This window comes from Simiduia sp. 21SJ11W-1, from assembly GCF_024138675.1.
GTDB lineage: Bacteria > Pseudomonadota > Gammaproteobacteria > Pseudomonadales > Cellvibrionaceae > Simiduia.
The window spans coordinates 2379561-2437231 of sequence record NZ_CP090959.1; the positions used below are offsets into that span (position 1 = coordinate 2379561).

General features: G+C 53.1%; 37 protein-coding genes (2 of these 37 cut by a window edge). 19 read left to right on the forward strand and 18 right to left on the reverse strand.

Annotated elements, in window-relative coordinates; all coding sequences use genetic code 11:
* The 3 genes in view from L1F30_RS10590 to L1F30_RS10600 are tightly spaced (at most 37 nt apart) and all read right to left on the reverse strand, a layout consistent with a single transcriptional unit that may run on beyond the window.
* A protein-coding gene (locus L1F30_RS10590; protein ID WP_253356052.1) for a filamentous hemagglutinin N-terminal domain-containing protein crosses the window boundary here: on the reverse strand, nt 1–11245 show its 5' portion. The gene continues 1454 nt to the left of window position 1, outside the view; only the first 11245 of its 12699 coding nucleotides appear in the window; its start codon is at nt 11243–11245; its stop codon lies beyond the left edge, outside the window.
* A 23-nt stretch (nt 11246–11268) separates the two neighbouring features.
* On the reverse strand, nt 11269–13227 hold the full coding sequence (locus L1F30_RS10595; protein ID WP_253356053.1) for a ShlB/FhaC/HecB family hemolysin secretion/activation protein: 1959 nt from the start codon (nt 13225–13227) through the stop codon (nt 11269–11271).
* A 37-nt stretch (nt 13228–13264) separates the two neighbouring features.
* Nucleotides 13265–15601: a bifunctional serine/threonine-protein kinase/formylglycine-generating enzyme family protein gene (locus tag L1F30_RS10600; RefSeq protein ID WP_253356054.1), complete on the reverse strand. Its 2337-nt coding sequence runs from the start codon at nt 15599–15601 to the stop codon at nt 13265–13267.
* Nucleotides 15602–16180: 579 nt separating this feature from the next.
* Between L1F30_RS10600 and tagH the strand changes: the two genes are divergently transcribed.
* The 14 genes from tagH (at nt 16181) to tssH (ending at nt 36122) form a co-directional block, all read left to right on the forward strand.
* A complete protein-coding gene (gene tagH, locus L1F30_RS10605) occupies nt 16181–17989 on the forward strand; it encodes a type VI secretion system-associated FHA domain protein TagH (protein WP_253356055.1) in 1809 nt (602 codons plus the stop codon).
* A gap of 19 nt (nt 17990–18008) precedes the next feature.
* Nucleotides 18009–18503, forward strand: a complete 495-nt coding sequence (gene tssJ, locus L1F30_RS10610; RefSeq protein ID WP_253356056.1) for a type VI secretion system lipoprotein TssJ — start codon at nt 18009–18011, stop codon at nt 18501–18503.
* Nucleotides 18504–18550: 47 nt separating this feature from the next.
* Complete coding sequence (tssK, locus tag L1F30_RS10615; RefSeq protein WP_253356057.1) at nt 18551–19879, forward strand: type VI secretion system baseplate subunit TssK; 1329 nt, start codon at nt 18551–18553, stop codon at nt 19877–19879.
* A gap of 16 nt (nt 19880–19895) precedes the next feature.
* Entirely contained in the window at nt 19896–20693 is a 798-nt protein-coding gene (gene icmH, locus L1F30_RS10620) for a type IVB secretion system protein IcmH/DotU (RefSeq protein ID WP_253356058.1), read from the forward strand.
* 49 nt (nt 20694–20742) lie between these two features.
* Nucleotides 20743–24285: a type VI secretion system membrane subunit TssM gene (gene tssM / locus L1F30_RS10625; RefSeq protein WP_253356059.1), complete on the forward strand. Its 3543-nt coding sequence runs from the start codon at nt 20743–20745 to the stop codon at nt 24283–24285.
* Nucleotides 24286–24295: 10 nt separating this feature from the next.
* Complete coding sequence (gene tagF, locus L1F30_RS10630) at nt 24296–24970, forward strand: type VI secretion system-associated protein TagF (protein ID WP_253356060.1); 675 nt, start codon at nt 24296–24298, stop codon at nt 24968–24970.
* A 219-nt stretch (nt 24971–25189) separates the two neighbouring features.
* On the forward strand, nt 25190–26425 hold the full coding sequence (gene tssA / locus L1F30_RS10635) for a type VI secretion system protein TssA (RefSeq protein WP_253356061.1): 1236 nt from the start codon (nt 25190–25192) through the stop codon (nt 26423–26425).
* 43 nt (nt 26426–26468) lie between these two features.
* The gene (tssB, locus tag L1F30_RS10640) at nt 26469–26984 is read left to right on the forward strand and encodes a type VI secretion system contractile sheath small subunit (RefSeq protein WP_253356062.1); all 516 of its coding nucleotides are present in this window, start codon (nt 26469–26471) and stop codon (nt 26982–26984) included.
* 3 nt (nt 26985–26987) lie between these two features.
* Nucleotides 26988–28478, forward strand: a complete 1491-nt coding sequence (gene tssC, locus L1F30_RS10645) for a type VI secretion system contractile sheath large subunit (protein WP_253356063.1) — start codon at nt 26988–26990, stop codon at nt 28476–28478.
* Between the two features lie 58 nt (nt 28479–28536).
* Nucleotides 28537–30045 carry a type VI secretion system contractile sheath large subunit gene (gene tssC, locus L1F30_RS10650; protein ID WP_253356064.1) on the forward strand — a complete coding sequence of 503 codons (1509 nt, stop codon included), beginning with the start codon at nt 28537–28539 and terminating at the stop codon, nt 30043–30045.
* A 3-nt stretch (nt 30046–30048) separates the two neighbouring features.
* Entirely contained in the window at nt 30049–30525 is a 477-nt protein-coding gene (gene tssE, locus L1F30_RS10655) for a type VI secretion system baseplate subunit TssE (RefSeq protein ID WP_253356065.1), read from the forward strand.
* A complete protein-coding gene (tssF, locus tag L1F30_RS10660; protein WP_253356066.1) occupies nt 30525–32354 on the forward strand; it encodes a type VI secretion system baseplate subunit TssF in 1830 nt (609 codons plus the stop codon). Before tssE ends, tssF begins: the two co-directional genes overlap by 1 nt.
* On the forward strand, nt 32318–33457 hold the full coding sequence (gene tssG / locus L1F30_RS10665; protein ID WP_253356067.1) for a type VI secretion system baseplate subunit TssG: 1140 nt from the start codon (nt 32318–32320) through the stop codon (nt 33455–33457). The genes tssF and tssG overlap by 37 nt, the downstream gene beginning before the upstream one ends.
* A gap of 13 nt (nt 33458–33470) precedes the next feature.
* Complete coding sequence (gene tssH / locus L1F30_RS10670; RefSeq protein ID WP_253356068.1) at nt 33471–36122, forward strand: type VI secretion system ATPase TssH; 2652 nt, start codon at nt 33471–33473, stop codon at nt 36120–36122.
* A gap of 78 nt (nt 36123–36200) precedes the next feature.
* On the opposite strand, the gene L1F30_RS10675 is transcribed toward tssH, so the two are convergent.
* From L1F30_RS10675 to L1F30_RS10720, 10 genes are all read right to left on the reverse strand, one after another.
* On the reverse strand, nt 36201–36629 hold the full coding sequence (locus L1F30_RS10675; protein WP_253356069.1) for a hypothetical protein: 429 nt from the start codon (nt 36627–36629) through the stop codon (nt 36201–36203).
* Between the two features lie 658 nt (nt 36630–37287).
* A complete protein-coding gene (locus L1F30_RS10680) occupies nt 37288–37581 on the reverse strand; it encodes a PAAR domain-containing protein (RefSeq protein ID WP_253356070.1) in 294 nt (97 codons plus the stop codon).
* Nucleotides 37582–37583: 2 nt separating this feature from the next.
* A complete protein-coding gene (locus L1F30_RS10685) occupies nt 37584–38171 on the reverse strand; it encodes a hypothetical protein (protein WP_253356071.1) in 588 nt (195 codons plus the stop codon).
* A 7-nt stretch (nt 38172–38178) separates the two neighbouring features.
* The gene (locus L1F30_RS10690; protein WP_253356072.1) at nt 38179–40068 is read right to left on the reverse strand and encodes a type VI secretion system Vgr family protein; all 1890 of its coding nucleotides are present in this window, start codon (nt 40066–40068) and stop codon (nt 38179–38181) included.
* 151 nt (nt 40069–40219) lie between these two features.
* Nucleotides 40220–40708 carry a type VI secretion system tube protein Hcp gene (locus L1F30_RS10695; RefSeq protein ID WP_253356073.1) on the reverse strand — a complete coding sequence of 163 codons (489 nt, stop codon included), beginning with the start codon at nt 40706–40708 and terminating at the stop codon, nt 40220–40222.
* Between the two features lie 399 nt (nt 40709–41107).
* A complete protein-coding gene (locus tag L1F30_RS10700) occupies nt 41108–43792 on the reverse strand; it encodes a DUF2339 domain-containing protein (RefSeq protein ID WP_253356074.1) in 2685 nt (894 codons plus the stop codon).
* Between the two features lie 57 nt (nt 43793–43849).
* Entirely contained in the window at nt 43850–44395 is a 546-nt protein-coding gene (gene tadA, locus L1F30_RS10705) for a tRNA adenosine(34) deaminase TadA (RefSeq protein WP_305879904.1), read from the reverse strand.
* The gene (locus L1F30_RS10710; RefSeq protein WP_253356075.1) at nt 44382–45218 is read right to left on the reverse strand and encodes a putative RNA methyltransferase; all 837 of its coding nucleotides are present in this window, start codon (nt 45216–45218) and stop codon (nt 44382–44384) included. The genes tadA and L1F30_RS10710 overlap by 14 nt, the downstream gene beginning before the upstream one ends.
* Nucleotides 45215–45463 carry a DUF1653 domain-containing protein gene (locus L1F30_RS10715; RefSeq protein ID WP_253356076.1) on the reverse strand — a complete coding sequence of 83 codons (249 nt, stop codon included), beginning with the start codon at nt 45461–45463 and terminating at the stop codon, nt 45215–45217. The genes L1F30_RS10710 and L1F30_RS10715 overlap by 4 nt, the downstream gene beginning before the upstream one ends.
* Nucleotides 45464–45536: 73 nt before the next feature.
* The gene (locus L1F30_RS10720; protein ID WP_253356077.1) at nt 45537–46313 is read right to left on the reverse strand and encodes a ferredoxin--NADP reductase; all 777 of its coding nucleotides are present in this window, start codon (nt 46311–46313) and stop codon (nt 45537–45539) included.
* 141 nt (nt 46314–46454) lie between these two features.
* Between L1F30_RS10720 and L1F30_RS10725 the strand changes: the two genes are divergently transcribed.
* Nucleotides 46455–47351 (forward strand): LysR family transcriptional regulator, encoded by an 897-nt coding sequence (locus L1F30_RS10725; RefSeq protein WP_253361817.1) that lies wholly within the window; start codon nt 46455–46457, stop codon nt 47349–47351.
* On the opposite strand, the gene L1F30_RS10730 is transcribed toward L1F30_RS10725, so the two are convergent.
* The 4 genes from L1F30_RS10730 to purU all read right to left on the reverse strand — a co-directional run bounded on the left by L1F30_RS10730 (nt 47348) and on the right by purU (nt 51758).
* Nucleotides 47348–47830, reverse strand: coding sequence for an Lrp/AsnC family transcriptional regulator (locus L1F30_RS10730; RefSeq protein ID WP_253356078.1), 483 nt, complete (start codon nt 47828–47830; stop codon nt 47348–47350). The genes L1F30_RS10725 and L1F30_RS10730 overlap by 4 nt on opposite strands.
* Before the next feature lie 24 nt (nt 47831–47854).
* Nucleotides 47855–49354 carry a Na+/H+ antiporter NhaC gene (gene nhaC, locus L1F30_RS10735; RefSeq protein WP_253356079.1) on the reverse strand — a complete coding sequence of 500 codons (1500 nt, stop codon included), beginning with the start codon at nt 49352–49354 and terminating at the stop codon, nt 47855–47857.
* Nucleotides 49355–49521: 167 nt separating this feature from the next.
* Nucleotides 49522–50727: a pyridoxal phosphate-dependent aminotransferase gene (locus L1F30_RS10740; RefSeq protein WP_253356080.1), complete on the reverse strand. Its 1206-nt coding sequence runs from the start codon at nt 50725–50727 to the stop codon at nt 49522–49524.
* A gap of 140 nt (nt 50728–50867) precedes the next feature.
* The gene (gene purU / locus L1F30_RS10745) at nt 50868–51758 is read right to left on the reverse strand and encodes a formyltetrahydrofolate deformylase (RefSeq protein WP_253356081.1); all 891 of its coding nucleotides are present in this window, start codon (nt 51756–51758) and stop codon (nt 50868–50870) included.
* Nucleotides 51759–52043: 285 nt separating this feature from the next.
* On the opposite strand from purU, the gene L1F30_RS10750 reads away from it, so the two are divergent.
* On the forward strand, nt 52044–52817 hold the full coding sequence (locus L1F30_RS10750) for a gamma-glutamyl-gamma-aminobutyrate hydrolase family protein (protein WP_253356082.1): 774 nt from the start codon (nt 52044–52046) through the stop codon (nt 52815–52817).
* On the opposite strand, the gene L1F30_RS10755 is transcribed toward L1F30_RS10750, so the two are convergent.
* A complete protein-coding gene (locus tag L1F30_RS10755; protein WP_253356083.1) occupies nt 52814–53401 on the reverse strand; it encodes a DUF924 family protein in 588 nt (195 codons plus the stop codon). The genes L1F30_RS10750 and L1F30_RS10755 overlap by 4 nt on opposite strands.
* 116 nt (nt 53402–53517) lie before the next feature.
* Here L1F30_RS10755 and L1F30_RS10760 point away from each other — a divergent pair, with 116 nt between their 5' ends.
* From L1F30_RS10760 to L1F30_RS10770, 3 genes are all read left to right on the forward strand, one after another.
* Entirely contained in the window at nt 53518–54789 is a 1272-nt protein-coding gene (locus L1F30_RS10760; RefSeq protein WP_253356084.1) for an MFS transporter, read from the forward strand.
* 452 nt (nt 54790–55241) lie between these two features.
* Nucleotides 55242–56531 carry a tetratricopeptide repeat protein gene (locus tag L1F30_RS10765; RefSeq protein ID WP_253356085.1) on the forward strand — a complete coding sequence of 430 codons (1290 nt, stop codon included), beginning with the start codon at nt 55242–55244 and terminating at the stop codon, nt 56529–56531.
* Nucleotides 56528–57671: the 5' portion of a hypothetical protein gene (locus L1F30_RS10770; RefSeq protein WP_253356086.1), read on the forward strand. It continues 92 nt past the right edge of the window; 1144 of the gene's 1236 nt are visible here — the first part of the coding sequence; it begins with the start codon at nt 56528–56530; its stop codon lies off the right edge, out of view. Before L1F30_RS10765 ends, L1F30_RS10770 begins: the two co-directional genes overlap by 4 nt.

A 57671-nucleotide genomic window follows, 5' to 3' on the forward strand; every position in this document is an offset into this window, starting at 1 on the left:
AGCTACTGTCGCCACTGGTTGCGGTACTGGCCCCTTCCTGTAATTGCCATTGGGTGGCTAAATCACTGGCAGTCAATGAATGGTTACCCGCGCCGGCCTCCAACCGAGTAACATCGCCGTAGTTGATATCGCCGTATACCAGTGTACTGAGATCAGTCATTTGAAAGTGGGAATCAACGTCGGCACCGTACAATGAACCTGTGCCGGCTACAGATTCAACGCCGTTAAACAGTACTGAAATTGTATCCAGCACTGCAAGGCTAGACTGGCTGGCGAGCACGCCATTTTGGGTTTGCGCATACCAGCTTGCGTCACTGGCCGTCACCGAATCAGTACTCCCCAGGGCATTAACCTGGGTAATGGAATCGAACATGATGCCAGCAACACTAAGGTCGCCTTCTGCACCCAGCACAAATGCCCGGCTTTCATTGCCGGAAGTCAACTGGTCGCTGCCACCGCCGCCGTCAACCCGCGCAACGCCCATAAGCTCTAATCCATTAACCGCTACGCGCTCTTCTCCATCCAGCAGAGTAAACATTTCATCGTCAGTACTTCCAAGCAGGGCCAGGCCATTACCGAAGATGCTGTTAATGCCTGAAATATTAAGGCCCGCTACGCTGTAACCCCCAGCGGCCAATTGAACCTGTGCGCCATCTACCAAAGTTACTGTATCGCTGGCACTACCCTGTAGGCGCGCTACGCCATCAAAGCTTAAATTACCAGCACTCACCTGCTGGCCGCTTTCAGAAACCTGATAGTTATGGGTTCCAGTAGCGGTTGATACAACAGCTTGCTCTGCATTAAAGGCACTAAAGCCTAAAAAGTTTATGGCACCAGCGCCTACCGAGTCATTATTAAGCGCCCACAATTCACCTGTGCGGCCGCTCACACGCCCACCCGCACCCATAGTCGCTACGTCTGTCAAGCCACTGAAAACCATGCCGGCAGTACTAACCGACTGATCACCTTCTATCGTTACTTGCGTATTATCACTGTGCAGTGATAGTGCAGAACTGCCAGAAAGGCTTTCAGCATTTAAGATGGTCAGTTGATCCAGCTGAACGGTTTGGGTGTCGTCAAAAATCTGCCAAGGGTGCGTTGAGGTTGCCTGAACACTGTCTATGCCACCTGCTGTATCCAGCAGGGTTAGGCCTGTAAAGCTCACGCCGCCGGTTGATACGGCACCGTTACTGCCAATAGTTACACTGTTATCCAAATCACTTAGCTGCAAGCCATTAGCGTCAACATTGGCCAGGCCTCTGAACACTATGTCGCCAATGGTCAGCGAATTGTCTGCTGCCTGCAACACTTGATCTGCGCCGGTAAGTGTTGCAACTGCATTGCTGACGGTTACCAACTCGACACCATCAAACGCTATGCTATTGGCGCTCACACTTTGTGCACCGGTTTGTAAGAAATCCACAGCCGTGTTGCTTGCAATATTGGCAGCCTGAACACTGTCAACGCCTTGCACCAAGGCGCCATCCACCATAAATGCATTATTCACGCCTGTAAGTTCAGCCGTTCGCACGCCTAGATTGACGGTATCTGTGCCTGCACCCAGGTCAAGCAGCGTGAAACCGCCCGCAGCACTCACGTTAATACCGTTTACCGCCAAAGAAGCCGCCGAAGTAAAGTCAACCGCCTCGCCCTCAGCAGAGCCGAACAACTGGCCATCTGTGAGGTTCAGTAACTCAACGGCAGTAAGATCAATCCCGGCAATATTCAGGCCTGCTTGGCCCGCAAGCAACCTAGCCTCTGCGCCCGAAATGGTATCGGTACTGGCCGCGCCGTCGTAGCTGACGAGCCCGGTTATAGCTATGCCAGACACATCCACACTGGCATCAGCATTTACAGCTAGTGCAATCGCGCCTTCACCCTTCAGGTAATTGATTGCCGCTTGACCTACGCCCGTTACGTTGAGCGTATCGGTACTCAGCTGCCGGGAAGCCTCGCCCACTGTGACAAGCGAAGACTGGAAATCCACCAAGGTGTTGGTGTTGCTCACATTTAACGCAACAGAATTTGTATGGCTGGAAGTAAGGGCAATACCCGCAGCAGTTACATTAGATGCTGCACCTATTGTTGCCTGGCTTACATCGCTTGCCAGTGTAACCGAGCTGATATCACCGGTTATTTGCCCGATGCGATTGAGCAGAAGCCCATTAACATCGCCCAATACAACAGCGCCTGCCCCGTTAAGGGTTACATTATCAGACGCCGCTATTTGCGCTGTGTTACTGCCGCCATTGCCGTCAATACCGGCAAGCGCGCTAAACGTAAAGCCTGACACATTCACATCACCATCGGCGTTAATTGCAAACGCATCGGCCTGCGCGCGCCCGGTGAGGCTGCCTTGGGAAAAGCTTGCAATGTTATGAAGCGCAATGCTGCCGGCTGTGACATAGCCGTAACTTTCCTCAAGCTGGTATTGCGTAGTGGCAAGGCCTAAAACACTATCAGCGCCGCCATTGCCGTCGATCAATGTAAGGCCATTGGTAAATTCGATTGCCATGCCGCTGGCATTCAGCAAATTATCCGAAACCAGCGCGAATTGGTCTGCGCCTGTTGAGCCAAAAATCTCTGAGGAAGAGCTGAATAGTTTCTCGACATTGGCAAAGGTGATACCGAAATTTTCAGCGGCACCGGTTGCTAATAATGTCCAGGCCTCACCATCAAGCCCTGTAACAACATCATAGCCTCCTGCGGCATCAAAATAACTCACACCACTGACGCTGATACCATTGGAAGAAATTTGATTAACGCCGAGCACTTTATACTCACCGTCATCCTGCCCACCGGTTATACCGCCGGCCTCGCCCAATTCAACATTTAGGAAATCCATGCCGTCGGAATGCAAACTATTGGCGCCAGATAAAATGGTAAAGCTTTGATCAGCGCGCGCCACTACGGTGTCTGTACCTGCGGCCATATCTACGGTGGTTAATCCACCTGTGGCGGTAATATCCATTCCCGCTACCGATACTGCACCAACACCTGTAATTTGCAGGTAATCATCGTTCGCGGTAACCGTAAGCGTTTGCGCATCACCGGTGAGCGAGTTGATATTGGTAAAGGTGACGCCGTTATTTATTGCACTGTTAGTGGCGAGCACCTCCCACGCCTGGCCTGCCGCACCTGTCGCCTGGTCGGTGCCGGCACCGGCAGCAACTTGGGTAATGCCCGTAAAAGAGATGCCGTTGCCAATAACCGCTGCACCACTTAACTCAAATTGGTCTGCAGCCACCGAGCCCGTGAGCAGGTTGCTGCTACCGGTGGCAGACTCCAAACCGGTAAACGCGATCGACTGGGTTGTGGCAGCCTTGGTTGCGCCGAGCAATGTCCAGCCAGTGGTGGTGTTTGCACTGTCGCTGCTGCCATTGGCCGCAACGGCAGTGACGCCTGTGAAAGTAACGCCCTCGGCTGCCAAGGTGTTGGCAGCGCTCACACTGAAACTGGTATTAGCCTGGCTTTCAATATTGGCGCCGGCAACATTAGCCAGGCCTTTGAAGGTAACGCCACCCAAGCTGACATCACCGCCATTAAGCGATACCGTGCTGCCCGATGCAGACAGGGTATCGTCGCCATCTTGGGCGTTCACTTCGGTGAGGCCTGTAAAAGCAATACCATTGGCAGTAACACTGCCGGCACTCACCGCACTGTAGGTATCTGCACCGGTTGAGCCCGTTAAGCTGCCTGAGCCGCCACTGGCCTGTGCAATGTTGGTAAAGGCAATACCACCGAAAGTTGCACCAAGCGCACTGTTGCTTGCGGTGCCTAGCGTCCAGCTGCCAGACTCCGCCGTAGTGGCATGATCACCCGCGCCACCCTGGCCGTCTACTGCGGTAATGTTTTGGTAGGTAATATTGCCAACCGCCACATTTGAACCACTGATAGTAAATGTGTCGCTGTTATCGCTGCCGTACAAATTGCCGGTGCCCTGCACGCTTTCAATGGCACTAAACACCAGCCCGTTGGTGCTGGCAGAATTATTATCAACCACTCGCCAATCGGCATCGCTTGTTACGGTATCGGTACTGCTGTTGCCTGCAACAGATTGCAAACCGCTAAAGGTAAAGCCCACATGGGCCACATCAACATCACCTGTGGCTGCGGTGTAGGTGTAATCATTGCCACCCGAGCTTCGGCCGGTTAGGTGGCCATTGGTAAAGGCGTTAAACCCGGTAATGGTGAGCGCGCCGTCTGCCACAACACTGCTATCGGTTAATTGCCACTGGGTTGTACTGGTGCCGGTTAATGCATTGGCGCCGGTGCCACTTAGGCTGCTAAAGTCGGCCGTGGTACTGAACGCCAAAGCTCCCGCTGCAATTAATTGGCTATCTGTGTAGATAAGATTGGCTGCGCTATCGGCTAGGTTTATTGCCGTGGCCAAACCTTCGGCCAGCTCCACGCCAGTGAATTGTATACCGTCGGTAGTCACCTGCTGGCTGGCCTGGCTATCCAGTATCCAGGTTTGACCGCTGCGCGAAATTACCCGATCCTGCTCGCCGTTATCTGTCACGCCATCGGCATTTACGTTGCTAATGCCACTGAAGGCAATGCTATTGGCCAGCAGTGTATTCGCGCCCGTCAGTTGAAAGGTATCGGCGTTGTCACTGCCCTGTAGCGAGCCGCCAGTCACTTCATTAAGGCTTGTGAGAATCAGGCCACGGGTAACGGCTTCATTATTGGCGCCCGTTAAGGCTACCGCATTTGTATCGGCACCGGCATCGAGCGTGTCGTTACCTTCACCTAAGTCAACAGCGCCAAAACCGCTCACGTTTGTGGTCGTGAAATCAATATTGTTTATAGTGACATTCTGGCTGTCGGTTACGCTGATGTTATCGGCAAGGTTAGAGCCACTGAGGCTTGCAGCACTGGTGGTCACGCTGTCGAAACCTTCAAACGCCATACCGCCCAAGGTTTGAATGCGGGTGCTATTGTTATCCACAAAAGACCAACCATCACCACCGGTGATGCTCGAACCAGCAGCCGTTGCCGTGACGCTACGGCTATTGCTGAACGCGATATCGGCAAGTTCAAAACCGCCAAGGCCATCGAGCGTAATATTGGCAGCAACACTGTTTTGCGTGGTGATCTCACCGCCACTTACGGCATCTACGCCGCTGATATCAAACGCAAGATTATTAAGATTAACGGTACCGCTGCCTATGATCTGTGCTTGATCATTATTGGCAAGGGCCAAACTGTCACCGCCTTGCAAATTCAGGCCGCCGAAAGTGCCCGCGCTGTTGAATTGCACACCGTTTAGGGTAATGGCGCTGTCGGACAAATTCGATAGGCTATCTACCGCGCCACTCACGCCGGTGATGCTTGCACCATCATCGATGTTGGTAACTTGTTCGATTTGCGTAAAGTTTATGGGGCCTGCTGATACCGACTCATTACCCAGAGAGGACCAAACCACCCCGCTTGCGCTTTGAACACTGTCGATCACATTGGCATCACCAGTGGCAGCCTCTCCGGCAGCAACTTGCGTAATGCCCGTAAAAGAGATACCGTTGCCAATTACCGCTGCACCACTCAACTCAAATTGGTCTGCAGCCGCCGAGCCCGTGAGCAGGTTGCTGCTACCGGTGGCAGACTCCAAACCGGTAAACGCGATCGACTGGGTTGTGGCAGCCTTGGTTGCGCCGAGCAATGTCCAGCCAGTGGTGGTGTTTGCACTGTCGCTGCTGCCATTGGCCGCAACGGCAGTGACGCCTGTGAAAGTAACGCCCTCGGCTGCCAAGGTGTTGGCAGCGCTCACACTGAAACTGGTATTAGCCTGGCTTTCAATATTGGCGCCGGCAACATTAGCCAGGCCTTTGAAGGTAACGCCACCCAAGCTGACATCACCGCCATTAAGCGATACCGTGCTGCCCGATGCAGACAGGGTATCGTCGCCATCTTGGGCGTTCACTTCGGTGAGGCCTGTAAAAGCAATACCATTGGCAGTAACACTGCCGGCACTCACCGCACTGTAGGTATCTGCACCGGTTGAGCCCGTTAAGCTGCCTGAGCCGCCACTGGCCTGTGCAATGTTGGTAAAGGTAATACCACCGAAAGTTGCACCAAGCGCACTGTTGCTTGCGGTGCCTAGCGTCCAGCTGCCAGACTCCGCCGTAGTGGCATGATCACCCGCGCCACCCTGGCCGTCTACTGCGGTAATGTTTTGGTAGGTAATATTGCCAACCGCCACATTTGAACCACTGATAGTAAATGTGTCGCTGTTATCGCTGCCGTACAAATTGCCGGTGCCCTGCACGCTTTCAATGGCACTAAACACCAGCCCGTTGGTGCTGGCAGAATTATTATCAACCACTCGCCAATCGGCATCGCTTGTTACGGTATCGGTACTGCTGTTGCCTGCAACAGATTGCAAACCGCTAAAGGTAAAGCCCACATGGGCCACATCAACATCACCTGTGGCTGCGGTGTAGGTGTAATCATTGCCACCCGAGCTTCGGCCGGTTAGGTGGCCATTGGTAAAGGCGTTAAACCCGGTAATGGTGAGCGCGCCGTCTGCCACAACACTGCTATCGGTTAATTGCCACTGGGTTGTACTGGTGCCGGTTAATGCATTGGCGCCGGTGCCACTTAGACTGCTAAAGTCGGCCGTGGTACTGAACGCCAAAGCTCCCGCTGCAATTAATTGGCTATCTGTGTAGATAAGATTGGCTGCGCTATCGGCTAGGTTTATTGCCGTGGCCAAACCTTCGGCCAGCTCCACGCCAGTGAATTGTATACCGTCGGTAGTCACCTGCTGGCTGGCCTGGCTATCCAGTGTCCAGGTTTGACCGCTGCGCGAAATTACCCGATCCTGCTCGCCGTTATCTGTCACGCCATCGGCATTTACGTTGCTAATGCCACTGAAGGCAATGCTATTGGCCAGCAGTGTATTCGCGCCCGTCAGTTGAAAGGTATCGGCGTTGTCACTGCCTTGTAACGAGCCGCCAGTCACTTCATTAAGGCTTGTGAGAATCAGGCCACGGGTAACGGCTTCATTATTGGCGCCCGTTAAGGCTACCGCATTTGTATCGGCACCGGCATCGAGCGTGTCGTTACCTTCACCTAAGTCAACAGCGCCAAAACCGCTCACGTTTGTGGTCGTGAAATCAATATTGTTTATAGCGACATTCTGGCTGTCGGTTACGCTGATGTTATCGGCAAGGTTAGAGCCACTGAGGCTTGCAGCACTGGTGGTCACGCTGTCGAAACCTTCAAACGCCATACCGCCCAAGGTTTGAATGCGGGCGCTATTGTTATCCACAAAAGACCAACCATCACCACCGGTGACGCTCGAACCAGCAGCCGTTGCCGTGACGCTACGGCTATTGCTGAACGCGATATCGGCAAGTTCAAAACCGCCCAGGCCATCGAGCGTAATATTGGCAGCAACACTGTTTTGCGTGGTGATCTCACCGCCACTTACGGCATCTACGCCGCTGATATCAAACGCAAGATTATTAAGATTAACGGTACCGCTGCCTATGATCTGTGCTTGATCATTATTGGCAAGGGCCAAACTGTCACCGCCTTGCAAATTCAGGCCGCCGAAAGTGCCCGCGCTGTTGAATTGCACACCATTTAGGGTAATGGCGCTGTCGGACAAATTCGATAGGCTATCTACCGCGCCACTCACGCCGGTGATGCTTGCACCATCATCGATGTTGGTAACTTGTTCGATTTGCGTAAAGTTTATGGAGCCTGCTGATACCGACTCACTACCCAGAGAGGACCAAACCACCCCGCTTGCGCTTTGAACACTGTCGATCACATTGGCATCGTCAGTGGCAGCTTCTCCGGCGGCAACGTCAGTAACACCGCTAAAAACAATGCTGTTCGCTGTGAGCTCACCACCACTGCTTAGCACAAACGTATCTGCCTGGGCGCGGCCGGCAAGTGTGGTAGTAATATTGTCTACCCTAAAACCATTGCCATAAAACACCAAATCGGTTGAGGCAATGCCATTATCTACACCGTTGTCGGTTAGCGACCAACCAAGATCATCTGCAAACCCAGCAGCCAGCTGAACTGTATCGGATGCACCTAAGCCGGTTACCTGGCCAATAGCTGAAAAGCCAATACCCGCAGCCTCGAAACCATTGGCGGCATTAATAGCTAAACCCGTTGAGTCAGTGCGGCTCAGCAAGCTGAGATCACCGCCATTGACTGCACCAACTCCGCTTAGTTCTGTGCCTGCGGCCTGAACCTTGCCACTACCATTGCGCAATGCAAGTGCGCCGGAAAAGCTCGAGCCATCCACCACAAAATTGGAGCCACTACCCGCTGATACGCTGCTGAAATAGGTTACTGAACCGCCGTCAGTTCTTTGAAAACCAATCCCATTTAGCACCAGCGACTGCCCACCAGCGAAATCTCCTGAACTCACTGAGATATCGCCTAGGCCATCAGCAATTGAAAGGTCTCCTCCGGTTATAACCTGCTCAAGGCCAAGGAACTCAATATTTCTGGATTCAGCACCGCTTGCGCTTAGCATCCAGTCTCTAGTCCCGTCGCCGTAAACAACATCCTGCCCTGAGGCGTTGCCCTTTAAATCAATACTTGAAAAATTAGACTGGCTAACCACGCTGATGTTATTGGCATCAAAGGTTTTTCTGCTAGTCATACTAACAACATCAGCTTGGTCGCTGCCGCTGAAGGCTGTAACAGTAGTTGAAACCGCATCAACCTGTGTAAAAGCCAGGCCGCCCACTGCGATATTGTTATTGCCGCCTGTGAGCACCAGCGCATGTGCACCACCTGCGATTGTGTCTGCAGCGCCACCAGAGGCGGTGCCACCCATATCAATTTCGGTAAATGAGGCACCCGCTACAGAAATACCGTTATCAGTATCAAAAGACTTTTGTGCGTCAAGGGTAATGGTTTCGGCTACTGCCGTTAGGGTAAATCTGCGGCCGGCTGCAACCGAGGTTACACCCTCTAGCATTAGCTCAAATGGTGTGCTGCCGTTGCCGCGGTAAACCAATTGGTTACCCAGCAACGCAATACCCGAGCTGTCTGCAATCGATAGTTCCGCATCAATGGAGGCATCACTAACGTCTTGCACACCCAAACCAGAACCAGATAGGTGGGTTAAGCCCACCAACTCTACAATCTGGCTGGCATTGCTTGAAATTTGTGCAACCGGGGCCTGATTGTCTAGCCCATTAACCGTAGACTCTAACACTGAAAGAGAAATTTCAGGGCTTGCCAGCGCTGCATCAATGGCTAACTCACTACCGGGCGCTACCCATCGCTCTATTCCATCAACAGCTACAACATTTGCGCCCTGCATAAGGCCAAGCACGCCTGAGTCTGAAATGCTAAAGACAAGATTGTCTAAACTTGATAGATCAAAACTGTCTAACCCTGCCCCACCACTTAAGCTGAGGGATTGATAGGTTAAATCTCCCAATTGATTAACCGTATCTGCACCTGAGGCGCCCACAGTAATCGCTACTGCATTTGCATCAACCAATCCGCTATTCAGAAAACTTCCCTGTGCAACTGCGGTAAAGTTACCGTCGTTTAGTTCAATCGCACTGCCGGCAGCAATTGTGATGTCTTTATTGGAGTTCAGCGCCAGATTCAAGTTGTGATTTGTGGCCGAAATGTCAGCTTCAATAACAATGCCTTCGGCATCAGCATCACCGCCTGCAGCGGTGAGCGTTAAGGTGGTCGGGGTGCCGCTACCGTCACCATCTACGCTGATATCTTCAGACACCTTAACTCCATAGGCATCAAAGGTACCTACTGGCTCATTACTGATAATGGTTACATTCTGCGTAGCCAGGCTTGTGGCCAATTCACTGGCACTGAGTTTATTGATGCCATTTTCAGCACCAATTTCCAGAAAGCCCGGGTCGATCAGCCAGGTGCCCGCGTCACCACCCGATGCCGCTGCACTGATACTTCCGGTTAGATGGACACTTTCTTTGCCTGAGGTTTCAATGAAACCACCATTACCCGTAGCCCCGGCGGCATCGGCGGCCAATGAACCGGCAACCGTTGTGGACTGCTCTGCCCAAACCACAAGGGTGCCGCCATCACCAGATTCCGTTGCAGACGCACTGACTTTGGCACCGGCTTGTACGGCAGTATTTTCCGCAAGGCGCAGGCTACCCTGCCCGCGTAAATCACCCCCCAATTGAATGGTGCCACCGCCCGCGCTGCCATCGGCAGTTACCTCAGCGGAACTTGCAAGATTTACCTGGGTGCCAAGCACAGAAATATTACCGCCGGCGCCGGACGCGTTGTTTGCAGAAACAACACCTGTAATGCTCGCGGAATCGCCTTCAATATGTACCTGGCCACCAGTACCATCGGCGTCCAGCCGACCACCTACGGCCACATTGCCACCGCTGCCTGTTAGGCGAATAACACCGCCTGAGGTATCAATACCCCGCGCGGTAACTGTGCCGGTATTATTAACCGCTGAATCAAATAGCCCTTTGGCTACAGATGCATCAAGAAGTACCTGCTGGCCCTCTATGTCTCCGGCGTTAAGAATGGCTTGTTCAATACCCGTTTCTTTTTCCAGCAGTGCTTTAGAAACCTGTACACCTAACAGCGAGTCGCTACCAAAACTTAAAATGGCCTCACCGGCAACGGCAAGTGATACCAGATCAGCCTTGATTAAACCGTGATTGGCCACATGCTTACCTACCAATGCGGCACTTGAGGCATTAATCACACCGTAGTTAATTACACTGCCCGCGGTACCGCTGGTAGCGTTCAACTTGTAATCACCGTTTAGGAAGTCAGAAGGATTGATATCCAAACCCGATACGGCAATGCCTTGCACATTTACTGTAGCTGTATCGGTAAACAGTACCCCTTGCGGGTTAACCAACAGCACATGGCCGTTGGCTTCAATGCTGCCGCGCACCACCGAGGCGTTATCATCCAAAATCCTGTTAAGCACCAGCGACGATGCAGAGGGCTGTACGTACAGCACTTTCTCATCGGCCGCTATATTGAAGCTATCCCAATTAACGGCCATGAGGTCAGTAAATTGATCGACACGGGTTGTTTTATCATCAGTGGTGATATCACCCTGACCACCTACTACGGTGCCACCAGTAGGCCCTGCCAACACAGAGGGCGAAAGGCTGCCGATCATGGTGGTTAGCATGCCACCCATTACCAGTGTTTGCAGGCCAACGGCGCGTGCCAAAATCTTCCGTGGTGTCATCTTTTTACTAGCCTCGTTATCAATCACATGGGTTGGCTGTTGCATGATAATTTCTGTTTATTCCTGCGCTATTTGAAGAAAAAGGTAAAATCCATAAATACCTGTGTTTTCTTGTATTCGCCCAATGAGTCATTGGATGATTCAACTTCTATAGGCTCTGCAATTGAAATCTGTGCTGAAAAGAACTCATCCCAACTTAGCTTCATCACAAGGCCAGCACCTGCAAGCCTGGCCCAGGAATCCGATCCATCTTCTTCAAAGTTAACGGAGCTGCCATAGCCTGCATCAGCCAATAATCCCCACTGGAACACATCGTTCAAGCGCATTCCGCCTGGCAAAGACGGGTTTAAGGAATCTGGCATATCAAAGTACCATTCAGCGCTGACCATTCCTGCAGCATCTGCCGAATAATCACGTACGCTAAAAGCTCGCACACCGGCCGCTCCACCAAGGGATAACTGTTCAAACGAGGGCAGCAGCCTATCTGCGTACTGCCAGCGGGATTTCAGCACCAGGCGCGATTGCGCATTGCCAAATGGCAAAGGTACGAAGAACAAGCTATTGGTATCTAATGCCACTTTGTAAAAGTCATCACCACGCCCTTCAGCCACCTCGTTTAAATGCTGGCCATATTGAAACTTCACATTGGCAATGTTGAGCATCTGCACGCTGCTACCAAGCCCATCCACATAAAACCCAAGCTCCGCGCCACGAACATGGTCACCACCACGGTAGGTTTCCACAAGGGAGTCCATGTTGGTTTCTTTGTCGGTAACACTAAAACCTGTAGAAAAATTGAAATCGCGCGACCGGTGCCACTTATGATCAATACTTGCAGCGTATGTGTTGTTAACACCCTCCAATTCCAAAGCGTTAATAACGTCGCCTTTGTCGCCTGTAAGTTTGAACTGGTTATAATCTGCTGAAATTTCAAACCGTGTGCGTGGACCAAACAAAGGGAAGCTATAGCGAAGTTGGCCCAGGCTAGAATTACCAGGGTTATGAGACTGAAGTGCACCGAGGGTTAATGCATCGCCGAATCCAAGTGGGTTCAATACATCAAATAACGCGTAGGCTCGCTGATCCCCTGTGAAGGTTGAACCATGATTATCAGCGCGCATAGAAAACTTCCATCGCTGCTCATTGCGCACCTTAAGATTCAACGCCGTCTCGCCGGGGTTATCACCGGGCGTAAAATAGCCTGTTACATTCAGCCCGGGCAGGTCGTTAAGCAGATACATTCCCTCTTCAACATCGGCGTGATTTACCAGCTCACCAATATGCGCATCAAAGGGTTGCTGTAGCTGCGATTGCTGGTAGCCGCTGTTGTCGTGCGCAATGACTTTCCCTAAACGACCTTCTTGAACCGAGAGGCTCACTACACCATCCACCACGTCTTGCGCCGGAATTTGAACCTGTGCCAAAAACAGGCCCTGCTGGCGATAAAAGCCCGTAAGCTCAGCGGCAATTTCCTCTAAGTCCCCATAGCTCATGCCGCGCTCGGCGTTTTGTTGTTTAACAATATTAATCAAGCGTTGTAGATTCTTGGGCGTAACGCGATCAGGCATATCTCGCGCGCCAATTTCTGCCAGATAGCCGGCAATTTCCGCCAGGTTGTCGCGGGTGAAGCCGTGCGCCATTACCTGATCTTCCTTCATGTACTGAACCCGCAACTGCTCGGCCATGGTTTCAATTTTTTCGCGCGTAATGCCTGAATCCGGGAACTCTTCAAGGCGCACAAAATCGAACTTTTTCACGGCGATACGAGGCCCTTCATCACGCAGGCGCTGCACGGGAATTTCAGTATCGAGCTTCGGCGTGGCAGTATCCAGGGTGCGGAGCAAAAACTCTTTGGTGATATCCTGCTCACTTTCAGGGTTTACATCTGTCTCAAAGGCAGACCTTACCGAGCTCCTAAAACTGGAATCCCCTTCAGACACCTGAGCTTGCGCGGTCGTCACCGCCACGCCGGTTACCATGGCCACAACGGCTGCAGAAATTTTTGAAGGGTTACATAATTTTTTCACTTGCTTACTCTCCTGTTCACATCCCTGTAAACCGTTGTTAATTTCGTGGGGCTTCACGTACTACGCGAAAACCGACCTCTTCATTATTGCGTGCGTCAAACCTTTGTTTGGTTGTCGCCAAACAACTGCTCATGGCATCCAAAAAGCTGCCGCCAACTGCAAGCAACTCATTGCCGTCCAGAACCAGCTCGGCGGCATTACCCACGTGATTTATCAATCCGTTGGCATTACTGCTGCCAGCGTTTGCGGCAACAAGCTCGCCGCCCTTTTCAATACCACCGTACTTGAGGTAACAATTGCGATCTGGCTGCTCTCGCTCGCCATTGGCACTGGCAGCGCCAAACCATTCGCGGTAGCTAGGCAGGCGATAGCGATAACCAGTTTCTTGAGACAACCACGCAAGGTAGCCGTTAATGGCTTCAACGGGCAGTCCGGTGGCAGGCATGGCGCTGCTCGCGGTTTTAACCCCCTCACCACACACTCCAGAGCGGCTACACCAAGGCCGAACATCGCCCCAGGTAATTTCGTAGCGCCCCATGGATATAACTTGCCGAGATTCGCCAGCCACACTGACAAGTGCAGGCCCACTGCCGCCGCCAGGCAAAGGATCGGCGCAGCTATAGCGCAAGCCGCGCCCGCCGGTGCCGGGCTCCAGGTGGCCACAGTAATCAATCTTGAAACGCGAAAGCGCCTCCTGACCAGGCAATAAGGTTTGCGCCTGCACCAATAACGCGGCTGTTCTCTTGGGGTTTTCCCGGGCCAAGCGGCCGAAACAGCTGGCCAGCTCACTGGCCACAATAGGTTCCAACTTTTGTGCTTTTTTACTATCAAGCGTCCTCATTTCAGACAGGGTGCCCGCAATATCGCCGGTGACATTTAAACCGAAGCCACACCGCAACTGGCGCTCTAACTTGCCGATAATGGCCTCTACCTGCTGGTTGTGAATAGCCATTTTCCGCTCGCGCTCTGCGCGAGCCTTGGCCCTTTCCTCCGCGGCAATACGCGCTATTTCAGCCTGCTGCTCTGCCAGCAACCTGGCCTCAAGCTTTGCTTTTTCAGACGCCAACGCGCGCTTTATTTCGATAAATTGCGCGGCATCGGCAGTGTTCCAGCCGTCTGCACGGGTTAACGCCCGCTCACCGTTTTCCAATTCACCCGCAGCTATGTACTCGCGAGCAGCGGTAAAAAACAGCGACGCAATACGCGATTGGGCTTCATCGATATAGGCCTCGTTAGATCCAAGCGCTGCCAGCTCTTTAAGCTCGCCACGCAAATCCCGCTCCCAATCAACACTTAAGGCCGCCTGCTGAATGAGCCTATCAATGGCTTGTTTTTTATCTGCAATTCGTGAAACCAACAACTCTTGCTGCAATTTTTGTTCAAGCTCTGCTTTATAGGCTTGATCAACCTGACGCTGCTCTTGATATTGAAAGTAAAAAGAGACGCCCAACACAACTGAGAAGAAAGCGGCAATACCTGCCACCAACCATGCTGCCCTATTGCGACCAAAAAACAGGCGCATAAACTCTGCGGCATCTTGAATTCGTTCCTGACGCTCAAAAGCCAATGCGCCTTCCAGCGCACGCCATTGCCTGCGTGTCAGCGACTTTAATCGCTTGGGCTTTAAACGCTGTGCTTTGGCCTTGTCTGCTGGCACCTTATTGAAGGGATGCCTACCTGCATAAAGCTCGTACGCCACACAACCCAGTGCATAGACGTCATCACTTTCGCTTGGCTCCTCACCCTTAAGCATTTCAAGGCTGGCATAGGCCGGTGTAAGTGCACCCAGAGTACCTGCATCAAACTGGGTTTTCTCGCCGGAAGCCTCAGCCAAACCACCAGACACCGCACGGGCAATACCAAAATCAAATACCTTAGCGCCCTTTTTCTTGGTGACGAAGATATTTCCCGGTTTAAAATCGCTGTGCACAATGCGCTGTGAATGGGCGTGCATCAGCGCAGACGTAATATCGCGCAAGATGTTATCTGCACGCTCTTTCTCTAAGCCTTTTCCCGCGTTTTGCCGAATCAACTTATCCAGCGGCGTACCGTCCAGATACTCCATGGTCATAAAAACCAGATCAGCATCACGGTCAAAATCAAACACCGTTACAATATTTGGGTGCGCGAGATTCTGTGATTTTCTAGATTCGCGCTGTAGCGATATAAAGGCATCCGGATGCTGTTTGAAGTCATCGTTCAAAAGCTTTACCGCAAGGTATGGATCGCTGTCGTTCGCTTCAACTTTACGCCGATCCAACGCCCGATAAACCGACCCCATGCCGCCTGACCCCAAAAGGTTCACAAGCTCAAAGCGATCTTTAATCAGCGTTTTAGTAGATTCTTGAGTGGCATCAGAACGAATCGGCTGCATGGCAGCACCGGCCATGACAGTTTTGTCAACAGCGGTTACAGATACAGGAAACGGCTTAAGCTTTACAGGTTCTGGCGGCCTGCGCACCCCGGAAGCCTTGGACGCAACACCTACAAATACGGTGGCATCCGAACTGTCGGGCTGCGGCCGATCGGTAATCACGGGCTCGGCGTGATTGCTTGCACCTCCGCTTTCGCCAGATGATTTTTCCGGCGCATTTCGCGCGCGCTTTAGCGAAGGAACAACGCGAGTTTTGTCTTCTACATCCATATAACTTTACGCTCAATGCGATCGCCGTCCAGGCTTAGCTCTTTGACACTTCATGGTACGAACGTACGCGAAATAAAAAGCCCAATTTGTGGAGGCAGGATATTACGCGAATTATATGATCCACACCAAAAACTCTCGCATTCACACTTGTTAATGAATACGCATGTACCAGTTAGCACTTTTACCCGAAATAAAATCCACACAAATTCACAGCTTCACAAACGCCCGCCTACTAATGCAGAAATTGCTGCGTTAGAATCGGCCGCCTGAAAGACACCAATACATTGGACAGTGTGACACGGTAGACAAATGGATTTAATTCTTACAGTAATCGCCGATCCCAATGGCACAAACATGGTCAACCACACCAAGGCCTTTGCCAAAGCCAGCGGGACACTCGGACGATCAGACAAAAACGATTGGGTATTGCCAGACCCTGAACGAATCATTTCCTCTACCCACTGCCGCGTTGAATTCACAGACGGCAAGTACCACCTGGTAGACACCAGCACAAATGGCGTATTTGTGAACGAAGCGTCGTCGCCGCTGGGCAACGGCGTGAAGCACCCACTGGCCGATGGCGATATTCTGGGGTTGGGTGAATATAAAGTCCGAGTAAGTCTACGTGCCCCACAAACCCCCAAGGCCAATCTGCCGGACGGGCTGGATTCGGTAGATTTTTTGGATGGATCAGACAAAACCACCTTTAGCGCCAGCATGGCACCCCAACTTGAAGCACAGGCCAAAGCACAGCAGTTTGACGACTTTCTTGAGGCAAAACCCTCGGTAAAGCCTGCACCTAACAGCGACTGGGGCTTCGCCGCCGGCGATTGTGTTCAGCCGACACCAAGCGCCACCTCACCAACTGACCCTTTAAGCCTGTTTGACGCAAAGCCGTCTGAGCCAATGGGCGGCTTTGGACAACAAAGCGCCACTAATGCAGGCGGTTGGGATGACGACTGGTGGAAAGACGGCTCAACCTCAGACCACGCAACACCTACGTCTCATAATTTCCAAGCACCGGCCGCTGCATCGCCAGGCAGCACTCCCAACCAGCCCCCCGGTGACCCATTTGCGAAACCATTTGCGCCTGCAGCCCAGGGTAACAACAGTGTGCCTGTAACTGGCTCCGAGCCTTGGGCCAGTGGCGCTACCGCCCCCCAACCCAGCGCGCCTTATGCGCCTGCCGGGGCGAGCACAATTGATGCTTTACTTGGCGGCACAGCCCCCCTACCAACGCCTGCGGCCTCCGGGCCTGCCTTCAGCACTCAGAACAACCCATTTGCGGCATCAGCGGCCATCGCCCACGGAGCGGCAATAACAAGCCCCAATAGCATTAATGCGCCAGGTGAAACCCAGGCGATAAGCCAAGGGGCCCAGCAAGCCACCTCCCAACCTGTGCCTGTACCCGCACCAGAACCGCAGCAACCACCGGCACAAGCTATACACGGTGCAAACCACCCAGCACAAAACCTACACGCAGCCCAAATGAACCTTGCGGCCGCTACGGGTTCTGGCGCCGAGCAGCCGGCGCTTCAACAGGCGCTCGGCCTAAGCCAAGCCCCCAGCGAACACAAGGGCACCTTGATCAATCAAGTGGCTGCAATTGTTAAAGAAACAACGCACCGCCTGATTGACTTGCTGCGCGCCAGAAACTCCATCAAGAATGAACTCAGGGTGCAGCGCACCATGATTCAATCGGTAGACAACAACCCCTTAAAATTTTCAGCAAATGCCGCAGACGCCTTAAACAGCATGTTCGCTAACAACAGCAATGCGTTTATGTCGCCGCTTGAGGCAGTACAAGACAGCTTTGATGATCTATCAGACCATCAGGTCGCAGTGCTCGCGGGTATGCGCGCCGCCTACGACGCCATGTTCAAGCACTTTTCACCTAGCGCGCTTGAATCACGCTTTAACCAAAGCAATAGCTTACTGGCCAGTAAACAAGCGAAAAACTGGGCCGCCTATTGCGAGCACTACCAGGCGTTATGCCGCGACAGAGAGTCTACCTACGAAGATTTATTCGGTGAAGAATTTGCTGCGGCTTACGAAAAACAGCTTACCGATCTAAAAAACGCAAGGGCGCTGTCGCGCCGCTCTAAAACACATCAATAACTGCTTGAACGGAGTCATCATGCAATCATCCCACCTGCGTCGCATTGCATTTTTCGGCGCGATCACACTGCTGCTTGCAGCCTGCCAGGCAACGCGAGAAACACTGAACTTTGATACATCCGCGAATGTCACTTTGTACGCCGCGCTGGATATCAATCCAGATCAAGACAAGCGCGCATCGCCACTGGTAATACGCGTATTTAAATTGGCAGATGCACGCCAGTTCGGGCGCGAGGATTTTTTGAACCTGTATGAAGATGCAGAAAACCGCCTTGGGCGAGACCTGCTAGACACAGTAGTGCTCAAAGAAATTGCGCCGGGCGAAAAACGCACTGAAACCTTTGAGCTGGCCCCGGAAGTAAAGTACTTAGGATTACTGGCTGAGTTTGTAAACTACCAAGACGCTGACGCCGTCACCATTATTCCGATACAGCCTCACACTGAAAATGACATAGATCTCCAAATTAACGGAGTCAAGCTCATTGAAGGCGCACCGGTAAAAGGTCGCAAGTGATCACCTGCTATTTCATAGCATTGACTTAAGGAAAGTCTATGTCCGCCATGAATAAAGTCATTTGGTCTGAAGGCATGTTTCTTCGGCCGCAACACTTCCAGCAGCAGGATCGCTATTGGGAGCGTTATATCGAGGGCAAACTGGGCGCAACGAGTGCCTTTAACTGGGGTGTAGAATCGCTGATCATTGATTCCGAGCCCTTGAGTATGGGCAAAATTTCGATCACTCAAATTAAGGCAATTTTCCCAGACGGCACGCCCTACTTTGCACCAGACATCGAGCTCACACCCGATGTTATCGACATCCCGGAAAACACCCAGGATCAAATCATCTACCTGTGCGTACCGTTGAAGCGGCCCGGCAGCCAAGACTCCATCCGCTCGGAAGAAGACCTCCCACAGGCGCGCTATCAAACCTTTAACTACGATGTGCGCAACAGCAGCGCACAATCGAGTGAACCTGCCCGCATTCAAATCGGCAAGCTGCGGGTGTGCCTGAAATTGGGTTCAGACGACTTAAGCGGCTACGCGAGCATCGGTATTGCAAAGGTCATAGAACGGCTACCCGACAGCCCCATTAAACTAGACCGGGAGTTCATACCGCCGGCGATCCGCTGCAATGTATCACCCAATCTCAATGCTTACATTGAAGAAGTAAAAAGCCTTTTAAAGCAACGGGCTGACGCCTTGGGCCATAGGCTTGCTGATAGCGGGCGCGCGGGCTCGGCAGAAATTGCTGACTACCTGTTACTGCAGGTACTCAACCGCATTGAACCCACGCTCAACCAGCTGAGCTTGCAAGAGCAAGTGCACCCATACACTCTCTACATGGAGCTGATTGCGCTGGCCGGAGAACTTGCCACCTTTACCGCAGCCAATAAGCGTGCGCCCATACTGCCGGCCTACCAGCACAGTAACCTGCAACTGACCTTTGCCGATCTCTTCCGTGCATTGCGCCAATCTTTGAGTACGGTGCTTGAACAAACCGCGGTACCGCTATCGCTCGTAGAGCGTAAGTACGGCATTCACGTGGCACCTATCAATGATCATTCAATGATAGACACGAGCACTTTTGTACTGGCAGTAAAGGCGGATATTCAAACCGAACTGCTGAGATCCCGCTTCCCCACGCAAGCGAAAATTGCGCCGGTTGAATCAATTCGCGAATTAATTACCGCGCAATTACCCGGGGTGGCTATTCGGGCACTGCCGGTGGCGCCACGCCAAATACCCTATCACTCGGGCTTTATTTATTTTGAGCTGGAAAAAGCAGGTGAAGTATGGGGCACCTTTAAGCGCTCTGGCGGCTTTGCAGTGCACCTGGGCGCCAACTTCCCGGGCTTGACCATGGAATTATGGGCCATCCGGAACAGTTAATAAGCAGAGCAAAATCATGAATGACCGAACGATAATGGTACCCACCCCCGGTGGACGCAGGCCCGCACCACAATCAGGCGCACCCAAAAGCTATGCGCCCGCACCGGATGATAAAATATCAATCAAGCACGGGCTTAACCCGATAGTTAACTGCGCAACAACGCTCCTGACTGTTGCCATTAAATTGCGCAACACCGCCCAACACGCCAACGTGCCGGACCTCCATAAGCGCCTTACCGAAGAGATTAAGCATTTCGAGCAGCGAGCCAAAAGTTACGGCGTGCCAGATGATGCAGTTATTGCTGCGCGCTACTTGCTGTGCACCGTTGTTGACGAAATAGTGCTCAACACGCCTTGGGGCGCATCGTCGGGCTGGAGCCAGCATTCGCTGCTGAGCCTGTTCCACCACGAAACCTTTGGTGGCGAGAAATGCTTCCTGCTATTACAAAAACTTCTGGAAAGCCCAGGTAAAAATCTTGACTTACTGGAGCTTTATTACCTGTGTTTAAGCTTGGGGTTTGAGGGCAAGTACCGATTGGCTCCCAGAGGCCATGAGCAGTTGGAATCGGTGCGGGAAAATCTATACAACACCATCGAGAATCACCGCCCCACCCCGGAGCAGGATCTCTCGCCCCATTGGCAAAGTGATGCAATCAAGCCAAAAAGCCGCCTGGATTTCTTCCCAACCTGGGTGGTCGTAACCTGTTTTCTGGCGGTACTGGTAAGCAGTTACGGCGGTATGCGCTGGTGGCTTCAAAACACCACCGAACCTGTCGCCCAGAGCATATTACTGCTCACCAAAGCACCTAAGTAAGTAAACATCGCATGTTATTGCGCCAAGACCGCGCACCACGGAGATAGGCATGAATCGTCTGGCCAATTTTTTCACACATAAAATCACCCTGCTTGTACTGGGCTTATGCGCCTTGTCTGTGGTGATTTGGTATGGCGCCGACTACATCAAATTTGGCGAAGATAATCTCACACTGAGCACAACAACCCGCCTGGTGCTAATTTCCGCCTCCTGGTTCATTGCCATACTTTGGCACTTTATTGCCTGGCTGATTGAGCGAAAGCAAAACGCCGCGCTCATTGAATCACTTCAACAAACCGAAGAAGATGCAATATCACCGGATGAAGAACGCAGCAATGAAGAATTGACCGCCATTGCCGAGCGCTTTAAAGATGCGCTGGCGGTGTTAAAGAAGGCACGGTTTAAAAAAGGCGGGCGCTCGCGCTCACTCTATCAACTGCCCTGGTATATCATCATTGGGCCACCGGGTGCTGGAAAAACAACCGCGCTGATTAACTCGGGCCTTGAATTTCCACTGGCAAAGCAAGACAACTACCAGCCACTGGGCGGCATTGGCGGAACACGCAATTGTGATTGGTGGTTTACCAATGACGCCGTTCTCATTGATACCGCCGGCCGTTACACCACGCAAGACAGCCACCGCACCATAGACAGCTCAAGCTGGCAGGCATTTATTGAGCTGCTCAAAAAATACCGCCGCAGGCGCCCTATCAACGGCGCCCTGATTGCCATTAGCTTGCAGGATTTAATGGTTCAAACCGCAGATCAACGGGCACACCAGGCAAAAACCATCCGCACACGTATCAGCGAGCTCCACCGGGAGTTCGGGCTTCAATTTCCCATCTACCTAACCTTTACCAAGTGCGATCTGGTGGCGGGGTTTTCCGAGTTTTTCTCCAATCTGTCACAAGCAGAGCGGGAGCAGGTATGGGGTGTGAGCTTCCCCCACAATCCGCAGGAAGGCGGACTGAATGCAAACATTCAAAGCTTTGAATCTGAATTTGAGCAACTTATTGCACGGCTAAACCAACGCTTGTTATGGCGCACACACCAAGAACGCAACATTGAAAAGCGAAGCGCTCTACACGGCTTTCCCGCCCGAATGGAATCGCTATCTAATGTGCTCACTGATTTCATAAAACAAACTTTTAACCCCAACCGTTACGACGCCGACCCTCTGCTGCGGGGGGTATACTTCACAAGTGCTACACAAGAGGGCAGCCCCATTGACCGAATGATGGCTTCGGTAAGCGCCAACTTTGGGCTCGAGCGCGACATGGGCAAACAACAAACCAACTCAGGCAAAAGCTTTTTCCTGCACCGTCTATTAAAAGACATTGTATTTCCCGAATCGGAGCTTGTGGGTACCAACAAGAAGCTGGAAGCGAGCCTTGTTTGGGGCCGCCGCATTGCTTTAGCAACTGCCGCAACGGCAACCGCCGCCACCCTGGTGCTATGGTTTGGCAGCCTTGCGCAAAACGCCCGCTATATGAATCAGGTAAACGAACATATTGCCAGCTACAAAGCATTAATGCCCGAAACTTCCTCACCCTCATCAACCAGTAATCAAACAGTCGCACAAGCCTTTGAAGCGCTTAGCAAAGCGCAAAGCGTCTACGACCAACAAGAACACCCGTGGCTCTACAACCTGGGCCTCTATGATGCCTCAGTAGATGAAGCAGCAGATGCCCTCTACCGGCATGAATTAGCCCGCATATTTCTTCCTTATACAGCTCATCAACTGGAGCAACAGCTAAAGCAGCAACAAGGCGATGCCGATGCGTTGCTAAAAACACTTCGTGCCTATGCCATGCTATTTAGCACTGAAAACCGCAGGCCAGAGGAGATCAGCAAACATATGGCTGAACTTTGGCAACAGAGCCTTACGGGTAAGGCTGACATACAACAACAGCTCGACAAGCACTTGGCAGCGGCCTTAATGGTGGGGGATTTCACTGCCATTAACAAAAATGAACGCTTGGTGGCGCGCAGCCAGCGCGAACTGAATCGCGTGCCCATAGCCCAACGGCTGTATAAAAAGATGGCGAACAGCCCGCTTGGCAGCCAGCAGGCAAACCTTGTAGACGCTATCGGCATAGCCAACCCACAAGACCTGGGCATGAACCCGCAAGACACCCGCTTACTGGTGCCTATGCTGTTCACAAAAGCAGGCTATGAAGAACTGGATTTTTCCGAGACTTCGCCCATGCTCCAGGAGGTAGAGCAAGACCAGTGGCTCTATGGTAGCAGCAACAGCTTTCAACTCTCAGATAAAGACAAAAAAGACATCGCAGAAAATGTGAAGCGGCTTTACATGGCCAACTATGTAGACACATGGCGAGATGCGTTACGCAGTATCAATATTGCAAAACACCAGGATACGGCGCGAGCAATTGCCCAGCTCGACGAACTGTCTGACCCAATCACATCGCCCCTACTGCGGATGATTGAACTCACCGCGGAAAACACAAGCCTTGCACCAGTACCGGAGTTACCCAAGGGTGTTGACGTGCCCGCCTCCATGGTGCCAGGCAAGGCTGGGCGGGGCCTGCGCTTTGCCAACCGCGGGCTGGATGCATTGGGCAACCGGCTACCATCAACCTACGTGGATGAGCAATTTAAAGATATCCATAAGCTGTCGCTCAGCATGAACAATCAGCCAGCGGCCATACAAGACTATTTGGCAGCCATTGAAACCATTAAAGAGCTACTTATCGAGATAGATAGCGCGGCCAACCCCAATGCCGTGGCCTTCGATATGGCCAAAGGCGTTTTTGCCGCAGGCGGCGGCGGCAAGATCAAACAATTGCGTATCAAGGCGCTGGATGCGCCGGCACCATTAAACCAATGGCTAACCGATATCGCCGACAATGCCTGGGCTCTGGTGCTGGGCAAGGCCAAAAGCCACATTAATCGCGCCTGGCAAGAACAGGTTTATGCGGGCTACCAAAACAACCTTAAAAACCGCTACCCCTTGTCTGCAAACGAATCATTCGAAGCACCCATGAGTGAATTCAATCAATTTTTCAAGCCAGGCGGCACCCAGCAGAAATTTGTGCAAGCATATTTATCACCCTTTGTGGATACCCGCCAATGGAAACTTAAATATATCGACGGGCTGAGCATTGGCTTATCAAATGAAAGCCTCAGACAGTTTCGACAGGCTGACCACATTCGCAACACCTACTATGCGGGCTCGGCCAACGCCAATATGAGCTTCAAAATCGAACCCACTAAACTGGATTCGGGGGTGCGCCTGTTTTCCCTTGAGGTGGGTGAAGAACGTGTTAACTATTCCCATGGGCCTCGCACACTGAAGCCCATGGTGTGGGAAGGCGGCAAGGCTATGCGTGTAAGGGTGATATTTGAAGACCTGAATGAAACAGTGCACCGCAAGCACTACGAGGGCGATTGGGCCTGGTTCAGGCTACTTGATGCCTCGCGCATAGATACAACCAACAATCGCAACATAAAAACCATTACCTTCGAAGAAAACGGACGCCAGGCTGAATTCAAGCTGATAGCAGATTCGGGGAAAAACCCCTTCGACAACCGCGTACTTCGCAACTACAACTGCCCGCAATACCTGTGAGGAGCAAGACTTGAACATAGGCCTGTTCGGTAAATTGCCTGCACACGGCGATTTTGTGGAGCGAAACCTGGCACGCAGTTTTTTATCAGTTTGGGATGACTGGTTACAGCGTGCCATGGCCAACAGCCAGGATATCGCGGGTGAACAGTGGATTGACTACTACCTCACAGCTCCTGTTTGGCACTTTGCGCTTGGCCATGGGGTGATAGACGCCTCCCCCTGGATTGGCATAGTGCTCCCCAGTGTGGATTCGGTAGGCCGTTATTTTCCATTTACAGTAGTCAAGAAGCTCGGCGCCGAACAACAACCCTTTGCCGAGCTGGAACGCCACAAGGCGTTTTTTGAAGAGGCAGCAGCGCGTGTGATTGATGCCATGCAACACGGGCACAACATAGAACAGCTGGCCGATGCTGTAGCCAACATAGAACAACCCCATACGCACCATGCTTGCACAGCGCTTTACTGGGAAGCTACTGCCACGACTTTTTATCAGGGTGACACTGAAAGCCTGGCCTCTGCACTCACACAAATGAGTTATGCACACGCCCGAGCAATCCATACCAGCAGCAGCTTGTGGTACACGGATGCATCAGAGGCGCTACCCAGCAACTGCTTTACCCTACAGGGTTTACCGCCAGCGGAATACTTCTGGCCAATGATCAGCAACCAATGGCACTGGACGTAAATGCGGTGCGGAATTTTAGATTATTTAAACGCCACCCAGCTGCGCGGCCGCTCACAAGAACGCATGTACCAAGTAGCGCGTGCATTAGTCGCAAAATGCCCTTTGGATTCGCTAAAAACTTCTAAACAATTCATAAGGTGTGTAATCTTGAGCCCTTCTAAAGTTCAGCATTGCACTGATGCAGCCAGGGAAGATCGTTAGATTCAAAGGACAGGTTTCATGTCATTACCTCATGTCGTAGATTTAGAAAACCTAAAACAGCCCATTGCAGCAGATGCACCTCAGGGCAAAGATCTGCGTGCAGATCGCTCACCCACCTCCACCTACTATGCCATCAAAGATGCTCGCAACGCGGCCCGTGCAGCTGAACGTGCGTCTATGTTTGATGAAGATGTTGACCTATTGGAACCATGGCGCCAGGTTGCGCAACTGGCCCCTTCAATATTGCAAGATGTCAGCAAAGATCTGGAAGTAGCCTGCTGGTATTGTGAAGCACTGATCCGTTTAAACGGCTTGGCAGGCCTGCGCGATGGCCTGGCGCTCATTAGAACGTTAATTGAAGATCATTGGGACGGGCTCTACCCGGAACCTGATGAAGATGGCATCGAGACAAAAGTTGCACCATTAACCGGCCTTAATGGCGACGGCGGCGATGGCACCCTGCTTGCGCCGCTACGCAATATGCCACTCACGCTTGAAGACTGCGGTGGCGAGTTTTCATTTTGGCAGTACCAGCAAGCCCGCGACGCCGATCGAATTACTGATGAGGATAACCGCGCAGAACGTATAGACGCCATGGGCTATTCGCTAAAGTCCATCACAGACACGGTACTGGCAACCTCAATCGAGCAGAGCGTTGCCATTGTCGACACCCTGGAAGAATGCCTAGACTACTTTAAATCTGCCAATGCCTTTTTGCGCAAAGCCTGCGAGCAAGATGCACCACCCAGCAGCAATATTTCAAACCTGCTTGAGGAGCTGCTCAGAACCGCGCGCTTTATCTATAAAGACAAACTGGAAGCCAGCGCTGCGCAACAAGCTGTAGCAGCACCCGCTGCAGAGCCAGGCTTTGAAGAAAGCACTACCGGCGAGCCATTAACTTCAGGCGTGCGAGGCGCTACCGGGCCCATTACAGACCGTGAAGACGCACTTAAACGGCTGGAACAAGTGGCTGCCTATTTCAGGCAATATGAACCCCACACGCCCATTGGGCCAAGCCTTGAAAGGCTTGTAAGCTGGGGCCGCATGACAGTGGCCGACTTGATGATGGAGCTGCTGCCGGAAGATTCTGCCAGAAATATTTTTTCTCAATTAACTGGCGTCAAATTAGATGGCACAGACGACAGCACCTACGTCGCGCCACCTGCTGCCAAAGCCAGTGCCGCAAGTTCTTCACCGGCGGCTAGCCAACCACAACCCACCCAAGAATCTGAAACCCAAGCCGTGAGCTGGTAACTTTACCCACGCTTACACAAGAAGCGGATAGGAGATCCACACTATGTCAGAAAGCATCCACAACAAGCTAAAGCGCGTCCGCAAGCCCCGTGTTCACATCACTTATGATGTGGAAACAAACGGCGCTGAGGTTAAAAAAGAATTACCTTTTGTTGTAGGCGTGATGGGCGATTACTCAGGCGATAACGCTGCCAGCCGTAAAGCCCTGAAAGAGCGTAAATTTGTACAGATAGATCGCGACAATTTCAATGAAGCCATGGCCAAAGTAAACCCCAAGCTTGAGCTGCAGGTTGAGAACACCCTGGCCGGTGACGGCTCGCAAATGGGCCTGAATCTAGACTTCAAAAACATGGATTCATTCAGCCCGGAAGCCATTGTGGACCAGGTAGAACCGCTGAAACAGCTATTGGAAGCACGCAACAAGTTGCGCGATCTGCTTAGCAAAGCCGATCGTTCTGAAGAGCTGGAAAACGTACTGGAAGACATTCTTAAAAACGCCGACAACATCGCCGACATCTCCAAAGAGTTGGGCGTTGGTGAAGAGAAGCAAGGAGAGTAATCAATGAGCACTGATGTCGCAGTAGAAAGTCAAGGCGCAGAAGCAGAAGCCCAGTCAGCAAGCTTGCTTGAACAGGCAATCGGCTACACCAAACAAACCAATCGTGAAGAAGCGCAGGACTTGCTCAGCAACCTGACCGAGCAGGTGTTAAAGGGCACTGTCTCCTGGGACAGAAACCTCACGCAAACTATCAACTCTGCCGTGCGCGCCATTGACGAGGCCATGTCAAGGCAGTTAAGCGCCATTATGCAACAGGAAAAGTTCCAGAAGCTGGAAGGCTCCTGGCGCGGCCTAAATCACCTGGTAATGAACAGCGAGACAGGTAAAACCCTTAAAATTCGGGTGTTGAACCTTTCAAAGAAAGAGCTGTTCCGGGATCTGGATAAAGCCGTTGAATTTGACCAGAGCCAAATCTTCAAAAAAATGTACGAAGAAGAATTCGGCACCGCCGGCGGTGAACCCTACGGCGCCATGATTGGTGATTTTGAATTCAGCAATCACCCGGAAGATATAGAGCTGCTCACCAAGATGTCTAACGTGGCCGCGGCCGGATTCTGCCCCTTTATCTCAGCTGCAGGCTCAGAGATGATGGGCTTCGACAGCTTTACCGAACTTTCCAAACCGCGCGATTTAGGCAGCATTTTTGAATCTGCAGAGTACATCAAGTGGCGCAGCTTCCGCGACAGCGAAGATTCCCGCTTTGTGACTCTGGTTATGCCACGTGTACTTTCTCGCCTGCCTTATGGTGAATCCACCAAGCCAGTTGAATCTTTCAATTTCGAAGAGTTCGAGCAAGATGCCTCGGGTATGTCTAAGGCTGCCAGTCACGATCAGTACTGCTGGATGAACGCCGCCTACGTGATGGGTGCCACCCTTACCAAAGCGTTTGCTGAAAACTCCTGGTGTACTGCCATTCGCGGCGCTGAGGGCGGTGGCAAGGTGGAAGGCCTGCCCACTCACCTGTTTAAAAGCGATGATGGCGACACCGACCTGAAATGCCCAACGGAGATCGGTATTACCGACCGCCGTGAAGCCGAGCTTTCTGCACAGGGCTTCTTGCCTTTATGTCACTACAAAAATACTGATTACTCCGTGTTTTTTGGTGCCCAAACTGCCCAGAAGCCAAAGGTCTACGACGATCCGGACGCAACTGCCAACGCATCCATTTCAGCCCGCCTGCCCTATCTGATGGCCACTTCGCGTATTGCCCATTACCTCAAAGTTATGGCGCGCGATAAAGTGGGCTCCTTTATGGAGGCAAGCGATTGCGAGCGTTGGTTGAACAAGTGGATTGCGCAATACACCAACTCCAACCCGGAGGCGAGTGCTGAAATGAAAGCCAAATATCCGCTTTCAGAAGCGCGCGTAGAAGTTAAAGAAATCCCGGGCCAACCGGGATCTTACAGCGCAATTGCCTACTTGAAGCCATGGCTGCAAATGGAAGAACTCACAACCTCCATGCGGATGGTTGCGAACATTCCAACGCCAAACTGATGTTCAGGGCGCCACCTTCTGTGGCGCCCTATCCCCGCTACACCCTGAGGAACCCTCCGTGCTGGCCGATACTCTTACAGCTTCACAACAGCGCGATAACGCCCGTGTGTCGGCTAATAGCAGTAAAAGCTATGCCTTGGCCCGCTTCATTAATGAACCCGATGAACAAGCCGCATTTAGCCTTTGGCTGAATGAAATTCAGCTGATAAACCCCAACGGCTTTAAGCTGAAAAGCCTGCTTTCCCGATTGATCGCAGAAATCGATGAAAGGATAAACACGCAGGTCAACCTCATTATTCATAACAAGAAATTTCAAGCACTGGAAGCCAGCTGGCTGGGCTTGTGGGAGCTGGTAGATACAGCAAGCCTTTCCGACAACGTTAAAATCAAGGTGCTGGATTTATCCTGGAAAGACTTGGTGCGCGACATAGACCGCGCGCCAGATGTAGACCAAACAGCCTTATTCCACCTGGTTTATAACCTTGAATTTGGAACCCCCGGTGGCGAGCCTTTCGGCGTACTGCTTGGCGACTACGAAGTAAGCCACAGGCCCACCAGTGCGCGGCCGCACGACGACATACATACCTTGCAAGGCGTCAGCCGCGTTGCGGCTGCGGCTTTCGCGCCTTTTATCTGCGGTGCAGCGCCCGAGCTATTCGGCCTGGATAACTTCGACACCTTAGGCTTGCCGTTAGACTTACACTCGGTATTCAATCAAAAGGAATATTTGCGCTGGCGCTCGCTGCGCAAATTGGAAGACAGCCGGTTTGTGGGCATTACTTTGCCAAGGGTGCTCATGCGCGCACCCTACACAACCCGCCATACCGCCTTTAACGGTATAAAATTTAAAGAAGACATCAGCCACAAGAACAGCGAACGCTACCTGTGGGGCAATGCATGCTTTGCATTCGGCACAGTACTCATCAGAGAATTCGCTGAAGTGGGATGGTTTTCTCATATTCGGGGTGTACCCAGAGACTACCTGGGTGGCGGGCTGGTTACGCGATTCCCAGCACTTGCCTACAACACAGACAGCAAACCCGGCCGGGTGCGTATGTCTACGCAGGTATTAATCAGTGATTTCCAGGAACGCGAGCTAAGCGATCTTGGGTTTATTAGCCTATGCCACAGCATAGATACGCCCTATGCCTGCTTTAACAGCACTCCTTCACTGCAGGATGCCCGGGTGTTTAATTCGAAGTCGGCCAGCGCCAACGCCCGGATTTCTGCCATGTTGCAGCAGGTGTTGTGTGCCTCGCGCTTTGCACAGTACATCAAGGTAATGATTCGCGACAAAGTTGGTTCCTACATTCGCGATAAAGAGTGCGAGCGGTTAATTCAACGCTGGCTGGACAGGTACACTACCGGCCGAGATGACCTCTCCTGGGAAATGCTGGCTCGCTACCCCTTGCGTGAAGCGCGCGTAGAAGTAACCGAGGAGCCAGGCAAACCCGGCGTGTACCAAAGTGTGATTCATTTAAAGACCCACTACACCGTAGACCACCTGGTGTCTGAACTGCGCTTAACCACAGCGCTTAACCCGAACGGCATTGGCGGAGCGGGCTAAATCATGAATCTTCACGATAAAAAATTGCTAGCGCCGGTACTCGATCGGTTGCTGGATTCAGGTGCACGTACCAACGGCTCGCAGCCTCACCAGGTTCTTCGGCAACTCAGGGAAAGTGTTCGACGCGACCTGGAAATATTATTCAACACTCGCTACCGGTGTATTTCGCCCCCGGCAGGCTGTAAAGAGCTGTCATCTTCGCTCCTCAATTTCGGGCTTGCAGATCTCGCCACTATCAATTTGTCGTCGGTGGAACATCGCAAACGGTTTTGCAGCGATATTGAATCAACAATTTTGAAGTACGAGCCACGAATAAAATCCGTTAAGGTTACGTCAGATCAAAAGTTAGACGCAGAAAATCCCTGCATTACATTCCGCGTAGAGGCCGTGTTACACACTAATCCTGCGCCAGAGCTGATTATATTCGACTCAGCACTCGACCTAATAACCCAGTCTGTAGACGTATCAGAGATACAGTAATGAGCGACGATTTACTCTTACAATACGAACGGGAACTGGCCTTCATCAACCAAAGTGCTAGCGAGTTTGCGAAAAAGCACCCGGCAACCGCATCGCGGTTGCAATTAACGGGCGACACGGTAGAAGATCCACTGGTAGGCAAGCTGCTCTCAGGCTTTGCCTACCTCAATGCGCGCGTACAGAAAAAACTTAATGACGACTTCCCGGAACTGACCGACGCCATGCTGGATACCCTGTATCCGCACTACCTAAGGCCCTTTCCCTCATGTTGCATTGTTCAAATGGAGCCTGCGCCGGAACTCGACAAAGCACACACCATCAGGCCTGGTACACTGCTGGAAACTGAGTCTTATCAAGGCGAGAGCTGTAAATTTACAACCGCCTACAAAGTAGAGCTGGATCCGATTAAGGTCAGTAGCGCATCCTTGATGCCAAGGCCCTTTATCGCCCCCGGCTCCAATGATGTGGCAGGTGCCGGTGCCGTTTTAAAAATCACGCTGAATACACTGGATTCAGAAATCACCTTTAACGAGCTTGCAAAGCCCGACTTTCGTTTTTTCTTAAAAGGCTTGCCTCAGCATGTGCATCCGCTGTACGACCTGCTGTTAACAAAATCCATTAGAATCGTTCTGGCCGCCTCGGAAGTTGACGCCAAGCCATTGTTCTTGCAACCTGGCGCGCTTCGCCCCATAGGGTTTGATGCCGAAGATGCGCTTTTAAAAAATACCAAACAAGGATTTAACGGCTACCGGTTGCTTACAGAATACTTTGCATTCCCGGAAAAGTTCCAGTTTCTAGAGCTGGGCGATTTACCCACCGACAGAATGACGCACTACGGCGGCGAGCTGAACATCTACGTTTACCTTAGCGAATCAGACACTGAACTGGAACACCAGGTAAATTCAGACATGTTTGCGCTAGGTTGCACGCCTGCCATAAATTTATTTAGCCACAGTGCAGACCCTATACCCTTGGATCACACGGAATATGCCTATCACATTATTCCGGACGCCCGAAGAATGGAATTGCTCGAGGTATATTCAGTAGACGGCGTTAAAGCCACAGACGGCAGCGGCGCCTCCGTTGCTTTCAAACCCTTTTACGGCATTAACCATGCCTCTGGTGAAAACAGCAGCGCCTACTGGTTTACCCGCAGAAGGCCCATCGTTGAAGGCGAGCACCTCAATGAAGAGGCAAGCGAAGTAGATATCTCGCTGGTAAATCTTAATTTTTCGCCCTACGCCAGCCAAAACCAAGTACTGGAAGTTGCGCTAACATGCAGCAATCGAAACCTACCGAAGAAACTCCCCGTTGGCGGTGGCAAGCCATTGATGGCATTGGTTGATGGTAGCGCACCCATTAACCGCATAAGTTGTTTGGTAAGCCCGAGCGCTACTATTCGTCCGCCGCAAAAAGAAGGCGCCTACTGGCGACTCATTTCCCACTTAAACCTCAATCACCTTTCGCTCACCAACAATGGTGGGTCGCCAGAGGCTTTGAAGGAAATTTTAAGGCTATACGATTTCAAAAACTCAGCCTCTACACGCAAGATTATTGAGTCGATCACCCGTTTAAAAACCCAGCCAATGACAGCCCCCATACAAGTTGAAGACATGGTATCGCTGTGCCGCGGCACCGCCCTGCATCTGGAGCTTGATCCGCTCATGCTGCGCGGGGTGAGCAGCCTGGTTTTTGCAACCTTGCTTGAGCACTTCTTTGGGCTCTACTGCTCGATTAATTCATTCACACGGCTGAAAGTCAGCTTTTCAGGGCAAGACAGGGAGTTCAAGAAATGGCCACCACGCGCCGGCGAAAAGACCTTGCTCTAATAGACAAGCTGCGCAATCAGCCTGAAGATTTCGAGTTTTTCCAGGCGGTAAGGCTGCTGGAAATCGCTGCCTGCCAGGACGACTCTAACCAATACGCAAAAACGCCTATCGCCGTTCAAGCGCAGCCCAATAAGGAATTTATTCGCTTTAACGCAAGTAACAAGCTCGCTTTTGCAGGCTCAGACATTCTTGCACTTAGCACTGAGGTCAATGGGCTTGAAAGCCCAGATCAGGAAGCCCAGATTCGCTGGCTGATGGACGTGAGCTTCATGGGGCTTGGGGGCGCACAGGGGGTGTTGCCGGTAAGGTACATAGAGCTCATATTACAAGAGCTTAAAAATAAAAATGAAGGATTGAGCGACTTCCTAGACCTGTTCAATCATCGAACAATTTCGCTGTTTTATCAGGCCTGGCATAAATACCAGCTACCCCTGAACTACGAACGCCAAAAGCTGCATAACACCAGCCAGCGAGACAAGATAACCCAGGCATTGCTTAGCCTTGCGGGCCTCGGCACCTCCGAGCTTCAATACCGATTGCCCTTTGACGATGAGTTGGCCGCAGGCTTTGCAGGCTCTCTTAGCCGCAGCCAGCGCACGGCAGATCAACTAAAGAGCCTGATCTATACCATGTTTGGCTTAGATATCGAGATTGAACAATTCAAGGGCCAGTGGGCACCACTGGATGAGGAAGTTGCCTGCCAATTACCCGGCGATGAAAACCCGCTGGGTGTCAACAACCAGCTGGGTGTGAACTCCATTATTGGCACCGAGTGCTATCACGCACAAAGCAAGTTCAGCGTAGTAGTGGCCCCGCTGCCCTACAAACGCTTCATGGAGCTCGCGCCGGGCACTAAAAAGCTTGAGGCCTTGCAATCGCTGATACGCATGAGCGTGGGAGTTGAAATGGAATTTGACATAGCCATCTCCACATCCCACAACCAGGTGCCCCCTACCCGGCTTGTGGACGAACCCGACTACCAACCTTCACTCGGCTGGAACAGCCATCTGCACACAGACAGCGTGTTGGGTATTGAACCTATGAACATAAATTTATCACACGACATGCAAGCGCCAGACGAAGGCATACCACTGTATATATAAAAGGGATAGCAACATGATTAACATTAACTTGAAATCGCTGGTAGACAAAATGGCGCCGCCACTGCGCGATGCGCTGGAAGGTGCTGCCGGGCTCTGTATGGCCCACAACCAATATAATGTTGAGCTTGAGCACTGGCTGCTAAAATGCCTCGACCAGCGTAATTCCGATGTACAAACTCTGCTTGAAAAATTCGATATCAATGCAGCCGAGTTTGCTCGCCAATTGGCCGATGCCATTGCCAAGTTTAAATCCGGCAACAGCCGTCCGGCAGCGCTGGCTACCTCACTGGTGGATGCCGCCAAATATGCATGGATGCTGGCCTCTGTAGAATTTGGGCACCAGCAGCTTACCTCTGGCCACTTGCTGAGTGCGGCATTGCTTGATGAGCAACTGCGCAGCCAGCTCACCAGCAGCAGTAAATTGCTGCGCGAAATCGCGCCTGAATCATTGAAGGAAGCCGCCCGCGCCTTGATTGGCGCAGGCACTGAACTACCGCCGACTGATTCACCCATGCAGCAAGCAGAACCTGGTGCTGTTAGCACCTCCAAAACGCCCTCGCTGGATAAGTACACCATTAACCTGACCGCCCGCGCCCAGGAAGGGAAAATAGATCCGGTGCTGGGGCGCGATGAAGAAATACGCCAGTGCATAGACATACTCACCCGCCGCCGCCAGAACAACCCCATCCTTACGGGCGAGGCAGGTGTCGGCAAAACCGCTGTGGTAGAGGGCTTTGCCCTTCGCATTGCCAGTGGCGATGTACCAGACCCGCTTAAAAATGTTGCCGTTCGCACACTGGATTTAGGCTTGCTGCAAGCCGGCGCCAGCGTGAAGGGCGAATTCGAAAATCGCCTGAAATCCGTCATTGAAGAAGTGCGCGCCAGCCTTTCACCCATCATTTTGTTCATTGATGAAGCCCACACAATGATCGGTGCAGGCGGCAAAGAAGGCCAAGGCGATGCAGCCAACCTGCTAAAGCCTGCCCTGGCCCGTGGCGAGCTGCGCACCATCGCAGCCACAACCTGGGCCGAATACAAAAAATACTTTGAGCGCGACCCTGCATTAACCCGCCGCTTTCAAGTGGTAAAGGTTGAGGAACCCTCTGAGGATAAGGCCATCGACATGATGCGTGGGGTATCCGATACACTGCAACAGCACCACGGCGTACGCATTCTCGATGAGGCCATAGTCGCCTCGGTAACGCTTTCCAATCGCTATATTCCAGGTCGCCAGCTGCCAGACAAATCCGTTAGCCTGCTAGATACTGCCTGTGCCAGGGTGGCCTTGAGCCAATCGGCCATGCCCGGCGCTATAGAAGATGCCAAGCGCCAACTGGAGCGCGCAAACAGCACACTGGCAAGGCTTAACAGAGAACATGCAGCCAGCAACAGTCAGGCGGAAGACATCGCCCAATGGGAATTACGCAAATCAGAGGCCCAAGAGCGACTTGCCCGCCTTGAGCAGCAGCTCAATGAAGAGCAGGCATTGGTGAACGAAATTCGCACGGTACTCACCCGTATTGATGAAAACTACCTGCAACAAGATGAAGCCAAAAAGCTTTCTGCAGACGACATTAAGTCCCTTCAACAAAATCTTGTGGCGCTGAGTGAGCAACTGAAAGGCATTCAAGGCGAGCACCCCATGATTCAGGCCGCTGTAGACGAGCAAGCCATTGCAGAGGTTATTGCCAACTGGACAGGCATACCCGTTGGCAAGATGGTGGGCGATGAAATTCGCAATGTACAAACATTGGCCGAGCGCTTGGGTGAGCGGGTGATTGGACAACCCCACGCGCTTGAGGCCGTGGCCCAAGCCATTCGCACCTCGCGAGCAGGCCTGACAGACCCACGCAAACCCGTAGGCGTATTTCTTTTCTGTGGCACAAGTGGCGTGGGTAAAACCGAAACAGCACTGGCACTGGCTGATCAACTCTTTGGTGGCGAGCAAAATATCACCACCATTAACATGTCTGAGTTCAAGGAAGAGCACAAGGTATCGATGCTGCTAGGCTCACCACCCGGCTATGTAGGCTTCGGCGAAGGTGGCGTATTAACCGAAGCTGCACGCCGTAAGCCCTACTCGGTTATTTTGCTTGATGAAATGGAAAAGGCGCACCCAGGCGTGCAAGACATCTTTTACAACCTGTTTGATAAGGGCACCATAAAAGATGGTGAAGGGCGAGACATCGACTTCAAAAATACCGTGATCATCATGACATCCAACGCAGGAGAAGATGCTATTCGCGCTATCTTCTCCCAGGTTGACGAAAAGCCGGAACCCGATGTATTGCTGGATAACATTCGCCCCTACCTTTTGCAGCACTTTAAGCCTGCTTTCATGGGCCGCTCGAATGTCATCGCCTTCTATCCCTTAGACGATGAAAACCTGATGAAAATCGCCGCCATCAACATGGCTAAAATCAGCAAGCGGGTGGCGGCTCACTATGGCGCAGAATTTGGTTATGACGAAGACGTATTGTTACATATTGTGGCAAGGTGCCAGGAATCTGATACGGGCGCACGCAATATAGAAAACATCTTAAATCGTACGCTGCTGCCGGCATTGGCATCTGAGTGCCTTGCCAAAATGGCAGAGGGTGAAGCCATCGAAAAAATCTATGTAGGCGTAGACGAAGAAGAGAACTTTACCTACGAGCTTAGTTAGCTCTCAGGCTCTAACCTCACCCGGGGGCTTGCCGGGTGAGGTTTTTTCAGACTATTTTATAATCTACCTGACTACTAATCAGGCAAAGGCTTCTTGCGCTACCGCTTGATCAGAATTTTCTAATGTTGCCTCATGAAACCTTAACGAGCGTCCAATGGCATCAAAACAGGGGCAAATCTCAAGAAAGCGCGCGCTGGCCGTCCAGCAATAAAGCGCCACAAAGCAATCAGCCCCACAATGGGTTGCAATACGGTAGGTAACCGCAGCCTCACCAATAACACCGGCGATCTCTGCCACATAAGCACCACTACCCAATTGTTTTTCAGGCCGTTTTTTAATGACCGATTGCGATACCCACCCAAGCGCAGCCTGGCAGGTTGCCTCTGCGTAAGCCGCTAAAGAGAAGCTGCTTTCAAAACCTTGCCGAGGCTGCTTGATAGCGATCATATAGGCATCCATTTCGCGCCAGCCTGCCTGAATATCGGCGTTCGGATTTAATGTCGCCATAGGTTCCCAAGGCTCTGGCAATTGCAGGCTAAGGGTTTTGTCTGTTGAGAGGTGCCTTTGCCAACTAGTGTGTATTTGGGTTTTGGCCCTTTCTGCCCGTGGCACATCAGGGCTCACAGCAGGCGCGCTTGCTGCCGCCCTTTGCGGCCGGGCTTGCGTTTGCCCAGAGCGCGGCGCTTCAGGCCTTCGTTGCTTAGGGGCAGTTGACTTTGCCGTAGCCTGTGGTTTTCTCAGTGTGCCATACAAGACCTCCGCGCCTGATTTAACTTCCGTATGCCAACCAAGCCGCCAAAGGGATTTCAGCCGTAATTGAACCTCGGCAAGCGAGCTGGATTTAAAAATCGCCTTTGGGCTGGCCTGGTAGAGGGCTTTAGCACGCTTGGCGTTACCCTCACAAAGCTTGAGTAACCCCTGCTTGACGAGGGCTTCGGGCATATCCGTGCGCGTGCGCCCCGTTAACACCAGTGAATAGATTTTAGCCTTGGGCATAGCAAAGATAATCCCTTAAATTTATTCCTTAAACCGTCTTGCGGCTCAAAACTTTCTTAGGCATCAAACACAAAAGCCGAAAATCCTGCCAGTAAACAACCTCGTTTGCCTAGCGCATCATTTGAATTGCAATAAATACAACCATCAGCCAGTTGAGCGCAGCAAATAGCTAGCCGCCTATAATGACGGTGGGGCAACCCACAACAATTTTTCCACCATGGGCGGTAGAGTCGCCCATACGCGCTGCGGGCTTTTTATTAATCATTACTGTAGAGCTGCCACTCACCACCGTATCTGGCGGCCCCACGCAAACACAACTGGAACCCAGCGTTGCCGATGGCATACCGCCAATAATTACCGTTGGCCCGCCCGGTGAGACTATTGGGCCACCCACGTGAGGTACCGTGCCCGTCACCATCGGGCACACATGCATATCTGTAATGCGTGATGCAGGCTTACCCATGCTTATGCCTCTTCAACAACCAAACCATTACCACCACAGGCTAAATTAAAGCCCTGCTTCAGGAACTGCTGATAATTTTTCTGCGGGTTTTCCGGGTCAGACAAGACGGCGGCCAAGCTCACACTGCCAGCAACAGCATGGGCATACATATAGTGCGGCACCTGTATTTCCGGCTCACCGGGGGCCGCTAAGCTACCGGTAGACCAAGCGGCTGCGGTAGCGGCCCAACCCGCCGGCGTTTTGTGCCCGGTTTTTTCACCAAGTAACTTTGCTCGCTGGCGGTTTTCCTCCGTAGGCTGCTTTGCCCATGCCTCTGCTGCAATAAGGGCATCGACATTTGCAGCATCTGTTTCTGGCGTTTGCACAGCCCGCGAGGCCAGGCACGCCCACCACACGGCTTCCCGTTTAGGCAAACCGTGCGCCAACAGCTTTACGGCATCAAGAAAGTGGCCTGCGTTATACAAGTTTTCAATACTTACCCGTGGTGCGGTACCAGGCACCAGGCACTCCACAGCCTCATCATCACTAAGCTCGAACTCTTTTAACAACTCTGCCGCCGTTAATGCCTTGATTTTTATCCAGTCAGTCATAATTCAATCAGTTAATCAGTGTAATGCCGCCTTTGAGCGTAAGAGATGCGCCCGCCTTCACTTCTGCCGTAGCATCGCCTTTACAAGAGAGCGTTGTGCCTTTTATCACAATGCCAGCAGGCGTAAGCTTAATGCTAGAGCCACCCACCTTAAGCTCAATAGAAGCTTTGGAGGTGATTTTAATTGCACCTTGCACGTCTACGGTTTGGGTGCCCTTGGCAACCTTCAGCGTCTGATTGCCAGACTTGACGCTAATATCCTGATTACCCTTGGATATCACAACCGTTTCATTTCCTTTGGCAACAGTGATGGAGCGGTTATTGGTAACTTCCAAGGTCTGGTCGTTTTCAACTTTCCCCAACTGATCGTTATGGATCACGAAGCGGTGATCTTTACCCGCCTCCATATATATTTCTTCTTTGCCACCCTTATCATCAAAACGCAGCTCATTGAATTTACTGCCTTCAAACTCTGTTTTCCAGCCGGACTGGGTGGCCGTGTAGTTGGGCCCGGTATTTTTCTCGTTATATACGGCCCCCGTTACCACGGGCCTGTCTGGGTCTCCATTTAGGTAGTTAATCACAACCTCTTGGCCTACCCTGGGTACAAAGTTCGCACCCCAGTTTTTACCTGCAAAAGATTGTACCACCCGAACCCAGCACGAGTTTTGCGCGCTATTCCAAGGGAAGGTGACTTTCAGTTGTGTGTAAACGTCGTCAGATCCATCGGCGGTGGTTGCCTTTACTTCCACCACCTTGGCCACCTGTGCGCTGGTCACATTGCGGGCAAATGCCGCAGGGTCAGGGCGCGGGATAACACCCACGGGTACTGCAGAAAACTGATTAATGTACTGTGTGGTTTTGCCATTACCATCGGCCGCGGCAATATGCAATTGGGTAACCAAGTATTCGCCAGCCTCGGATTCAAGCTGATGATCTAACTTAAATTTCCCACCGGCTATAGCGCATGTACAGTTACTGGTGACCTCAGCCACATCAAAACCGGATTCAATGGCCTCCATGGCATGGCTGGCAATATCTTTATTGGAGGCTTCGGTAATTTTATGTTTGTGATCCTGATCAAGCTCAAGAATATAACTACCATACTTCTGAATTTTGAAAGACTTGACTTCATTTAAGGAAGATTTGGTTTTAACCTGGTATTTGCCGTCTTTATCGGGAGCAAACTCACTGTAATCCTTAAACTCAAAACCGCCAGTGTGAAAACTGAAATTTCGCTCCCAACTGCTTATCGTGCTTTTAGTCGGCTGGCTGCCATGCCCGTTAAATTCAAGCGTATCTTTAGAGCAGTTAAAAAAGCCCTGGGCATCGTCTACCAATACCAACTCGACTTTCTTGTCATCGTGATTAAAGTAGTACGCAATACCCTCTTCGGCCATTAATCGGCTGACGAAGGCAAAATCTGTTTCTTCAAACTGCACGCAATAGCGGCGGGTTTTATAGCCACCTGAAAGCTTACCCGTAGAGAACTTTACAAAAGACGAATACTCACCCAGCACTTCTTCTATCACTTGCTTGGCGGTTTTGTTTTCAAAGATGCGATTTTTACTACTAAGCTGCGAGAACCACAACCCGGGCATAATAACCACCCGATAGTTGCGAAGCTGCTCGGCATTGACATCAAGCATCCCCAATTGCACAACATAGCCGTGAATGTATCGGGTAGCCTCTTCACCTTCTTTGTTGATTGAAACGGTGATCGGCTTTCCAACAAGATCTTGTTGTTTTAGCTTGTGGTCGCCAGACATCATGTCCAGCTCATAGCGATAAAGCCCTGATATGCATTCATCGCCCACCAAGCGGGTGGCAATGAACTTATCTGCGCCCAAAGGCGAGGTTACTTGCAACAAGCGATGATTTTGATTGAGGGTCGCCATGACGGGGTACAAATCCTTGTAATATGTCTACGTTCAAGTATCTCGGCTACTCGATGGAATCCGAACGGCCCATGTTTATGTCAAGACCAAACGGCAAAAGGCCGAGGCCCCTGCACAGCAGAGGCGCCCGACCCGGCAAGCGAAAAAACGCTTACAGTGGTGTAGCTGTAGTAAGGTCGTAACCAACACGCATGTTCTTGGTGTTCTTGTTGGTTTTGTCTGCGTGAGTCAGGTCTGCTTCGATTTTGGCGAAGCTCAAAGACAGGGACTCCTGTGGCGCACCACCGGCAGCAGCACTTACGCTGTAAGAAGAGATGATCACTTCTTCCAGAGTGTAAGTTGCGTACTTCTCAACTTTGTTGGCACCGGTTTGAACAACGTGGATTTCTACCTTCACACCGGCATCGCCAGTTACAGAGGCTTTGAACAGGCCGCCTGAGGCTGAATCCAGTGGTTTGGTAACGGTGATTTCGCTGATGCTTGGACGTGACGCTTCACGGTTAGCCATAGCACCGGCTTCCATAGTGATGGCACGGCCAACACCAAAGTGGAAGTTATCTACTTCAATCCAGTTGGCATAGCCCTCTGCGGTTACGTTGCCAGCGGGTGAATTGCCGTTGAAGTTCATGTAAATCGCCATGATTGAATTCCTCTTTCTCTGTGGTCGATAAATGGGCGTTTGTTGTAAAACAATCCAGCAGTCCTTTGTGGAGTAAAGCAACTGCCTCTCTTGCCTCTCAGCAATTGAGGTGCATTTAAGCAGAGTGAAAATGCCGGTAAAAGCCCCGCAGGCTGGCTTTTAAATCCACTCTGGCACGATTTATTTAGTTCACTCTGACACCTTTTAAAAAGAATCTGGCAAGCCTCTGGTTAAGCGCAGAAAACACGGAAAAAATAGCGGTTTAGAAAGCAGCTGCGTGAAATTTAGCCAATCTTTTCCGCAGGCACTCTGACACGCATTTAATAAAATCAGCGCAAAAAAAATCCTCCAGTTGGAACACGTCAGTACCAACTAGAGGATAATTAACACCGCAGGCTGTTATGCGCGGTTTACATTCTGTTGAATTTTTTGGTGCAAAAATGCCACGCCAAGCAGTGCCAAGCCCAGCCCCATAAAGGATGCCACACGCCACAAACCTTGCAGATCGGCCATATCAACCATAAATATTTTCACAATAACCACAGCCAGCAGCAGCATACCCGCCCGGTAACAGCGCTTGCCCCAACGCCAACTGCCGCCAAGTAATGCCGCTACCGCACACAGCAACCACACCACCGAATAGGTATACAGCTCACCATCAAGTACTGCGGCCTTGAGTGAAACAGTGCCTTGCCACAAATGGCGAATCTCCACAGTTAAAAACAGCAAACCGGCACCGGCAGCAAGCAAAGGCATCCAGGTCGAAAGCGGGCTTGGGTAGTAACGGCGAATCAGCAAGCACCAAACAATGGGCAAGCCGAAAGCGCCCAGCAATAAATTCATCATGGGCCTTGTACCCACCTCCCCCCACAGCCACTGGCTACTGCTGAAAAAGGCCATCACCAAGGCGAGATAATTTAATGCCGAAGCTGCCAGCAATACTTTTGCATAGGCCCGATACCAAGCGGCGAGCTGGGCGCCCAGGGTGGCCTTCAAGTGATACACCAATCCCAATGCACAAAACAGCGAAAGATTAACCACGGCGTCTATTGCTGAAAACTCGGCGGCATACACATTGCCATCGTGCAGCCAGTAACGCGCCTCAGACCAAAGCGTTAGCACCAACAAATGTAGCGCTGCGGCCTCGGCCCAGCGTGCTAATGCTGGCATTAACGCCAGCCAGCGCGCCGCCAGGTAGCACATGGCCGTTGCACCGCCGTAGGTCCAGAGCGTCCAGTGGCCGGATTGGGTGTAGCTTGCAAGCCATGGATTGAGTGTTAGCCGAACCACCACAATCACGGCAATTAGCTTGAAAAGCCAACCAAGCTCCGGGGCATCAAAGCGCTTCATCACCCACGCCAAAGACAAAAGTTGTGAGGCAACGGCGAGGGTTAAGGTTGCTTCATCGAGTAACCAGGCGGCGATAAGTGCATAGGCGAAGTGGCCGGCCAACAACAGCCATACGGTAAGCGCCTTGGGCCAGGTTTTTGATTGCGCCATAAAAGCCAGCCACATAGCGGTGGCCGCCAGCAAAAATGCCAGCATCGCCCACTGCCACACCGAGGCATAATTCTCTGCCAGTAAATAGCCCGTAAAGAGCTGAAGAATGGGCACCATTGCCAACAGGCTTGGCCACCAGGCACCGGTTTTTAATTTGAGGTTACGCAGTGCAAAGCCCATAAAAAGCGCAGCAAAAGCACTGAGGAAGGCAAAAAATTGGGTGTGTTCAGCGGCCGCTAAAGGCTTGAAAGCCCACTGCCCTGCGTCTTCATGCAGTTGATGCAGCAATACCGCACCATTGACCCCTAAAAAGCCGGCCCAACCGAAGCAGGTATAGCGCACGCGGCTGCTGGCCAGCCACAGGGTTAACGCCGGCAGCAACAGCCAGCTGAGCCATGCGCCAGACCAACCGCTAACCAGCAAACTCATTAAAAACGCGGCCCAAATCGCGATATGGGTGAGCAGCGCAGGCGGCGTGTCATCATGGCGCACGATTGCACGCAAAGGCCAATGGGGCTCATCATCTGCTGGCGTAAACCGCAACCAAAAATTACCGCCAGGAATTGCCAAAGTGATATAGGCAAGCACGGCAAGATACACCAGGCGCCAGTGCTCGGCATCGACGCTGCTAAACGATAGGGCCCACCACAACAATGCACCGGCTATACACCCCCACCACAACCAGGGCCGGTACACCATGCGCAACAGCCACAGCACCGAGGCTGAAATAATCAGCGCATAAGCCATAGCCGCAAGAATGTTGCCACTTCCGGTAGATACCAGCAGCGGCACACTGTAAGCACCAAGCATGCCGATGGCGGCAAGCACCGGGCCGTGCAACAAGGCCAACCACAAGGTGGCCACTGCCACCAATGCCAGGCACGCGAAAATAGTCAGCGGGCTGAACATTTGATACAGGTGTAACGCCGCCAAAAACGCCGCAAACAGGGTAATACTGCCACCGCCGGCCAAGGCCGCAAACGATGGGTGCGCGCCCTGCTTGGCGCGCAACCAGAGCGCGCCCAGGTGCAGGGCAATGCCGGTCACAATGCCACCAGCGATGCGAGCGCCGGGGCCCAACAGGCCTTGCTCAATGGAATATTTGGCAAGAAACACACCCGCCAGCCCCACACACAGGCCGCCCAGCCACACCATCCATTGTTGCTGCAAGCGCGCCCAAAAATCCGGCCCGGTTAACAAGGGTTGTGGCGGGCGCGGCGTATCGCTGGGGGGTGAAGGCTCGGTATCCAGATCGAGCTCCAGTGAAAACTCGTCTGTTTCATGCGCGCCTTCAGCCTTTGCCGACACCGCTGAAGTTGGTTCAGGTGTGCTTGATGCATAGGACTTTGGTGAAGGCTGAATAACTCGCGAGACATCCGGGCTTGCTGGCGGGCCTGGTGGCTTGGGTGTAGATTCAGCCGGCGCCTCGGCATTGGCTGCCCATTTTCCCGAGCCCAAATCACGGCGCAGGGCTGTGAGATCCTCGCGCAATTGCCGCACCTGCATGAAGGCTGAAAAACCCAGTATTGCGCCAATAATTACGGCCAAAATGAGGCCAACCAAGACTAACCCTAATACTTCCATGCAATAGCCTCACGCCTACTTTTTATTATGATTTCCAGATTGCAACCGCGCTTGCGCTTATCTACCCGGCTCGCTGCCCGTATCGGGCAACTGATTAGGAGCCCGCTTTAGCGCGCGCTTTTGTTCACGGCGCGCACGAAAAAAATCACTCAACAAGGCACTGGCCTCGGCCGCCATTACCCCTGCGGTTACGCTGAGCTTGTGGTTTAAAAAGCCCCGCTCAAAAAATGCCTCCTGGCTTTGCACCACGCCCGCCTTGGGTTCGGCGGCGGCATACACCAGGCGATCTACCCGCCCGTGAATCATGGCGCCGGCGCACATACTGCATGGCTCCAAGGTGACATACAAGGTAGTGCCGGGCATGCGGTAATTGCCAAGCTGCTTGGCCGCCGCACGCAGGGCAATCACTTCGGCGTGGGCCGTTGGATCTTGGCTGCTAATAGGCTGATTAAACCCCGCCCCCACCAATTGTTGATTGCACACCACCACTGCCCCCACAGGCACTTCGCCCTGCAGGGCTGCAAGCTTAGCCTGCGCCAATGCCTGCGCCATCCAGTGGGCATCCCACTGGGCGGTATTTTCTGCCGAACTACTGTGCGTCATGAGCCAACGCCTGTGCAGAGGCCTTGTAAACCGAGATCACAAAATCTGCCGTCAGGTCAGTAAACTGTGCGGCAAATTGCGTTTTTTGTTCATCGGAAAGTTTATAGGCGAAGGGCGTCATGGCAAGCAGTTGTGCCAATTGCCCGGGGCCTGTTACCGCAATGCTGAAACTCACCTGTTGCGCTCGCTCAAGTTCGAATCCCACTGGGGCTGTGGGCGGCTGATGGGGGCGTATATCCGGGTAGATAAACTCGCGCAAGGCAAGCAGGTGTTGCGCGCCCGGGGTCACCACTATCAGGCGGCCCTTGGGCGTGAGCACACGCGCAACTTCTTGCGCGTCAAAAGGTGCAAAAATCACAAGCGCTGCATCAAATTGGCCGCCCGCCAGTGGCAGGCGCTTGCTTGAGGCCACCGCCAGTGACTGGCCGGGCAATGCGGCCCTGGCAGCCTGGCGCACGGCATCGCGCGAGATATCTATGCATGCCACGCTTGCGGCCACGTCTGCCTGTGCTTTTAAAAGTTCGCGTGCGTAGTAGCCCTCACCACAGCCGATATCCAGCCATTGGGTGAGCGGGCCAAGCTCTGCAAAACACAGTTTGAGTGCAGCCACCAAAGGTTGATAGCCGCCGCCGGCGAGAAAGGCCCGGCGTGCGAGAATCATGTCTTTGTTGTCACCCGGGTCTGGCCGCCTTTTTTGGTTGGCCAGCAACAGGTTGGCGTAGCCTTCTTTAGCCAGATCGAAGGTGTGGCCGCTGTCACAAACCCAGGCGCGATCACGCAAGGCCAAGGCTTGCTGGCACACGGGGCACTGCCAGCGAATCATGCAGGAGGCCCCGCCAGTTCATCCAGCCCCGGCGCGCCGGAGACAAACTCAAAGCGCGCCACGGATTCACCGGCCACGCTAACCTGCTCGGTAAACATATCCAGCGGGCGGGTCCACCAGCTGTAATCACCGTACAGACACCGGTACACCACCAGCCACTGCTCGGTTTCGCTGTGCCTGGCAACACCAAATACCTGGTATTGCTGGCCTTTGTAATGACGGTATATACCGGGCTTGACGGTCATACGGAATCTCTGGCTAGGAAAACCGCGAGTTTACCAAAAACCGCCCTGCCCTGCGGGCCTTGTTGGCAGGCGCCTATTGCTCCACAAAGGCCCGTTCAATCACATAGTGGCCGTTGTTTGAGCTACGCACCTCATCAAACCCCAGTTCATCAAGAATACTGCAGGTATCTTTCAGCATGGATGGGCTGCCACAAATCATGAAGCGGTCATCGGTGGGATTTATTTGCGGTAAATCCAGATCCGCCGTGAGCTTGCCCGAGCGCAGCAGGTCCGTCAGCCGGCCCTGATTGTGGAAGGCTTCGCGGGTGACCGTTGGGTAATAGCAAAGCTTTTCACGCACCAGCTCGCCAAAAAACTCATTATTTGGCAGCTCGCGTTCAATCACATCGCGATAGGCAAGCTCGGATACATAGCGCACCCCATGGGTGAGAATAACCTTGTCGTACTGCGCGTAGACTTCTGGGTCTTTAATGATACTCATAAAAGGCGCAAGCCCCGTGCCTGTGGCAAACAACCACAGGTGTTTGCCAGGCAAGAGGTGATCGGTTACCAAGGTGCCTGTGGTTTTGCGGTTGATAATTATCTGGTCGCCCGGTTTTACCTGTTGCAATTGCGAGGTTAAGGGGCCGTCTGGCACCTTGATAGAAAAGAACTCCAGCTGGTCTTCGTAGTTGGCACTGGCAATGCTATAGGCGCGCAGCAGCGGGCGGCCGCCATCCTGCTCCAGGCCCATCATGGTGAAATGGCCGTTGCGAAAACGAAAGCCCGCATCGCGGGTGGTTTTAAAGCTAAACAGGGTGTCGTTCCAGTGATGGACTTCCAAAACAGTTTCTTTAATCAGGTTGCTCATAACCACTCCTCATCGAATGGCCCTAGACTAGCCACCACACTTTAATTGGTAAAACGGGATGTTTTTATATATATTATCTGTTTTATAGATATAGATAAGCACAGGTAGGCACATGCCATGGCAAACCACACCCCTAGCGCCCTGCACTTTACCCTGCGCCAGCTGCAGGTGTTTATTGCGGTAGCCCACTTCCACAACGTAAGCCGGGCGGCCACGGCGCTGGCCATGTCGCAATCTGCCTGCAGTAGCGCCCTGAAAGACCTAGAGAGCCAATACGGCCTGCAACTGTTCGACCGGGTGGGCAAGCGCCTGAAACCCAACGAGCTGGGCGAGCAGTTAAGGCCCCAGGCCGAAGCGCTGTTGGCACAGGCGCAGGCCTTCGAACAAAGCCTTGGCCGCCAGCCCGGCGCCGGTAACCTGCGCATTGGCGCCACCCTTACCATCGGCAACTATCTGGCAGTTTCGTTACTGAATCAGTACCTGCAGGAAGCGCCCGGCAGCGACGTGCATTTAGATGTGGCAAACACCGCACAAATCACTGAAGCCCTGCTGAACTTTGATATTGATGTAGGGCTGATTGAAGGTGAAGTGCATCACCCGGCCCTTGCGGTGCGCCGCTGGCAAGCCGATGAGCTGGTATGCTTTTGCGCACCCCACCACCCCTTGGCCACGCAAGGCCAGCTAAGTGACGCGGCCTTGCTGGGCGCCCGCTGGATTCTGCGCGAATCAGGCTCCGGTACGCGGCAAACCTTCGATCGCGGCATGCACGGGCTACTTCCTCAACTGGATGTGCTATTGGAGTTGCAGCACACAGAGGCCATCAAGCGGGCCGTTGAGGCGGGTTTGGGTATTTCGTGCCTGTCGCGTATCTCGCTGGCCGACGCCTTTGAGCGCGGCTCGCTGGTGCCACTGGCCACGCCCCACCGGGATTTTTCACGGGATTTATACATTGCCCTGCACAAACAAAAATATCAGGGCAGAGGCCTGAGGCGCTGGCTGGCTATTTGTGAGGAGGCGGTGTCTGGGCGGGTGGGCTAGTCGTCGTCGAGTTCGAACAACTCATCAAGGGGCACGCCAGCAAAGGGCTTGCTGTCTTCAATGACCAATTGCGAGTGCATTTTTTCAATGCCCAGTTCCTGCTCCAGCAGGCCTTCGCTCAAGGTGTTGAACTGGGCGGCATCCACGCACAGAAACTCCAGAATGTAGTCGTACTCGCCGGAGATTTTATAACAGCGGATCACCTGTGGAATGTGCGCAATGGCCTGTTTGAAATCGCGATTTACCTTCGGATCTTGCGACACCAGTGACACATTCACCAAAAAGTGAACATGCCGCAATTTGGCGAGGTTAAGGCTTGCGCTATAGCCGGCAATCCACTTTTGGTTTTGAAGCTTCTTAACCCGCGATAAACACGCAGACTCAGACAAAGACACCTTTTCTGCCAGGCGCGCATTGCTAATGCGCGCATCTTTTTGCAAGGCGTTAAGGATTTTTAAATCAATTTTGTCGAACTTCATGAACTCGCACTACCCTTGGGCAATTTAATGGCTCGCGGCTGCCCGCTCAGTGGTGCGGGCAGCCTCTTGCTCGAGCGCGGCACGCTCGGCATCGGTAATGGGCACAATTTTAAACTGAGAATAGCCATAGATGGCAGAGATCACAGGGTTTATGAGGTTAAAAAAGCAATAGGGCAAATAGGCAAGCGTGGCCACGCCCAATGTACCGGCCATGTAGGCACCGCAGGTATTCCACGGAATCAGGGGTGAGGTAATGGTGGCCGAATCTTCCAGTGTGCGCGATAAATTCACTGCACTCAGCCCGCGCTTGGCAAACTCCATGCGAAACATGCGCCCGGGCAATACGATGGCGATGTACTGATCCGCCGTCACAATGTTGGTGCCTATGCAGGTGAGAATGGTGGAAACTACCAGGCCACCCACGGATTTCGCAAAGCGTAAAATTGTGGCGATTAACGCCTCAAGAATGCCCACCCGCTCAATTACCGCACCCATCACCATGGCACTGATAATCAACCACACAGTGGTGAGCATCGAGCTCATGCCGCCGCGCGACAGCAGGCTGTCGATTTGCTCGTTACCGGTGGTGGCCACATAACCGTCGGCAAAGGCCATCCAGATACCCTTAAATAACCCAAGGGCCACGGGCAGGCTTGCATCCACACCGGCGAATTTGAGCACCGCCTCTGCCTGAAAAATAACGGCAAATACCGCACCCAACAAAGCACCCAGGAAAATACTGATAATGGCCGGCACTTTTTTATAGGCCAACACAAACACCGCCAACAACGGGATGAGCAGCCACAGGTTAATATTGAAGTTGTTTTCCAAAAGGCTCAGCATGGCTGCCATTTCGGCATCGGCCTCAGGCACCTCGGCACGCATGCCCACCACCAAAAACAACAGCAGCGCAATGATAATACTGGGGGTTGTGGTCCATACCATGTGGCGAATGTGGGTGAATAAATCGGTGCCCACAACGGCCGGGGCCAGGTTGGTGGTATCGCTTAAGGGCGACATTTTATCGCCGAAATAAGCCCCGGAAATAATCGCACCGGCGGTAATTTCTACCGATAACCCCAGCCCGGCGGCGGTACCTATCAAACCGATACCAATGGTGCCCGCGGTTGTCCAGGAGCTGCCGATACTCACACTCACCAGGGCACACACCAAACAGGCGGCGGCATAAAACCAGCTGGGGTCGAGCAGCTGCAGGCCGAAGTAAATCATGGTGGGCACGGTGCCGGCCAAAATCCAACTGCCAATGAGCATGCCGACCAAAAACAAAATCAAAATGGCGCCAAGGGCCACTGAGATACCTTTATAAATGGCGCTTTGCAGCTCGCTCCAGGATATGCCTGCCCGCCAGCCCATCAAGGCCGCCACTGCCGCGCTCAAACACAGGGCAATTTGGTTGGCGCCCATGGAGGAGCTATCGCCAAAGAGGTATACCGAGAGCCCCAAAAGGGTAAACAGGGTGAGCGTTGGCAGGGCAATTTCCCAGGCAGCCAGTGGTCTTGACATAGGTTAATCACTTCTAAAGTTATTATTCTGCTGCCGAAGAGGTTCGGCAGAGGGCCATCTTGGGCCTCATGGTAAACATAGCGGGCGGCAAGTGCCAGCAACGCAGGCACCGGCCCGCGACTACGCAATAAAAACGCAGCCGACAGGGCTGGGGTTAACGACCGTGGTTAAACGGCGGTGCGGGTGGCGTCTTCGGCGAGCATATTTGCCATGCGATCCATGGCTTTGGTTAGCACACTCACGGGTTGGGCCAGGGTGATGCGCACATAGTTAGCCGTTACATCACCAAAACCTGCACCTGGCACCACCGAGACGCCCGCTTCATCCAATAACCGCTCGGCAAATGCCTGGCCCGAACTTGCCACGCCATCGGTGCGCATCATCACAAACATGCCGGCATCGGGTGATTCCGCCGAGACACCGGCCATGGCATTAATGCGCGCTACCAGAAAGTCGCGGCGCTTTTTATATTCGTCACGCATTTGGGCTACGTAATAGTCATCGTGACGCAAGGCAAAAGCGGCGGCATCCTGGATAAACTGCGGGCAGCCGAACACACTGGCACCGGCCAGGTGGGTCAGGTGTGGCACCAGCGACTGGGGAGCAACCACCCAGCCCACGCGCCAGCCGCTCATGGCGTGGGATTTGGACAGGCCATCCACCATAATCACGTTATCCAAGGCTTCGGCTGCAGCGCGCAAACTCACGTGACGCTGCTTGAAGGTAATCATGGAATAGACTTCATCGGAAATCAGCCACACGCCGCGCTCGCGGGTGTAGGCGGCAAGCTCGGCAAGCTCGGCTGCAGAAATCATATTGCCGCAGGGGTTGCCCGGAGTATTGACGATGACCGCCTTGGTTTTGTCGGTAATGGCGGCCTTCATGGCGTCCATATCCAGGGCGAAGTTGGCATCGGCGCGCAGGGCAACGGGCACGGTTTTTACACCCACGGCATCAAAAACCCCGCAGTAACCTACGTACATCGGGTCTGGCACCACTACTTCATCGCCCACATCACAAATACAGCTGAACACGCTGTAGAGCGCGTTGGTGCCACCGGGGAATATAACGATGTCATCGGCGGCACAGGGGTGGGGCGAGGTTTTACTTTCAAGCTCGGCTACGGCCTCACGCAAACCCAATTCACCTTGGGCAGGCGAGTAGTGGGTGCGATCGCGCTTCATGGCCGCCAGCGCCTGGTAAAAAATGGGCTCGGGGGTGGGGAAATCCGGGTCGCCCACGCACAGCAAGATCACATCTTCGCCGTTGGCCTGCATGTCCAGTGCGCGGTCGTGTACCGCCCATACTTCGCTGGCCTCGCCGTCTAAACGATGAGCTAACTGGCTGATAGATAAAGGCTTTTGGGTGGACATTGGAGGTACCTACTGCAAACGGTTAACGGGCATTGTGTAAAGACACAAGCTTAGCCCGAGCCGCGCGCAGAGATTAGGGTAATGGCCACCCAAGGCAAGCCACCCTGCGGCCAGCGAGGTGTTGAAAAGAAGAATCTGCGTTAGCGCGAAAACACCACCGTTTTGTTGCCATTGAGCAGCACCCGGTGCTCTGCGTGCCAGCGCAGCGCGCGGTTGAGCACCACCGATTCAATGTCGCGGCCAATTTCAGTGAGCTCACCTGGCGTATTCACGTGGGTTACCCGCTCTACGGCCTGCTCGATAATCGGCCCTTCATCCAGATCGGCCGTGACATAGTGGGCCGTGGCGCCAATGAGCTTTACCCCACGCTCAAAGGCCTGATGGTATGGCCTGGCCCCTTTAAAGCCCGGCAAAAACGAGTGGTGAATATTGATCGCGCGCCCGGCCAATTGGCGGCACAGCTGGTTTGATAAAATTTGCATGTAGCGCGCCAGCACCAGGCACTCGGCGCCCGAGCTTTCCATCAAGGCCAACATTTCCCCTTCTTGCTGGGCCTTGGTGTCAGGGGTGATGGGCAGGTGATGAAACGGCAGCTGGTACCACTCCACCAGCTCCTGCATCACCTGATGATTGGAAACCACGCCCACAATATCAACGGGCAAGGTGCCCTGCTTCCATGCATTTAGCAGGTTGTGTAAACAGTGGCCCCATTGGCTCACTGCCACCAACACCTTCAAGCGCGAATCGGCATCCACCAACTGCCAATCCATGTTGTAGCGCCGGGCCACAGGGATAAACGCCGCCTGAACTTCCGCAAGCGTAAGGCTTTGATCGGTGGCATCGAGCACGGTGCGCATAAAAAAGCGGCGGCTCTCAACATCTTCAAACTGGTGTGATTCACGAATATTAAAGCCCTGGGCTGCAAACAGTGCCGCCACATTTGCCACAATACCCGGCTGATCTTCACAACTGAATTTCAAGACAATTTCACGTACGGGCTTTTCGTTTGCAGTTTTCTCAGGCGTACTCACAACCACTTCCTTTTATACTTTGATTTCGCAAGCTCGGTAGGCGCAGTTCTACTTAACAGCTCGCAACAAATTCGCTTAATTTAAGTCATTCATTCACTTTTATCGCAAGGCAGGGGCATTCTACACTAGGAATTCCAAAATGCGTGCGCGCAAGCCTGGGGCTGCAGGCGGCGGGCAAGCCGGCCCCCACTTACCTGCTTGGGTTATGCTGCCCTTGAGCGTTTGGGTTTACACTGCATGCCTGAGTGCCATTTGGCCAATTTCACCCGCGAGCAAGAGGTATTTATGGGTCGACCCGTCATTGCGATTACCGCCGAAACACTGGACAAACCCAAAGGCGAAGACACCACCCGCTACTACCAGATCATGGCCAAATACGTGGCCCCGGTGGTAGACCTGATGGGTGCGCTGCCGCTTTTGCTGCCCCCCATTGGCGACCAGCTCGATACCGACACCCTGCTCGCGCGGGTAGACGGCGTTCTGCTCACCGGCGGCGTTTCCAACGTGGAGCCACGTCACTACCAGGGCGGCGAAAGCTACCCCGGCTGCCCCCACGACCCCGACCGCGATGCCACAGTGCTGCCCTTGGTTAAAAAAATCATCGAGCGCGGCGTACCCCTGTTTGGCATTTGCCGCGGTTTTCAAGAGATGAACATCGCCTTTGGCGGCAGTCTCTACCAGCAATTGCACATTGAGGCCGATTTTGCCCTGCACAAAGCCCTGGTAGACTTTGATGCCCCCGCCGATGGCCTCTACGCCGATGTGCACGAATTGAACATTGCCCCCGATGGCATTCTGGCACGCATCACCAACGGCCCTGTGCAGCGGGTTAATTCCATCCACGGGCAAGGTATCAAGCGCTTGGGCGATGGCTTGCGCGTTGAGGGCACAAGCCCGGATGGGCTGATTGAAGCTTTCAGCGTTGAAAACGCAAAAGCCTTTGCCCTGGGTGTGCAGTGGCACCCCGAATGGAAGCCAACCCAGAACCCTATGTACCAAGCCATGTGGGAGGCCTTTGGCCAAGCCACACGCGCCTACGCCGAGGGCAAACAGCCTTAAAAGCTGCTACCGGGCTGGCTTAAAAAGGCCAGCTCTTCAGGCGTAGATGCGCGCCCCAAAATGGCATTGCGGTGCGGGTAGTGGCCAAAGCGATCAATAATCGCCTTGTGCCGGCGCTCGAAGTCTTCGCTGTTATCGCCCTCAAGGGAGGCAAACAGCACCATGGCCTGCTCATGCACTGCGGCCACCTCTGAGTGCATATAAGGCATATAGAGAAACTGGCGCTGATCATTGGTAAGCGCCCGGTCTTGCCCCTCATTCACCGCGTGCATTGCCACAGCCAGCGCTTGGGCGTCGGCCTCAAACGCCTCGGGGCGATTGCGGTAGATATTGCGGCTGAATTGATCGAGCACAATCACCAGCGCCAAGGCGCCTTCGGCCGATGTCTGCCAGTGGCTGCAGGCACCGCGCTTGGCATCAATTAACAAGGCTTCAAAGCGCTGGCCAATGGCTGCATCCAAAGCCGGATCTTTCTTCCACCACTGCGCCGGTGCGAGCTCTTTAAACCAGAAATCAAGCACCCTACCGGCCTGTTCAATGGGCCGCGGGTTGTTGGGTGGCTGTGGCGAGTGGAAATTCTGCATGCTAAAAATCTCAAAGCCAAAGCCCCTACCCTAGCCAAGGGGCTTTGGGCCGGTCAAGGTATCAATGGTGCCGTTGAATCGTTAGACTGGCCGCCAAATTATGAATGGAGGTACCGGTGCGCAAAAAATTAACCAGTATTTGGCCGCTGTTTTTCGGCATGTTATTGATCGGCTTGTGCGTGGGCGCACAGGGTACTTTGATCGGCCTGCGCGCCGCCCTTGAAGGTTTCCCCACCACGCTCACGGGCCTCATTATGTCGGCCTATTATCTGGGATTTTTATTGGGCGCCCACCGCGGCCAAAAAGTGATTCGCCGCGTGGGCCACGTGCGCGCCTTTGCCGCATTGACAGCGCTGTCTTCGCTGTGTGTATTAATGCATTCAATTTACGTAAACCCCTGGGCCTGGGCTGCCACCCGTTTCTTGACGGGCTTTGCCATGTGCGGCATTTACCTGGTGGCTGAATCCTGGCTAAACCAGGCAGCCGACGACAGCAATCGCGGCAAGATACTTTCGCTGTACATGATCACCCTGTTGGGCGGTATTTTAGGCGGGCAATTTTTATTGAACTTAGCCGACCCGCAAAGCTTTGAGCTGTTCAGTTTGATCTCGATTTTAATGAGCGCCGCGGCCATTCCCATTTTGGTCACCGCCATTGCCACGCCAGTAGTCACGCCCACACCCACCATCAGCCCGCTTAAGCTTTTTCAGTGGGCGCCCTTTGGTTTGGTGGGCGTGTTTTTAATTCAAATGTGCTCGGCCATGATTTTTGGTATGGCACCGGTGTACGCCAACATGAAGGGGTTTAACACCCAGGATGTAGCCTGGATCATGGCCAGTATTGTGGCCGGCGCACTGCTGTTACAGTGGCCGCTGGGGCTATTGGCAGACAACTTCAACCGGCGCATCATTGCCACAAGCCTCACGGCCATTGCTGCACTGTTTGCAATTATCAGTGGATTATTCGGCGAGCATTCGTTTTTAATTTTGCTGATTTGTATCGGCCTGTTTGGCGGTTTTACGCTGCCGCTGTATGCCGTATTCTGCGCACTGGTGAACGATTTCATGAGGCCTGAAAAAATCGTTGCCGCCAGCAGCACCATTTTATTAGTGGGCGGTGTTGGCGCATCAATTGGCCCGATATTAATCGCGCCATTAATGGATTTCGCGGGCCCGCGCGGATTTTTTTGGGGCTGTGCGGGCAGCCTGCTGCTTATCAGCATCTACGGTCTGTACCGCATGTCGCGCTTCCCCTATGCCGCTCGCCACGATCTACTGGAGATGAGCGTCATCCCCGGCGGCAACATCGGTACGGGTTTATTGAATGCTGACGACCTCAATACCGCCAATTTAGACCAAAAGCCGGCCCACCCTGAAAAAGAGGCCTAGGGCTTCAATCGAATTTGAATAGCGGTAGGCCGGCTTATAAAAAGCGCCTCTAATACGCAGGCCTATTGCTATTCCAAAACCGGCGCTAACCCGCATAGCGCCTACACCATTGCCTTCCTTCCCGGTACTGGCACCCGACTTTTGCAAAAATCTGCCAACTCAACACCGTGAGCATGCAGGCAGATTGACTATACTCAAACAGTGGCAGGCGTAACTGTGCACTCACACTCTCCGCCCGCCCTGGCCGCAAAGCCCACCTCTGCGTAATTGGGGTGCGTGTCATCCCTTTTTGGGCTTGCGCCGTAAGTACACTAACGCGGTGCTGTGTTTAGGGACGTTAAACGACATCAACTCGGTAACAGCCGCCTGCGATGGGCGCAACCCAGATGACGTTACACACTTTACAAGAAGTAAAGACCCGACATTCATTCACTGACATGAGCGGCGTAACTGTGAACAAGTATTTCCAATGTATCTACGTCTTGGTGGTTTGTTTGTTCAGCCTTTGGGGCCTGGCCGCACAGGCCAATAGTACAAGCCCGGCAACCGATTACCTGATTTCCCCCGATGAAAGTGGCGAAGATAATCTGACACCTATTCAATCGGCAGACGCAGCCCCACCCACTGCGCGCGCCTACCTGAATGCCATTGAAGACATAGAGGCCGAATACGGCGCCTACGATGTGCAGCTTTCGCAACACTTGAGCGGCCTTGGGCGGCAGTTGCAAAGTGTGGGCGAGCACGATGAAGCCATCGACCTGTTCAAACGTGCCATGCACATCCAGCGCATTAACTACGGCCTCTACGACATGGGCCAGGCGCCCATTCTGGAAGATCTCATTGAAAGCCAGATTGCCATTGGCGAATGGGAAGATGCCAACGATCGCTATCAATACCTCTATTGGTTGCACCGCCGCAACTACGGTACCGACGACCCGCGCATGCTGCCCATTATCAACAAGCTCAGCAATTGGCACTTAAATGCCTACGCGCTTAATGTAAGTAACGGGGTGTTCTACCACCTGATCAACGCACACAACCTGTATAAAGTGGCCGTGGATATTGTGAGCAATGCCTACGGGCAAAACGACCTGCGCATGATAGAACCCTTGCGCGGGCTCACTGCCTCCAGCTACTTTCTGGCCACCTACAAAGTCTCGAACCAAAACCGGATGTCGATGTCTAATGGATCGAAGCCTGCAAGCGAGGAAGACCATGCCAAGCTTGAGCAGTACATTATTAATAGCTACAACAGTGGCCGCGCAGCCATCAACCGCATGGTAGACATCTACAGCAACAACCCGGATGCACCGCCCGCCTCCGAAGTTAACGCACAAGTGGCGCTGGGTGATTGGCATCTGCTGTTTGGCAAATGGCACTCGGCAATGGAAGTCTACCAAGACAGCTACCAGAAACTGCTCGATCAAAACGCAGACCCAGCCCTAATTGCCGGCCTGTTCGGTAAACCCAAGCCGCTGCCGGACTTGCCATTAATAGACATCAAGCTCAATTCAGACATCAATACCGAGCACTATGTTTTGGCCAAATTCAACGTCAATGCCTACGGTCGCGCCAGCAAAATAGAAATTGTTGACGCGCACCCCGCCGATGACGACCGCAACAAATCCCGCGTGCGCCGCACCTTAAAGCAAACAAAGTTTCGCCCACGCATTGAAAACGGCGAAGCGGTTGCCACTAAAGATGTCACCCACAGGTACCTGTTTTCGGACAATAAACAATGAACAAATTGCCCTGGAAGCCTCAACTGATTACCGCCGCCTCCATGCTGATTGCACTGGCAATGGTGGGCTGTAAGCAAGAGCAACAAAGCCAGCAGCAACAGCCACCCACACCCAGCAGCCCTTCCAGCAGCAGCCAGCAATCCAAAAGCTCACCCAGCCAGTCGTCCGGGCGGCAAAGCTCACCCCAACAAAGCCAGACCAGTGGCGGCCAACAAAGCCCGTCGCAGCCAAGCAGCACCCAAAGCACGGGCCAAAGTAGCGCCTCTAGCAGCCCCTCGCGCCAACCAAAAGGGGACCAGGGCAGCGATGTATTCAGCCCTCCTGCCCCCAGCCAGGCAAACGCCGGAACAAAAGGTGCCGATGGCAGCCAGCAATCCACCGAGCAAGGCGCCCAGGGTAACCCAAGCCCGGAAACTGCCGACATTAACGATGCCGGCATGAGCCAGGGCCAAGGCAAACCCAAAGAAATCGATTTCTCGGAAGAAGAAGCCAGCACAGCCGCCAGCAGCAGCGCCCAGCAGAGCCAGAGCCAGAGCCAGAGCCAGAGCCAGAGCCAGAGCCAGTCTAGCGCCAGTGCCCAAGGCGGCCAGCGCGCCAATGCAAATCCTGCCACTGCGCAGGCAGGCGGCAGCGGTGCACCGGCGGGCACAACCGCCAGCAGCAGCCAAACACCCGCAAGCGGTGCGCAACAAACTGCCGGCGGTAATCAACAAACTGCCGGCGGCCCTGGGCCTGGCGGTGCGCCAGCAGGCCAGCCCGGCCAGCAGCCCGGGGGCAGTGGTGCCAGCGCCGGCAGCCTGAACGACCAGTTTGAAACCACCATTGCCAGCTACGACGGCATGATCCTGCGCGAGCGCGACTACATCGCCAACCGGCGCAATCAAAAAGGCAGCGAAGAGGACGTACAACAAGTAGAAGGGCCTATATTTGATGAAGGGGATCTCGCCTCTGAAGGCGGGCCACGCGGCGGCCAGGTAGCAGGCACGCCAGGGGCGCAGGGCCAGGGCGATGGCAATGGCAGCCAGCCCGAGGGTGGCACCAGCCGCCAGGGCGAATACCGCACAGTGGCGGTGGCGGCACCACCGCCAGACATTCCCACAGGCGATGACGACGACGTAGTGGCCCGCCAAATTCGCGAGG

Excerpts from the sequence above, each read along its gene's own strand:
- tssM (WP_253356059.1), top strand. The coding sequence starts at position 20,743 with ATGAATCGTCTGGCCAATTTTTTCACACATAAAATCACCCTGCTTGTA.
- L1F30_RS10750 (WP_253356082.1), top strand. The coding sequence starts at position 52,044 with ATGGGTCGACCCGTCATTGCGATTACCGCCGAAACACTGGACAAACCC.
- L1F30_RS10685 (WP_253356071.1), bottom strand. The coding sequence starts at position 38,171 with ATGACTGACTGGATAAAAATCAAGGCATTAACGGCGGCAGAGTTGTTA.
- L1F30_RS10715 (WP_253356076.1), bottom strand. The coding sequence starts at position 45,463 with ATGACCGTCAAGCCCGGTATATACCGTCATTACAAAGGCCAGCAATAC.
- L1F30_RS10710 (WP_253356075.1), bottom strand. The coding sequence starts at position 45,218 with ATGATTCGCTGGCAGTGCCCCGTGTGCCAGCAAGCCTTGGCCTTGCGT.
- L1F30_RS10720 (WP_253356077.1), bottom strand. The coding sequence starts at position 46,313 with ATGAGCAACCTGATTAAAGAAACTGTTTTGGAAGTCCATCACTGGAAC.
- L1F30_RS10730 (WP_253356078.1), bottom strand. The coding sequence starts at position 47,830 with ATGAAGTTCGACAAAATTGATTTAAAAATCCTTAACGCCTTGCAAAAA.
- tadA (WP_305879904.1), bottom strand. The coding sequence starts at position 44,395 with ATGACGCACAGTAGTTCGGCAGAAAATACCGCCCAGTGGGATGCCCAC.
- L1F30_RS10600 (WP_253356054.1), bottom strand. The coding sequence starts at position 15,601 with ATGCAGCCGATTCGTTCTGATGCCACTCAAGAATCTACTAAAACGCTG.
- L1F30_RS10740 (WP_253356080.1), bottom strand. The coding sequence starts at position 50,727 with ATGTCCACCCAAAAGCCTTTATCTATCAGCCAGTTAGCTCATCGTTTA.
- tssH (WP_253356068.1), top strand. The coding sequence starts at position 33,471 with ATGATTAACATTAACTTGAAATCGCTGGTAGACAAAATGGCGCCGCCA.
- tagH (WP_253356055.1), top strand. The coding sequence starts at position 16,181 with ATGGATTTAATTCTTACAGTAATCGCCGATCCCAATGGCACAAACATG.
- L1F30_RS10755 (WP_253356083.1), bottom strand. The coding sequence starts at position 53,401 with ATGCAGAATTTCCACTCGCCACAGCCACCCAACAACCCGCGGCCCATT.
- tssC (WP_253356063.1), top strand. The coding sequence starts at position 26,988 with ATGAGCACTGATGTCGCAGTAGAAAGTCAAGGCGCAGAAGCAGAAGCC.
- tssA (WP_253356061.1), top strand. The coding sequence starts at position 25,190 with ATGTCATTACCTCATGTCGTAGATTTAGAAAACCTAAAACAGCCCATT.
- tssK (WP_253356057.1), top strand. The coding sequence starts at position 18,551 with ATGAATAAAGTCATTTGGTCTGAAGGCATGTTTCTTCGGCCGCAACAC.
- tssB (WP_253356062.1), top strand. The coding sequence starts at position 26,469 with ATGTCAGAAAGCATCCACAACAAGCTAAAGCGCGTCCGCAAGCCCCGT.
- L1F30_RS10675 (WP_253356069.1), bottom strand. The coding sequence starts at position 36,629 with ATGGCGACATTAAATCCGAACGCCGATATTCAGGCAGGCTGGCGCGAA.
- L1F30_RS10680 (WP_253356070.1), bottom strand. The coding sequence starts at position 37,581 with ATGGGTAAGCCTGCATCACGCATTACAGATATGCATGTGTGCCCGATG.
- tssE (WP_253356065.1), top strand. The coding sequence starts at position 30,049 with ATGAATCTTCACGATAAAAAATTGCTAGCGCCGGTACTCGATCGGTTG.
- L1F30_RS10700 (WP_253356074.1), bottom strand. The coding sequence starts at position 43,792 with ATGGAAGTATTAGGGTTAGTCTTGGTTGGCCTCATTTTGGCCGTAATT.
- nhaC (WP_253356079.1), bottom strand. The coding sequence starts at position 49,354 with ATGTCAAGACCACTGGCTGCCTGGGAAATTGCCCTGCCAACGCTCACC.
- L1F30_RS10695 (WP_253356073.1), bottom strand. The coding sequence starts at position 40,708 with ATGGCGATTTACATGAACTTCAACGGCAATTCACCCGCTGGCAACGTA.
- tssJ (WP_253356056.1), top strand. The coding sequence starts at position 18,009 with ATGCAATCATCCCACCTGCGTCGCATTGCATTTTTCGGCGCGATCACA.
- tssG (WP_253356067.1), top strand. The coding sequence starts at position 32,318 with ATGGCCACCACGCGCCGGCGAAAAGACCTTGCTCTAATAGACAAGCTG.
- tssF (WP_253356066.1), top strand. The coding sequence starts at position 30,525 with ATGAGCGACGATTTACTCTTACAATACGAACGGGAACTGGCCTTCATC.
- L1F30_RS10690 (WP_253356072.1), bottom strand. The coding sequence starts at position 40,068 with ATGGCGACCCTCAATCAAAATCATCGCTTGTTGCAAGTAACCTCGCCT.
- icmH (WP_253356058.1), top strand. The coding sequence starts at position 19,896 with ATGAATGACCGAACGATAATGGTACCCACCCCCGGTGGACGCAGGCCC.